Origin of the sequence: Actinomadura geliboluensis (genome assembly GCF_043197915.1) — a bacterium.
Taxonomy (GTDB): Bacteria; Actinomycetota; Actinomycetes; order Streptosporangiales; family Streptosporangiaceae; genus Spirillospora; species Spirillospora geliboluensis.
Window position 1 is genome coordinate 374,571 of sequence record NZ_JBICUA010000002.1, and the last position, 57,671, is coordinate 432,241.

47 protein-coding genes and 1 tRNA gene (2 of these 48 cut by a window edge) are annotated in these 57,671 nt (G+C 73.1%); 31 read left to right on the forward strand and 17 right to left on the reverse strand.

Going from position 1 to position 57,671, the window contains the following annotated elements:
- Positions 1 to 572, reverse strand: partial view of a hypothetical protein gene (locus ACGFI1_RS07300; protein ID WP_387069759.1) — the beginning only. Its footprint begins 868 nt before the window's first position; only the first 572 of its 1,440 coding nucleotides appear in the window; its start codon is at positions 570 to 572; its stop codon lies off the left edge, out of view.
- Positions 573 to 1,311: 739 nt separating this feature from the next.
- On the opposite strand from ACGFI1_RS07300, the gene ACGFI1_RS07305 reads away from it, so the two are divergent.
- Together ACGFI1_RS07305 and ACGFI1_RS07310 are read left to right on the forward strand one after the other, a co-directional pair.
- Complete coding sequence (locus ACGFI1_RS07305) at positions 1,312 to 2,703, forward strand: glycosyltransferase family 2 protein (RefSeq protein ID WP_392783927.1); 1,392 nt, start codon at positions 1,312 to 1,314, stop codon at positions 2,701 to 2,703.
- A gap of 139 nt (positions 2,704 to 2,842) precedes the next feature.
- Positions 2,843 to 4,666: a hypothetical protein gene (locus ACGFI1_RS07310; protein ID WP_392783929.1), complete on the forward strand. Its 1,824-nt coding sequence runs from the start codon at positions 2,843 to 2,845 to the stop codon at positions 4,664 to 4,666.
- Between the two features lie 4 nt (positions 4,667 to 4,670).
- Here ACGFI1_RS07310 and ACGFI1_RS07315 read toward each other — a convergent pair whose 3' ends face one another.
- Positions 4,671 to 6,299, reverse strand: a complete 1,629-nt coding sequence (locus ACGFI1_RS07315) for an ArnT family glycosyltransferase (RefSeq protein ID WP_392783931.1) — start codon at positions 6,297 to 6,299, stop codon at positions 4,671 to 4,673.
- Between the two features lie 97 nt (positions 6,300 to 6,396).
- On the opposite strand from ACGFI1_RS07315, the gene metG reads away from it, so the two are divergent.
- Positions 6,397 to 8,190 carry a methionine--tRNA ligase gene (gene metG / locus ACGFI1_RS07320; protein WP_392783933.1) on the forward strand — a complete coding sequence of 598 codons (1,794 nt, stop codon included), beginning with the start codon at positions 6,397 to 6,399 and terminating at the stop codon, positions 8,188 to 8,190.
- Positions 8,187 to 9,011, forward strand: coding sequence for a TatD family hydrolase (locus tag ACGFI1_RS07325; protein ID WP_392783935.1), 825 nt, complete (start codon positions 8,187 to 8,189; stop codon positions 9,009 to 9,011). The genes metG and ACGFI1_RS07325 overlap by 4 nt, the downstream gene beginning before the upstream one ends.
- Positions 9,012 to 9,029: 18 nt before the next feature.
- Here ACGFI1_RS07325 and ACGFI1_RS07330 read toward each other — a convergent pair whose 3' ends face one another.
- Complete coding sequence (locus ACGFI1_RS07330) at positions 9,030 to 9,230, reverse strand: hypothetical protein (protein ID WP_392783937.1); 201 nt, start codon at positions 9,228 to 9,230, stop codon at positions 9,030 to 9,032.
- A gap of 176 nt (positions 9,231 to 9,406) precedes the next feature.
- On the opposite strand from ACGFI1_RS07330, the gene ACGFI1_RS07335 reads away from it, so the two are divergent.
- The 8 genes from ACGFI1_RS07335 to ACGFI1_RS07370 all read left to right on the forward strand — a co-directional run bounded on the left by ACGFI1_RS07335 (position 9,407) and on the right by ACGFI1_RS07370 (position 16,918).
- Positions 9,407 to 10,252 carry a transglycosylase family protein gene (locus ACGFI1_RS07335; protein WP_386872801.1) on the forward strand — a complete coding sequence of 282 codons (846 nt, stop codon included), beginning with the start codon at positions 9,407 to 9,409 and terminating at the stop codon, positions 10,250 to 10,252.
- A gap of 17 nt (positions 10,253 to 10,269) precedes the next feature.
- Positions 10,270 to 11,151: a 16S rRNA (adenine(1518)-N(6)/adenine(1519)-N(6))-dimethyltransferase RsmA gene (gene rsmA / locus ACGFI1_RS07340; protein WP_392783939.1), complete on the forward strand. Its 882-nt coding sequence runs from the start codon at positions 10,270 to 10,272 to the stop codon at positions 11,149 to 11,151.
- 103 nt (positions 11,152 to 11,254) lie between these two features.
- Positions 11,255 to 12,352 carry a hypothetical protein gene (locus tag ACGFI1_RS07345; protein WP_240808162.1) on the forward strand — a complete coding sequence of 366 codons (1,098 nt, stop codon included), beginning with the start codon at positions 11,255 to 11,257 and terminating at the stop codon, positions 12,350 to 12,352.
- 21 nt (positions 12,353 to 12,373) lie between these two features.
- Positions 12,374 to 13,303: a 4-(cytidine 5'-diphospho)-2-C-methyl-D-erythritol kinase gene (locus ACGFI1_RS07350; RefSeq protein WP_392783941.1), complete on the forward strand. Its 930-nt coding sequence runs from the start codon at positions 12,374 to 12,376 to the stop codon at positions 13,301 to 13,303.
- A 131-nt stretch (positions 13,304 to 13,434) separates the two neighbouring features.
- Positions 13,435 to 13,611 carry a hypothetical protein gene (locus tag ACGFI1_RS07355; RefSeq protein ID WP_171069224.1) on the forward strand — a complete coding sequence of 59 codons (177 nt, stop codon included), beginning with the start codon at positions 13,435 to 13,437 and terminating at the stop codon, positions 13,609 to 13,611.
- A 60-nt stretch (positions 13,612 to 13,671) separates the two neighbouring features.
- On the forward strand, positions 13,672 to 13,935 hold the full coding sequence (locus tag ACGFI1_RS07360) for a hypothetical protein (RefSeq protein WP_392783943.1): 264 nt from the start codon (positions 13,672 to 13,674) through the stop codon (positions 13,933 to 13,935).
- A gap of 42 nt (positions 13,936 to 13,977) precedes the next feature.
- Positions 13,978 to 15,753, forward strand: coding sequence for an ABC-F family ATP-binding cassette domain-containing protein (locus ACGFI1_RS07365; protein WP_392783945.1), 1,776 nt, complete (start codon positions 13,978 to 13,980; stop codon positions 15,751 to 15,753).
- 49 nt (positions 15,754 to 15,802) lie between these two features.
- Complete coding sequence (locus tag ACGFI1_RS07370) at positions 15,803 to 16,918, forward strand: amidase (protein ID WP_387069747.1); 1,116 nt, start codon at positions 15,803 to 15,805, stop codon at positions 16,916 to 16,918.
- Positions 16,919 to 16,944: 26 nt separating this feature from the next.
- Here the strand turns inward: ACGFI1_RS07370 and ACGFI1_RS07375 are convergent, their stop codons facing one another.
- Positions 16,945 to 17,436: a MarR family winged helix-turn-helix transcriptional regulator gene (locus tag ACGFI1_RS07375; RefSeq protein WP_138638934.1), complete on the reverse strand. Its 492-nt coding sequence runs from the start codon at positions 17,434 to 17,436 to the stop codon at positions 16,945 to 16,947.
- A 72-nt stretch (positions 17,437 to 17,508) separates the two neighbouring features.
- A complete protein-coding gene (locus tag ACGFI1_RS07380) occupies positions 17,509 to 18,327 on the reverse strand; it encodes a patatin-like phospholipase family protein (protein ID WP_392783949.1) in 819 nt (272 codons plus the stop codon).
- Between the two features lie 131 nt (positions 18,328 to 18,458).
- On the opposite strand from ACGFI1_RS07380, the gene ACGFI1_RS07385 reads away from it, so the two are divergent.
- Positions 18,459 to 19,253 carry a trans-aconitate 2-methyltransferase gene (locus tag ACGFI1_RS07385; protein WP_364552420.1) on the forward strand — a complete coding sequence of 265 codons (795 nt, stop codon included), beginning with the start codon at positions 18,459 to 18,461 and terminating at the stop codon, positions 19,251 to 19,253.
- A 157-nt stretch (positions 19,254 to 19,410) separates the two neighbouring features.
- On the opposite strand, the gene ACGFI1_RS07390 is transcribed toward ACGFI1_RS07385, so the two are convergent.
- On the reverse strand, positions 19,411 to 20,157 hold the full coding sequence (locus ACGFI1_RS07390) for a TetR/AcrR family transcriptional regulator (protein WP_171069536.1): 747 nt from the start codon (positions 20,155 to 20,157) through the stop codon (positions 19,411 to 19,413).
- 53 nt (positions 20,158 to 20,210) lie between these two features.
- On the reverse strand, positions 20,211 to 21,164 hold the full coding sequence (locus ACGFI1_RS07395) for an acyl-CoA desaturase (protein ID WP_392783951.1): 954 nt from the start codon (positions 21,162 to 21,164) through the stop codon (positions 20,211 to 20,213).
- A gap of 414 nt (positions 21,165 to 21,578) precedes the next feature.
- Between ACGFI1_RS07395 and ACGFI1_RS07400 the strand changes: the two genes are divergently transcribed.
- The 12 genes from ACGFI1_RS07400 (at position 21,579) to ACGFI1_RS07455 (ending at position 33,960) form a co-directional block, all read left to right on the forward strand.
- A tRNA-Gln gene (locus ACGFI1_RS07400) sits at positions 21,579 to 21,650 on the forward strand.
- Between the two features lie 166 nt (positions 21,651 to 21,816).
- Positions 21,817 to 23,262, forward strand: a complete 1,446-nt coding sequence (glmU, locus tag ACGFI1_RS07405) for a bifunctional UDP-N-acetylglucosamine diphosphorylase/glucosamine-1-phosphate N-acetyltransferase GlmU (RefSeq protein WP_386872783.1) — start codon at positions 21,817 to 21,819, stop codon at positions 23,260 to 23,262.
- Between the two features lie 171 nt (positions 23,263 to 23,433).
- Positions 23,434 to 24,414 carry a ribose-phosphate diphosphokinase gene (locus ACGFI1_RS07410; RefSeq protein WP_364552426.1) on the forward strand — a complete coding sequence of 327 codons (981 nt, stop codon included), beginning with the start codon at positions 23,434 to 23,436 and terminating at the stop codon, positions 24,412 to 24,414.
- A 284-nt stretch (positions 24,415 to 24,698) separates the two neighbouring features.
- On the forward strand, positions 24,699 to 25,325 hold the full coding sequence (locus tag ACGFI1_RS07415; protein ID WP_386872781.1) for a 50S ribosomal protein L25/general stress protein Ctc: 627 nt from the start codon (positions 24,699 to 24,701) through the stop codon (positions 25,323 to 25,325).
- A 91-nt stretch (positions 25,326 to 25,416) separates the two neighbouring features.
- Positions 25,417 to 25,992 (forward strand): aminoacyl-tRNA hydrolase, encoded by a 576-nt coding sequence (gene pth, locus ACGFI1_RS07420; protein ID WP_138634137.1) that lies wholly within the window; start codon positions 25,417 to 25,419, stop codon positions 25,990 to 25,992.
- Between the two features lie 252 nt (positions 25,993 to 26,244).
- A complete protein-coding gene (locus ACGFI1_RS07425) occupies positions 26,245 to 27,723 on the forward strand; it encodes a sugar transferase (protein WP_364552430.1) in 1,479 nt (492 codons plus the stop codon).
- A 114-nt stretch (positions 27,724 to 27,837) separates the two neighbouring features.
- Complete coding sequence (locus ACGFI1_RS07430; protein WP_301177666.1) at positions 27,838 to 28,767, forward strand: inositol monophosphatase family protein; 930 nt, start codon at positions 27,838 to 27,840, stop codon at positions 28,765 to 28,767.
- A 129-nt stretch (positions 28,768 to 28,896) separates the two neighbouring features.
- Positions 28,897 to 29,814: a sulfate adenylyltransferase subunit CysD gene (gene cysD / locus ACGFI1_RS07435; protein WP_138634128.1), complete on the forward strand. Its 918-nt coding sequence runs from the start codon at positions 28,897 to 28,899 to the stop codon at positions 29,812 to 29,814.
- A 32-nt stretch (positions 29,815 to 29,846) separates the two neighbouring features.
- The gene (locus tag ACGFI1_RS07440; protein ID WP_138634158.1) at positions 29,847 to 31,109 is read left to right on the forward strand and encodes a sulfate adenylyltransferase subunit 1; all 1,263 of its coding nucleotides are present in this window, start codon (positions 29,847 to 29,849) and stop codon (positions 31,107 to 31,109) included.
- 117 nt (positions 31,110 to 31,226) lie between these two features.
- On the forward strand, positions 31,227 to 32,216 hold the full coding sequence (locus ACGFI1_RS07445; protein WP_386872778.1) for a sulfotransferase: 990 nt from the start codon (positions 31,227 to 31,229) through the stop codon (positions 32,214 to 32,216).
- Entirely contained in the window at positions 32,213 to 33,151 is a 939-nt protein-coding gene (locus ACGFI1_RS07450; protein ID WP_386872776.1) for a glycosyltransferase family 2 protein, read from the forward strand. The genes ACGFI1_RS07445 and ACGFI1_RS07450 overlap by 4 nt, the downstream gene beginning before the upstream one ends.
- A complete protein-coding gene (locus ACGFI1_RS07455) occupies positions 33,148 to 33,960 on the forward strand; it encodes a WecB/TagA/CpsF family glycosyltransferase (protein ID WP_392783954.1) in 813 nt (270 codons plus the stop codon). Before ACGFI1_RS07450 ends, ACGFI1_RS07455 begins: the two co-directional genes overlap by 4 nt.
- A 41-nt stretch (positions 33,961 to 34,001) precedes the next feature.
- Here the strand turns inward: ACGFI1_RS07455 and ACGFI1_RS07460 are convergent, their stop codons facing one another.
- The 5 genes from ACGFI1_RS07460 to ACGFI1_RS07480 are packed head-to-tail and all read right to left on the reverse strand — an operon-like array spanning position 34,002 to position 41,085.
- Positions 34,002 to 35,600: an oligosaccharide flippase family protein gene (locus ACGFI1_RS07460; protein WP_392783956.1), complete on the reverse strand. Its 1,599-nt coding sequence runs from the start codon at positions 35,598 to 35,600 to the stop codon at positions 34,002 to 34,004.
- Entirely contained in the window at positions 35,597 to 36,472 is an 876-nt protein-coding gene (locus tag ACGFI1_RS07465; RefSeq protein WP_301177670.1) for a sulfotransferase family protein, read from the reverse strand. Before ACGFI1_RS07465 ends, ACGFI1_RS07460 begins: the two co-directional genes overlap by 4 nt.
- Positions 36,465 to 37,685, reverse strand: coding sequence for a hypothetical protein (locus tag ACGFI1_RS07470; protein WP_392783958.1), 1,221 nt, complete (start codon positions 37,683 to 37,685; stop codon positions 36,465 to 36,467). Before ACGFI1_RS07470 ends, ACGFI1_RS07465 begins: the two co-directional genes overlap by 8 nt.
- A complete protein-coding gene (locus tag ACGFI1_RS07475; protein ID WP_386872768.1) occupies positions 37,648 to 39,228 on the reverse strand; it encodes an O-antigen ligase family protein in 1,581 nt (526 codons plus the stop codon). The genes ACGFI1_RS07470 and ACGFI1_RS07475 overlap by 38 nt, the downstream gene beginning before the upstream one ends.
- A 15-nt stretch (positions 39,229 to 39,243) precedes the next feature.
- Entirely contained in the window at positions 39,244 to 41,085 is a 1,842-nt protein-coding gene (locus ACGFI1_RS07480; protein ID WP_392783961.1) for an AAA family ATPase, read from the reverse strand.
- 414 nt (positions 41,086 to 41,499) lie between these two features.
- On the opposite strand from ACGFI1_RS07480, the gene ACGFI1_RS07485 reads away from it, so the two are divergent.
- Both ACGFI1_RS07485 and ACGFI1_RS07490 read left to right on the forward strand, forming a co-directional pair.
- Positions 41,500 to 43,473, forward strand: coding sequence for a hypothetical protein (locus ACGFI1_RS07485; RefSeq protein ID WP_392783963.1), 1,974 nt, complete (start codon positions 41,500 to 41,502; stop codon positions 43,471 to 43,473).
- 142 nt (positions 43,474 to 43,615) lie between these two features.
- Positions 43,616 to 44,656, forward strand: a complete 1,041-nt coding sequence (locus ACGFI1_RS07490; protein ID WP_138634105.1) for a hypothetical protein — start codon at positions 43,616 to 43,618, stop codon at positions 44,654 to 44,656.
- On the opposite strand, the gene ACGFI1_RS07495 is transcribed toward ACGFI1_RS07490, so the two are convergent.
- The 5 genes from ACGFI1_RS07495 to ACGFI1_RS07515 all read right to left on the reverse strand — a co-directional run bounded on the left by ACGFI1_RS07495 (position 44,634) and on the right by ACGFI1_RS07515 (position 50,163).
- The gene (locus tag ACGFI1_RS07495; RefSeq protein WP_392783964.1) at positions 44,634 to 45,473 is read right to left on the reverse strand and encodes a phosphatase PAP2 family protein; all 840 of its coding nucleotides are present in this window, start codon (positions 45,471 to 45,473) and stop codon (positions 44,634 to 44,636) included. The genes ACGFI1_RS07490 and ACGFI1_RS07495 overlap by 23 nt on opposite strands.
- A complete protein-coding gene (locus ACGFI1_RS07500) occupies positions 45,473 to 46,408 on the reverse strand; it encodes a hypothetical protein (protein ID WP_392783966.1) in 936 nt (311 codons plus the stop codon). The genes ACGFI1_RS07495 and ACGFI1_RS07500 overlap by 1 nt, the downstream gene beginning before the upstream one ends.
- Positions 46,409 to 46,525: 117 nt before the next feature.
- A complete protein-coding gene (locus ACGFI1_RS07505; RefSeq protein WP_392783968.1) occupies positions 46,526 to 47,452 on the reverse strand; it encodes a sulfite exporter TauE/SafE family protein in 927 nt (308 codons plus the stop codon).
- 121 nt (positions 47,453 to 47,573) lie between these two features.
- Positions 47,574 to 49,055: an adenylyl-sulfate kinase gene (gene cysC, locus ACGFI1_RS07510; RefSeq protein WP_301178269.1), complete on the reverse strand. Its 1,482-nt coding sequence runs from the start codon at positions 49,053 to 49,055 to the stop codon at positions 47,574 to 47,576.
- Positions 49,056 to 49,176: 121 nt separating this feature from the next.
- Positions 49,177 to 50,163, reverse strand: a complete 987-nt coding sequence (locus tag ACGFI1_RS07515; protein ID WP_392783970.1) for a class I SAM-dependent methyltransferase — start codon at positions 50,161 to 50,163, stop codon at positions 49,177 to 49,179.
- A gap of 161 nt (positions 50,164 to 50,324) precedes the next feature.
- On the opposite strand from ACGFI1_RS07515, the gene mfd reads away from it, so the two are divergent.
- The 4 genes from mfd to ACGFI1_RS07535 all read left to right on the forward strand — a co-directional run.
- A complete protein-coding gene (gene mfd / locus ACGFI1_RS07520; protein WP_392783972.1) occupies positions 50,325 to 53,948 on the forward strand; it encodes a transcription-repair coupling factor in 3,624 nt (1,207 codons plus the stop codon).
- Between the two features lie 46 nt (positions 53,949 to 53,994).
- Positions 53,995 to 54,651 (forward strand): hypothetical protein, encoded by a 657-nt coding sequence (locus ACGFI1_RS07525; RefSeq protein WP_138634093.1) that lies wholly within the window; start codon positions 53,995 to 53,997, stop codon positions 54,649 to 54,651.
- A gap of 5 nt (positions 54,652 to 54,656) precedes the next feature.
- Positions 54,657 to 55,640, forward strand: a complete 984-nt coding sequence (locus ACGFI1_RS07530) for a MazG family protein (protein WP_392783974.1) — start codon at positions 54,657 to 54,659, stop codon at positions 55,638 to 55,640.
- 112 nt (positions 55,641 to 55,752) lie between these two features.
- A protein-coding gene (locus tag ACGFI1_RS07535; protein ID WP_392783976.1) for a penicillin-binding protein crosses the window boundary here: on the forward strand, positions 55,753 to 57,671 show its 5' portion. Its footprint extends 556 nt past the window's final position; the window shows 1,919 of its 2,475 coding nt (coding positions 1-1,919); the start codon lies at positions 55,753 to 55,755; the stop codon falls past the right edge of the window.

The window sequence follows — 57,671 nt, forward strand, 5'->3', positions numbered from 1 at the left end:
GCGACCACGGGCAGCATGCACGCGGCGAGCGTGACGGCGATCGGCTTCCAGCCGGCCCGCCGGATCAGCAGGAAGACCAGTACGCCGAGCAGCACCGGCATGCCGACCGAGCGGGTCAGCCACGCCATCCCGACGATCAGCCCGACCGCCGCGGCGATCTTCCAGGACGGGCGGTCCCGCCACAGCAGCAGCGTGACCGCGCTCACGACCAGGAAGGTGAACAGCGTGTCCGACAGGACGAGGTGCTCCAGCTGGAGCTGGTAGGCGTCCAGCAGGACCGGTGCGGCGGCGAGCGCCGCGCCCCAGCCGGGCAGCCCGAACCGGCGCCGCAGCAGCGCGTAGATCATCACGCCCATGCCCAGGCCCATCAGGTGCTGGAGCCCGGCGATGAGCGCGAAGCTGTGCAGCGGCTTGAGGATCCAGAGCAGGAAGGCGTAGCCGTCGGGACGCAGCGGATGCGGATAGGGGTCGGTCGCGACGTGCAGGTAGTCGAAGCTGTCGTTGAAGTACATGACCGGCTGGTAGCCGAGCATCGCGATGAGCCGGAGCAGTGCCGCTGTGGCAATGATCACACTGAATGCCGGATGCCGGCGCGCCAGCGCCCACAGCCCGCGCGCGCGTCGCTTACCACCCGAAAGCGGTGCGTCTCCGGAGGTTCCGTCAATCGGCGGTGCATCTCCGGTCTTTTTTCCGGCGGCGGCGCGGCCCTTCTTCCGGCCTGTCCGGGTGGGGGATTCGGGGGCGTCCGCAATGGCTTTGCCAGAATTTCCCGCCGTGCTCGCGCCGCCGGGCGTGTCGGCCCCGGCACCGCTCTTCCCTGCGGTCTTCCCGGTCGTTCCGGTGGTGGTGCCCGCAGCGGTGTCACCGGCCTCGGTGACCGCTCCGACCTCGGCGGACGCCTCCGCATCGCCGTCCACGGCGGCATCGGACGCGGTGTCAAGCCCTGTCTCCAGCGCGGTGCCCCGCGGCGCTTCCCCCGCCACTGCCGCACCTCCCCTTCGCTGTCCGGCCCCCGGTCCGGTGGCACTGCTCTCTCCGCCGACACTGCGTTCCACGGCCCGCGTCACAGCAGACCCACCCTTTCCGGGCCGCCGTGCCCGTATGCTTGACGTCCTAGCCTGCCGCCCGCGACCGTGGCGGAGAGGGTCTTTCGGTTGCAAGTGCGCAACACGATACGGGTGCTCTTGACGAGAGCGGCCATCATTACCCGTCCTCGGCAGGCATCATGAACGACGACGGGCCGCCCCGCGGAACAACTGAGATTAGTGGAAAACACCGCAGACGGTCACCAGGGGTAACGAAGGAGATCGCGTGGAACTCTCCGTAGTGATGCCATGTCTGAACGAGGCCGAAACGGTCGAGACCTGCGTCCGCAAGACCATCGGCTTCTTCGAGGACAAGGGCATCGACGGCGAGGTGGTCATCGCCGACAACGGCAGCACGGACGGCAGCCAGCAGCTCGCCAGGGACGCCGGCGCCCGCGTCGTGCCGGTGATCGACAAGGGCTACGGCAACGCCCTCATGGGCGGGATCCGGGCCGCGCGCGGCAAGTACGTCGCGATGGGCGACGCCGACGACTCCTACGACTTCACCACCCTCGGCCCGTTCCTGGACGAGCTGCGCGACGGCGCCGACCTCGTCATGGGCAACCGGTTCAAGGGCGGCATCGCCGACGGCGCCATGCCGCCGCTGCACCGCTACCTCGGCAACCCGGTGCTGAGCTTCATCGGCCGGCTGTTCTTCGGCAGCAAGATCGGCGACTTCCACTGCGGGCTGCGCGCCTTCGAGAAGGACGCCATCATGCGGCTCGGCCTGCAGACCGGCGGCATGGAGTTCGCCAGCGAGATGGTCGTCAAGGCGACCCTGCAGGGCTACGACATCCGCGAGGTGCCGACCACGCTGTCGCCCGACGGCCGCACCCGGGCCCCGCACCTCAACACCTGGCGTGACGGATGGCGCCATCTGCGCTTCCTCCTCCTCTACAGCCCCCGCTGGTTGTTCCTCATCCCCGGTTTGGTCTTCATGACTCTCGGCCTCGTCGCCGGGATCGCGCTGTCGACCGGTCCGGTGACCGTCGGGGAGATCGCCTTCGACGTCGACACGCTGGTCGGCGCGTCCGCCGCGCTGGTGATCGGCTTCCAGGCGGTGCTGTTCGCGCTGCTCACGAAGGTCTACGCGATGCAGGAGGGATTCCTCCCGCACGACCGCCGGGTGCAGAAGATCATCGACTGGTGGAGCCTGGAGCGCGGCCTGCTGATCGGCGGGCTGCTCGCGGTCGCCGGTCTCGCCGGCCTCGTCGCGTCGCTGCTGCACTGGCGGGTCAACAGCTTCGGCGAGCTCGACCCGCGGCACTCGCTGCGCATCGTCGTGCCCGCCGCGACCGCGCTGGTGATGAGCTTCCAGGCCATCTTCGCCTCGCTGTTCGTCAGCATCCTCGGCATCCGCCGCCGCCAGCACCCGCCGCTCACCGACCCGGCCGAGGAGGCCGCGGGCGTCGTGGACGCCGCCGCGCACAAGGCCAAGCGCGCCGCCGAGAAGGCGGAGCAGGCCGAAAAGGCTGAGAAGGCCGAGCAGGCGGAGAAGGCGGAGAAGGCGGAGAAGGCGGAGGAGAAGGCCGCGGACAAGGCCGAGGAGAAGGTCGCCGCGGGCTCGGCGGAGGCCGCGAAGGAGACCGACGGCGAGGGCGGCACGGCCGAGCGCTGACGGGTGCGGCGGGCGCCGGCGGGCGCTCAGCAGAGAACTCGCTGAGCGTTTCCGGGCCGGAGACCGGTGCGCCGCCCGCACTGTGACAGGCTTGACCTGCGATGGATCTTCGTTCACCGACTGCCCCCGCCGCGGCCCGATGAGCACCCGCCCCCCGGCGGGCGCCGGCACCGCCTCCCGCACCGCCGCGCGGCCCCCGGCCGCCCCGGAGGAGTCCCGCGCCGCGCCGTCCCCGGCGGGCCGCCGCCGCTGGGCCTGGCTGTTCCTGCTGGGCTGGGGCGCGCAGGTCGCGCTGCGGCTGTGGCTCGGCTCCGGTCAGACGGTCCCGGTCGCGACGCCGGACGAGTCCGGCTACCTGTTCGCCGCCCGCGTCCTCACCGGCGGCCCCGGCGCCGACATGTCGTTCGGGACGGTCTACCGCGGCGGCTACCCGCTGCTGCTGACCCCCGCGATCTGGCTCGGCACCGGCCCGGTCGGCGTCTACCGGACCGCCCTCGTCATCAACGCGCTGCTCAGCGCGCTGATGCTGCCGCTGGCCTACCTGCTGCTGCGCCGCCTCCAGGTGCGGCCCCGCTGGTCGTACGTGTTCGCGCACGTCACCGCGCTGCTGCCGTGCGTGCTGTTCTACTCCGAGTTCGTCCTCACGGACGCGATCCTGCCGGTGCTGTTCGCCGGCTGGCTGCTGCTCGCCCACGCCTGGCTGGCCGCGGCCCCGCGGCGGCTCGGCGACCCCGCCTCGCGCCGCCCCCTGCTGTACGGGACGGGCGCGTCCCTCATCGTCGCCTACGCCGTCACCTGCCACACGCGCGGCGCGATCCTGCTGGGCGTGCACGCGGCGCTGATCCTGGCCGTGCCGGTGTTCCGGTGGCGGTCGTGGCGGAACGCGTCCGCCGCCGGCCTCGTCCTCGCCGCCGCGACGGGCGCCGGGATGCTGCTGAACCGCTCGCTGCTGCCGCACATGTACCCCTACGGCGACAACGACCTCGGCGGCAACGTGGTGCGGCGCCTCACCACCGCCGACGGCTGGGGCTGGATGCTGTCGCTCGGCACCGGCCAGGTCTGGTACCAGGCCGTCGCGACCGGCGGCATCGCCGCGGTGGGCCTGATCGCGGCGGTGTACGCCGTGGCCCGGCCGCCGCGCGCGCTGCCGGGTTCGCCCGGCCGGACGCGCGCGCTGGCCCTCGCCGTCCTCGGGATCGTGGCGGGCATCGCGGTCGCGACGTCGGCGGCGCTGCCCGTCGAGTACCGCATCGGCAACTACGTCTACGGCCGCTATCTGGCGTCCATCACCCCGGTGCTGTTCGTGGCCGGGGTCGCGGTGCTGCTGCGAGCCCCGGCCAAGGCGCTGCTGGGGGCCGCGTCGGCGGCGGCAGCGCTGGCCGTAGCCGCGGCGTGCGTCGTCCAGTGGTACGCGGGCGACCTGCTCAGCCAGTACACCTTCACGTCCTACGACTTCCCGGAGACGTCCCTGCTCACCTGGGACTGGACGTCGTTCCGGCTCTGGCACGCCACCGTGGCGGGCCTCGTCCTGCTGGCGCTGTCGGTGGCGGCCGTGCGGCTGCGCCGGCACGGCCCGCCGCTGCTCGCGGGGCTGCTTGCCCTCGTCGCGGTCGCCATGTGCGCCACCGCCACCGACCGCATCGCGCAGCCGCTGGTGCGCGCCGAGACCGCGCACACCGACCTGCGCGACCGCGTCGACCTGCGCGCGCAGCGGTCCGTCGCCGTCGACTGGAACGTCCCGTGGACGATCCGGCTGTCGCAGTTCTACTGGGCGTGGTGGAGCGACGGCATCGTCTTCAACGCCCGCGACGTCGCCCCGCCGCAGAACGTCGACATGGTCGTGCTGGCGTGGCCGAAGGACGTCCCCGCCACCGCGTCCTGGCCGAAGGGCGCCCCGCCCGGCTGGCACGTCGCCGACAGCCGCCGCACCGTCCAGGGCGACTGGGTCGCCTGGACCCGCTGACCCCTTACGGGGAAGGAGCCCGCGCCGGGGGATCCCACAGCTGCAGGACGCCGTCGGAGGAGCGCCACATCAGCGTCCAGCCCTGGGCGGGGTCGGGGCGCCAGCCGCCGCCGATCTGCGACTCCATGCCGCGCCAGCGCGTGTAGAGCATCGGGCCCTCCATCGCGTTGCGCGGCACCGGCATGTAGTGCGGGAAGTCGCGGATCTCGCCGCGCCAGACCGGGTCGCCCCACATGTCGCGGGTGTAGAACGTCAGGGTCTGCGCGAGCCGCCGGTCGGCGCAGATCAGCGTGATGTCGCGGTGGCCGGCGAGGTAGCCGCGCAGCTCGCTCCACGCCCTGTCGCGCGCCAGGTCGGGGACGGCGCGGACGGCGGCGACCGCGTATGTCCCGCCCAGCGCGACCGCGAGGACCGGTACGACCACCGTCGTCAGCCGCAGCCGGGCGACCCACTGCCGGGGCAGCATCCGGAACATCAGGATCAGCGACCCGAACCCGCCGGCGAGCAGCGCGGGCAGCACCGCGAACCAGTACCGCTGGAGCCACGCCCGCAGCTTGATGTCGTCGGGGTCGAGGACGCCGGCGCACAGCGTCAGCGGGATCGCCAGCGTCAGGAACCACACCAGGACGAGCGCGAGGCGCCGGTCGCGGGTGACGGCCCAGCCGACGATCGTCAGGGCGAGCGCGACGGTGAAGACGAGGCCGAGCGGGTTCCAGTCGTGCATCGCGCGCAGGAACGAGCGGGCGGCGAGCTCGCGGGTCACGTAGTCGCGGGACTGGCCGCCGTGCTCGGCCGCCGACATCAGCCCCGCGAGCGGGCTGCCCCACACGAGCTGGTTGTGCGCGAAGTTGAGCAGCAGGATCGCGAGCATCGGCGCGCCGACCGTGATGTTGCGCCGCCACGGGATGCGCAGCAGCGCCAGGTAGGCGGGGATCGCGAGGAACAGGAACGCGAGGAACTCGCGGACGAGGAACGAGGTGCCGAGCAGCACCCCGGCGGCCAGCAGCATCCGGGTCTGCGCCCGCCCGGTGCGGCGGCTCGCGACGACGAGGCCCGCCATCCCGATCGCGAACAGCCCGGCGCCCGGCATGTCCGGCAGCATCACCCCGGTCGACCAGGTGATCTCGTGGCCGAACGGGTTCGTCATCGTGAAGAACGGGTGGACCAGCAGGACCAGCGCGGACGCGACGCCCGCCACGTCCCCGAACAGGGACCGGACGACCAGGTACGTCCCGGTGAAGAACGCGATCCCGCCGAGCGCCGCGATCGTGAAGTAGGCGGCCTGCCCCGGGCCGAGGACCTCCTGGACGAGCCGCGCCGGCAGCACCAGGCCGATCCGGGTGACCTGGTGGGGGACCTCGTCGAACGGCCACTGGGTGAGCGGGATGTCGGGCCAGTCGCGGGCGGCGAGCCACACGTAGTACGGGTCGAAGTACAGCGGCGGCGTCATGGTGACCCACTGGGCGAGCACCGCGGACGCCGAGACCAGCAGGGACAGCCACACCACCCGCCGGGTGCGGCGCAGCCGGGCGAGCAGCCGCGCGGCGGGGCCGCGGGACGGCGCGTCCGGCGCGTCCGGTGCGGGGTCGCTCCGGGACCGGCCGACGGCCTCCTCGGACGTGGTCTGGGCCATGCCTGGGGTCCCCCGCCTCCGCTGATCAACCTGCCCCGGAACCCGGACCAGGTTACTCGCGTGCCGGGGCCCCCGTGACGCGACTACCCTTGATTGCATGTCCTCGTCAAGCCGTCACATCTTGACCGCGCCCGCCTGGCCGTACGCCAACGGGCCCCGTCACATCGGGCACGTCTCCGGATTCGCGCTGCCCGCCGACATGTTCAGCCGCTACCAGCGGATGGCGGGCAACAAGGTCCTGATGGTCAGCGGCACCGACGAGCACGGCACGCCGATCCAGGTCCAGGCCGACAAGGAGGGCGTGACCGCCCGCGAGCTGGCCGACCGGTACAGTTCCGTGATCGCCGAGGACCTGCACGGCCTCGGCATGACCTACGACCTGTTCACCCGGACGACGACGCTGAACCACTACGCGGTCGTCCAGGAGGTCTTCAAGGGCCTGTACGACAACGGCTACATCTTCCCGACCAAGACGATGGGCGCGATCTCGCCGTCCACCGGCCGCACCCTCCCGGACCGCTACATCGAGGGCACCTGCCCGATCTGCGGGTACGACGGCGCGCGCGGCGACCAGTGCGACAACTGCGGCAACCAGCTCGACCCGATCGACCTGATCAACCCGGTGTCGCGGATCAACGGCGAGACGCCGAAGTTCGTGGAGACCGAGCACTTCATGCTCGACCTGCCCGCGTTCACCGAGGTCCTCGGCCGGTACCTGCGCGGCAAGCAGGGGCAGTGGCGGCCGAACGTGCTGAAGTTCGCGCTGAACCTGCTGGACGACATGCAGCCGCGCGCGATCAGCCGCGACCTCGACTGGGGCGTGCCGATCCCGCTGGACGGCTGGCGCGACAACCCGGCGAAGAAGCTGTACGTGTGGTTCGACGCGGTCGTCGGCTACTTCTCCGCGTCGGTGGAGTGGGCGCGGCGGTCCGGCGACCCGGAGGCGTGGCGCGCCTGGTGGCAGGACCCGGAGGCCCTGTCCTATTACTTCATGGGCAAGGACAACATCGTCTTCCACGCCGAGATCTGGCCGGCGATGCTGCTCGGCTACAGCGGCCGGGGCGACAAGGGCGGCACGCCGGGCTCGCTCGGCGCGCTGAACGTCCCGACCGAGGTCGTGTCGTCGGAGTTCCTGACGATGGAGGGCAAGAAGTTCTCCTCGTCCCGCAACGTCGTCATCTACGTGAAGGACTTCCTGGAGCGCTACGACGTCGACGCGCTGCGCTACTACGTCGCGGTCGCGGGGCCCGAGAACCAGGACACCGACTTCACCTGGGCCGAGTTCGTCCGCCGCAACAACGACGAGCTGGTCGCCGCGTGGGGCAACCTCGTCAACCGGTCGGTGAACATGGCGGCGAAGAACTTCGGCGCGATCCCGGACGCGGGCGACCTCACCGACGCCGACCGGGCGCTGCTGGAGCGCAGCCGCAACGCGTTCGGGGCGGTCGGCGCCGAACTCGGCCGGTCCCGGTTCAAGAGCTCGATCACCGAGGCGCTGGACGTCGTCCGCGACGCCAACAAGTACCTGTCGGACCAGGCGCCCTGGAAGCTGAAGGACGACCCCGAGCGGGTCAAGTCGATCCTGCACACCGCGCTCCAGGTGGTCGACGACGCCAAGACGCTGCTGACGCCGTTCCTGCCGACCTCCTCGCAGAAGGTCTACGAGATGCTCGGCGGCGAGGGCGTGTGGAGCGGCATGCCGCGGCTGGAGACCGTGTCGGAGGACGGCGGCCCCGACTACCGCGTCCTCACCGGCGACTACGCGACCGAGGCGCGCTGGGAGTCCGTCCCGATCAAGCCGGGCGTGCCGCTGGCCAAGCCGACGCCGCTGTTCAAGAAGCTGGACGCGTCCGTCGTGGACGAGGAACTCGCCAGGCTGGAGAACACGTGACCCGAGACGGGGACGGGCAGGCCGCCCGGTCCTACCCGCCGCTGCCCGAGCGCCTGCCCGTGGACGTCTTCGACAGCCACTGCCATCTCGACGTCGTCCAGACGCCGGTGGACGAGCAGCTGAAGTCGGCGAGGGCCGCGGGCGTCACGCGCATCGTCACGATCGGCTGCGACCTGCCGTCGTCCCGGTTCGCGGTGGACACCGCGGCCGAGTTCGACGACGTGTACGCGGCGGTCGCGATGCACCCGAACGAGACGACGGGGATCTCCGACGCCGTCCTGGAGGACATCGCGCGGCTGGCCGCGCACCCGAAGGTCCGCGCGATCGGCGAGACCGGCCTGGACTACTACCGCGACTGGGCGCCGAAGGACGACCAGCACCGGTCGTTCCGCGGCCATGTCGAGATCGCGAAGCGGACCGGGAAGGCACTGGTCATCCACGACCGGGACGCGCACGACGACGTCCTCGCGATCCTGGAGGAGGAGGGCGCGCCGGAGAGGGTGGTGTTCCACTGCTTCTCCGGCGACGCGGCGATGGCGGAGGTCTGCGCCGAGCGCGGCTACGTGATGAGCTTCGCCGGGAACGTCACGTTCAAGAACGCCGAGCCGCTGCGCGAGGCGCTGCGGGCGGCGCCGCTCGACCTGCTGCTGGTGGAGACCGACGCGCCGTTCCTCACTCCGATCCCGCACCGGGGCAAGCCGAACGCCTCGTACCTGATCCCGCACACCGTCCGGGCGATGGCCGAGGCCAAGGGCGTGGACGTGGCGGAGCTGTGCGCGGCGATCGCCGCGAACGGGGAGCGGGTCTTCGGCCCCTGGTGACCCTGGACGGGGCGGGTCTCAGTCGCCGAGGCGGTGCTGCAGGAAGGCGATGACGAGGCTCGCGTCCCGCAGCAGGGGAGTGGCGGACGGTTCCACGCGCACCACCCAGGACCGTCCGCGGCACGCCGCGGTGGCGTCCAGCAGCCGGTAGGCGTGCGGGTGCCTGGCCCTACGGGTCCAGGAGCACGCCGAGGAACCACACTGGCGCCGCCAGACCATGATCGGCAATTTTAGTGGGATTGGAACGGATTCTTGCGGCACCGCCTCCAAGAGGGGATGTAGCCCGCGGATGTGGCGTGTGAGGGCGATGAGGTGGCGGAGAACGTCCGCGTGCCTCTAATCTCTGGCCATCGAGCGGGCGCCCCCGAGCCCGGCCCCCCTGGAGGAAACCCCCCGTGCTTCGGAACACAGCGCTTCGGAACACAGTGCTGCGCGCCACCCCGCGCCGTACGCCCCTGCTCCCCGCAGCCTCCGTCGTCGTGGCGGCGGCGCTGCTGGCCTCGGCGTGCGGCGGCGGCGAGACGGCCGCGCCGAAGAGCACCGCCCCGGTCGCGGACGCGCCCAAGGCCGACGCGCCCGCGCCGCGCAAGATCGTCGTGCTGGTCGACGGCAAGCCGACCGAGACGATGACGACCGGCACCACCGTCCAGCAGGTGCTGGAGCAGGCGAAGATCGCGCTCGGCCCGCACGACCTGGTCGAGCCAGCCGCCGACCAGCCGCCCGGCGAGAAGATCACGATCATGCGGCTGCTGTCGGCGCCGAAGCTCAAGGTCGTCCGGACGCCGGCCAAGACGATCCGCAAGAACAGCTCGTCGGTGCCGCCGTGGAGCGAGAAGGTGCTGCGCGAGGGCAAGGACGGCATCAAGATCGTGAAGTGGGCGTACGTCCGGCGCAAGGGCAAGAAGGTGCCGAAGGTCCTCGCGCAGAAGGTGAAGCGGGAGCCGGTCACGCGGATCCTCGCGGTCGGCCCGAAGTCGGCCGGCACCGGGTCGGCGGCGCGGCTGAACTGGGCGGGGCTCGCCAAGTGCGAGTCGGGCGGCAACCCCAAGGCGGTGAACCCGGCCGGGTACTACGGCCTCTACCAGTTCTCCATGCAGACCTGGACGTCCGTCGGCGGCTCGGGCAAGCCGTCGGACGCCAGCGCGGGCGAGCAGACCTACCGGGCGCAGATGCTCTACAACAAGGTGAACGGCCGCTGGCAGGGCCAATGGCCCAACTGCGGCAAGTTCCTGTTCTCCTGAGCTGAAACAATCGGCGGATGGGGGAGACACGGGGGCTGCTCGGGCCGGCGGACGTGCGGGAGCTGGCGGCGCGGCTCGGCATCAGGCCGACGAAGACGCTCGGGCAGAACTTCGTCATCGACGCCAACACGGTCCGGCGCATCGTCCGGACCGCGGGGCTGTCCGCCGACGACGTCGTCGTCGAGGTCGGGCCGGGGCTGGGGTCGCTCACGCTCGCGCTGCTGCCGGCGGCGCGGCGCGTCGTCGCGGTGGAGATCGACCCGGTGCTCGCCGCGGAGCTGCCCGCCACGGTCGCGGCGCGCGAACCGGGCCTCGCGGAGCGGCTGGAGGTCGTGCGGGCCGACGCGATGAAGATCACAGAGGTGCCGGGGCCGGCGCCGACGGCGCTCGTCGCGAACCTGCCCTACAACGTCGCCGTCCCGGTCGTGCTGAACCTGCTGGCCTCGCTGCCGTCGCTGCGGTCCGCGCTGGTCATGGTGCAGGCCGAGGTCGCCGACCGGATGGTCGCGGCGCCCGGCGGCAAGATCTACGGCGTCCCGTCGGTGAAGCTCGCCTGGTACGGGCAGGCGCGCCGCGCCGGGGCGGTGGGGCGGGCGGTGTTCTGGCCCGCGCCGAACGTCGACTCCGGGCTCGTCGCGTTCACCCGCCGCGACCCGCCGCCGACCGCGGCGTCCCGCGAGGAGGTGTTCGCCGTGGTCGACGCGGCGTTCGCGCAGCGCCGCAAGACGCTGCGCGCGGCCCTCGCCGGGTGGGCGGGCTCGGCCGCCGCCGCCGAGGAGGCGCTGCGCGCCGCGGGCGTGGACCCCAGGTCCCGGGGCGAAGCTCTGGACGTGGCCGCCTTCGCCCGCATTGCCGAGTATGGTCCTTTCCGCCGGGGAGATCGGTCCCCAGCCCCCTAGAGGCGGGCATCTCCCTCGGGGGCGGTCCCCGCACGGGGCGGCACAACACCAGCACGAGCCGGAGGTCGATGTGAAGGCGCGTTCGCGGACGGCGCGGACCAGAGTGCCCTTCGGGGGGTCGAGACTGCCCCTCGTCGGGACGGCGCTGCTCGCGACCGCGGTCGTGGTCGCGACGGTGGCGGCCGGCTGCGGGGACGGCGCGGACGCGGTACCGAAGATCACGACGACGGCGCGGGCCGGCGTCGCGCCCGTCCCGCCGCAGGAGGGCGCCTACTTCGGCGCGTGGGTGCCGCCGGAGGGCACCGGGCTGGCGACGTCCGGGCCGAAGCCGTCCGCGTCCGGGACGCCCTCCGAGACGCCGTCGGGGTCGCCGTCGGCCAAGGACGCCGGGAAGCCGGGCATGGCGCCCGTCGCGGGCTTCGAGCAGCGGCTCGGCCGGCAGCTCGACATCGTGCAGAGCTACCGGGGCTGGAAGAGCGACTTCCCCGGCGACCTGGAGAAGTCCGTCGCGGACGGCAACCGGTACCTCCTGCTGACCTGGGGCGGCGCCGACACCCGGGAGATCGTCAAAGGCGAGCACGACGACCTGATCGCGCGCCGCGCCCGCGCCGTCAAGGCGCTCGGCAAGCCGGTGTTCCTGCGCTGGTCCCGCGACATGGACAAGGGGTCGCTGAACAAGCGCGTCCACTCCCCGGCGGACTTCATCGCCGCCTGGAAGCACCTGCGGGAGATCTTCAAGCGGGAGAAGGTCGACAACGTCGCCTGGGTCTGGTGCCCCACCGCGCGCGGGTTCGGCGGGGGCGCCGGCGGCTACTACCCGGGCGACGACCAGGTCGACTGGATCTGCGCCGACGCCGACGCGACCGGCGGCTACGACTACCGCGACCTGTCCGAGGTCATGAAGATGTTCCTGGAGTGGGCCCGCAAGCGGCAGAAGCCCATCATGGTCGCCGAGTTCGGGGTGCCGAAGTCCTACGGCACGCGCCGCGCCGAATGGCTCCGGGAGGCCGCCAAGACCCTGCAGGACCCGCAGGTCAAGGCCGTCGTGTACTTCAACTCCAACGAGGAGGCGCAGGACGCCCGCGACACGCGCCGCGCCTACGCGGTCACCGGGGACGCGCACGCGATGTCCGCGCTCAGGGAGCTGGCGACGGCGCCCTACTTCAATCCCCGCAACCTCCCCGTCATCAGCGGGGGCTAGCGGTCCCGTAGGGTTTCGCAAGTGAGCGCAGTGACGGTACGCGTGCCCGCCAAGGTCAACCTCCAGCTCGGCGTGGGGCCGCTTCGCGAGGACGGGTACCACGACCTCGTCAACGTGTTCCACGCCGTGTCCCTGTTCGACGAGGTGACGGCGCGGCCCGCGGAGCGGCTGGAGATCCGGGTCGAGGCCGCGCCGTACTCGCGGGTGGAGATCGGCGGCGTCCCGACCGACGACGACAACCTCGCCGCCAAGGCCGCCCGCGCCGTCGCGGCCAGACTCGGCGCCGAACCCCGGGTCGCGCTGCGGATCCGCAAGGCGATCCCCGTCGCGGGCGGGATGGCGGGCGGCAGCGCCGACGCCGCCGCCGCGCTGGTCGCCTGCGCCCGGCTCTGGGACGACCGGGAGCGGCCCTCCCTGTCCCGCGACGACCTGATGGAGATCGGCGCGGAGCTCGGCAGCGACGTGCCGTTCGCCGTCCTCGGCGGCACCGCCGTCGGCACCGGGCGCGGCGAGCACCTCACCCCCGCCCTCACCCGCGGCGTGTTCCACTGGGTGTTCGCCACCGCCGACGGCGGCCTGTCCACGCCCGCCGTCTACGGCGAGTGCGACCGGCTCCGCCTGGAGGAGGGCCGGCCGCCGGCGCGGCCGGAGGTGTCGGAGGCGCTGATGACCGCGCTCGCCACCGGCGACGCCAAGGCCCTCGGCGCCGCGCTGACCAACGACCTGCAGCCCGCCGCGCTGTCGCTGCGTCCGTCGCTGCGCCGCACCGTCGACGCCGGCCGCGACCTCGGCGCGATCGGCGCGCTGGTCTCCGGGTCCGGCCCGACCTGCGCGTTCCTCGCCGAGACCGACGAGGACGCCGCCGACCTCGCGGGCGCGCTGGACGGCGCGGGCGTCGCCGCGCAGGTCGTCCGGGCGTCAGGCCCGGTACCGGGCGCGACCGTGCTCTGACGTGCCGCCGCGTTGTCAGGGCGCCAATTAGGTGCGCTCGGCACACAAGCGAACCACCCGCGGGCGACGGACGTCCTACTCTCCGTGACAGCGATTCACTCCCGCACCGATCCCTCCGGCGAGGTGGAGCGATGACGATTCTGTCCGGGCTGCTCGGTCTGGTCGCGCTCGCCATGATGGTGGCGCTCGTCGTGCTGGCCGTGCGCCGCGACCGTGACATACGCCACAACGCCCCGGGCGCGGTGATGCCGAACGCTACTGTGCAGGGGCATGCCGGGGACCGGTCCGTGCCCCCGGCCGTCCGCTGAGAGCGCGGCAGCCGGGAAAGGGCGACGACGGTGGCGCGTATTGGAGGAGGTTTGGGCTTCTTGTCCCTCATCGTGCTGCTGTTCGTCTTCGTGCTGCTGATCGTCGGGGTCGTGCTCGTCATCGTGGCCGCGAGCCGCAGGTCCCGCGGCGCCGGAGCCCCTCGCGGATACGTCCCGCCGGGGTACGGCCCGCCGGGACAGGGCCAGCAGCCGTACGGCCAGCAGGGATACGGGCAGCAGGGATACGGCCAGCAGGGATACCCGCCACCGCCCCCCGACCCGCAGGGGCAGCAGTCGCCGCCCGGGCAGCCGCCGGGCGCCTGACCGTCCGAGCGGTACGGCGGGGGCAATAGGGTTGACGGTGCCGTGAATCTGATCAACCTTGAGAACGTCGCCAAGGCCTACGGGCCCCAGCCGCTGCTCGACGCCGTGTCCCTCGGCCTGGACGAGGGCGACCGCGTCGGCGTCGTCGGCCGCAACGGCGGCGGCAAGAGCACCCTTGTGGCCGTCCTCGCCCGCGAGACCGAACCCGACGCCGGGCGCGTCACCCACGCGCGCGGCCTGCGGCTCGGCTACCTGACCCAGCGGGACGCGTTCGCCGAGGGCGCCACCGTCCGGTCCGTGGTGCTGGGCGACCGCGCCGAGCACGAGTGGGCGGGCGACGTCCGCGCCCGCGACGTCCTCGCCGGGCTGCTCGCCGACCTCGACCTGGACGCCCCGCTCGACGGCATGTCCGGCGGCGAGCGCCGCCGCGTCGCGCTGGCCCGGCTCCTCGTCCCCGAGTCCGACCTGCTGATCCTGGACGAGCCGACCAACCACCTCGACATCGAGGCGATCGACTGGCTCGCCCGGCACCTCAAGGCGCGCAAGGTCGCGCTGCTCGTCGTCACCCACGACCGCTGGTTCCTCGACGAGGTCACCGACCGGACGTGGGAGGTCGTCGACGGCCGCGTCGAGCGCTACGAGGGCGGCTACTCCGCCTACGTCCTCGCCAAGGCCGAGCGCTCCCGGATCGCCGCCGCCACCGAGGCCAAGCGGCAGAACCTGCTCCGCAAGGAGCTGGCGTGGCTGCGCCGCGGCCCGCAGGCCCGCACGTCCAAGCCCAAGTTCCGGGTCGACGCCGCGCAGGCCCTCATCGCCGACGAGCCGCCGCTGCGCGACTCCGTCGAGCTGACCCGGTTCGCGACCGCGCGGCTCGGCAAGACCGTCTACGACATCGAGGACGCCACCGTCGAGGTCGGCGGCCGGGAGCTGTTCACCCGGATGACCTGGCGGCTCGGCCCCGGCGACCGGGTCGGCCTCGTCGGCGTCAACGGCAGCGGCAAGAGCACCCTGCTGCGCCTCCTCGACGGGGCCGTCCGGCCGGTGTCGGGCGAGGTGGTGCAGGGCAAGACCGTCCAGCTCGCGCACCTGTCGCAGAACCTGGAGGAGCTCGACCCGGCCCGGCGCGTCCTGGAGTCGGTCGAGGAGATCCGGCGCCGCATCACCGTCGGCAAGCGCGACTGGACGGCGAGCCAGCTCCTGGAACGGCTCGGCTTCTCCGGCGACCGGCAGTGGACCCCGGTCGGCGACCTGTCGGGCGGCGAGCGCCGCCGCCTCCAGCTGCTCCGGCTGCTGATGGGCGAACCCAACGTCCTGCTGCTGGACGAGCCCACCAACGACCTCGACATCGAGACCCTCACCGAGGTCGAGGACCTCCTCGACGGCTGGCCGGGCACCCTCGTCGTCGTCAGCCACGACCGGTACTTCCTGGAGCGCATCACCGACCACGTCGTCGCGCTGCTCGGCGACGGCCGCGTGTCGATGCTGCCCGGCGGCGTCGACGAGTACCTCGAACGCCGCGCCGCCGGGACCGCGCCCAAGCCGGGCGCCCCGAAGACGGGCGCCGCCCCCGCCGCCGACGGGCCGGCGCCGCCCAAGCCCAAGGGCGGGCAGGACTGGAAGGCCCGCAAGGAGCTCGACCGGCTCGAACGCCGCCTGGAGAAGCTCGCCGCGCAGGAGGGCGAGCTCCACGAGCAGCTCGCCGCGCACGCCACCGACTACGCCAAGCTCCAGGAGCTGGACGGCCGGCTCCGCGAGATCCAGGCCGAGGCCGCCCGGGTCGAGGAGGAGTGGCTCATGCTCGCCGAGGATCTCGACTAGCAGGACGGCCGCGGTGCGCGCACCGCCCCGGACCGGGCATCATCCCTCAATGACGACTTGGATCATCAAGACGGACGCGCCGGGCGACGGCCCCCGGCTCGCCGTCAAGGACGCCATCGACGTGGCCGGCCTGCCCACCACGGCGGGCTGCCGGGCCATCGCCGAGCGCGCCGAGCCCGCCGCCGCGGACGCGCCCGTCGTCGCCTCCGCCCGCGCCCAGGGCGCCCGCATCGCCGGCAAGGCCAACCTGAACGAGCTGTGCATGGCCGCCGACGGCGTCAACCCGTGGTCCGGCATGCCGGTGAACCCGCTCGACCCGTCCCGGGTGCCGGGCGGCTCGTCCAGCGGCTCCGCCGTTGCCGTCGCCACCGGCGAGGCCGACGTCGCGTTCGGCACCGACACGTCCGGGTCGATCCGCATCCCCGCCGCCTGCTGCGGCATCGCCGGGCTGAAGACCACGCACGGGCGGGTGTCCCTCGAAGGAGTGCACCCGCTGTCGGAGACCCTCGACGTCGTCGGCCCGATGGGACGCGACGTCGCCGCCGTCGTCCTCGGCATGGGCCTCATCGAACCCGGGTTCACGCCCGTCCCGTACGACGCGTCCCTGCCGGTCGCGCGGCTGCGGGTCCCCGGCGTGGACCCCGCGATCGACGCCGCCGTGGACGACGCGCTCCGCCGCCTCGGCCCCGTCACCGACGTCACGTCCGCCCACTACGAGGAGGCCGCCACCGTCAACGGCGTGATCGTCAGCGCGGAGGGCTGGCGGCACAACGGCCGCCTGCTCGACGACCCGTCGAAGCTGAGCGGCCGCATCTACCGCCGCATCCAGCAGATGGGGGACGTGGCGGAGGCCGGGCTGCTCGACTGGGCCCTCGGCGCCCGCAAGGAGCTGCGGGCCGAGCTGGACGCGATCCTCGCCCGGCACGCCGCGATCGCGCTGCCCGTGCTGACCTGCGTCGCCCCCGAACCCGGCGAGGCCGACGAGTCCGACCTGGAGCTGACCACGCTGACCGGCCAGGTCAACGTCGCCGGGCTGCCCGCGTTCGCGCTGCCCGTCCCGCTCCCGGGGTCGCACCTGCCCGCGTCCGTCCAGCTCATCGGACCCGCGGGCGGCGAGGAGCGGCTCTGCGGCCTGGCCGCCGCGCTGGAGGCCGCGCTGGCCTGACCTCCCGGGCTGGCCTGGCCCTCGGCCTAGTCGCGGTCGAAGGGGACCAGCAGGGTGCGGAGCAGGCCGGCCAGCACGTCCCGCTGCTCGGGGCTGAGGCCCTCCAGGATCGCCTGCTCCCGGTCCAGCAGATCGGCGAACGCCGCGTCGACGCGCGTCAGGCCCGCCTCGGTGAGGCGGACCTGCACGCCGCGCTTGTCCTGCGGGTCGGGGTGCCGCTCGACCAGCCCCGCCGCCGCCAGCCGGTCGATGCGGTTCGTCATGGTGCCGGACGTCACCAGCGTCGCGCGCAGCAGCCGCCCCGGGCTCAGCTGGTAGGGCGCGCCCGCCCGGCGCAGCGCGGTGAGGACGTCGAACTCCCACGACTCCAGGTCGTGCGCGACGAACACCGCCCGCCGGGCCCGGTCGAGGTGCCGGGCCAGCCGGGACACGCGGCTGAGGACCTGCAGCGGCCGCACGTCCAGGTCCGGGCGCTCGGCCCGCCACGCCTCGACCAGCTCGTCGACCTCATCGCGCATCCCGCCACACTACCTGTCTCGATATCGAGACACACTCCCTGATTCCCCGGAATCCGATCGCCCGGAACCCGATCACCCAGGCAGCGGGTCGGCGGCCGCCGCCACCGCGCCGCCGATCGCGCGCGCCGCCTCCGGTGCCTGCCGGCGGCCCTCCCGGTAGGCCGGCGTCCAGCGGGAGAAGTCGCCGACGTTCCCGCCGAACACCTCCAGCGACCGCTCGTCCGGGACGATCCGGACGTCCGCCCCGGCGCCGTCCGACAGGTGGGGGAGCGGCTCGACCAGGACGACCGTCCCGGCGCCCGCGGCCAGCCCCGCGTTCGACCCGCCGCCGAACGCGCCGTCGAAGTAGAGCCGCCGGCCGATCGGCACCGGCGCGGCGAAGCCCGGCGCGGCGCTGCTCGCCGCGACCGCCGCCGACAGCGGGACACCGCTCGCCGCGTCCCACACCACCGGCTCGCCGGACGCGGCGTCCACCCCGGTGATCAGCAGCCGTCCGGGCGGCCACTCGTCCGTCCCGACCAGGAACCGCATGCTCTTCCGGTGCTCGCGCGCGGGCAGCGCCGCCGCGCCCAGCGCGAGCCGTCCGATCCGGCGCCGCGCCTCGTCCGGCGCCAGGTCCGGGTCGGCGGTCAGCTCGAACACCCGCGTCATCGCCGTCAGGTCCGCCGGCGGGCGCGGCCCGTCCCGGGGCGGCAGCTCCGCCAGCTCCGCCGGATCCCGTCCGGCGGCGATCGCGGCGCCCGCGATCGCGCCCGCGGACGTCCCGACGATCAGGTCCGCGTCCGCCGGATCGGTGCCCGCCTCGCGCAGCCCGGCCGCGAGGCCGAGCAGCCACGCGGTTCCGACCGGGCCGCCGGGGCCGAGGACCAGGGCCCATTCGCTCGAAGTCATGGCCGAGAGCCTAGGAACGCCGGGGCGCCGCGTGCCATCGGCCGCTCGTCCTAGGTCCGGCGGCCCGGCCGTCCGCGACACGCCGGAAGGACTCTTGACATCAAGATATGGGCCGGGCATGCTCTGTCTTGATGTCGAGAGAAACCGCTGCCGTGTGGGATCCCGTCCAGTACGGGATCTTCGGCGACGAGCGCGCCCGGCCGTTCGCCGAGCTCGTCGCCCGCCTCGGCGGCGCCGCGCCCGCCCGCGTCACCGACCTCGGCTGCGGCAGCGGCGAGCTCACCGCCACCCTCGCCGCCCGCTGGCCCGGCGCCCGCATCGACGCCCTCGACAGCTCGCCCGACATGATCGCCGCCGCCCGCGCGCACGAGATCCCCGGCAGGCTCGCCTTCCGCGTCGCCGACCTCGCCGCCTGGCGCCCCGAGCGGCCCGTCGACCTGATCGTCTCCAACGCCGCCCTGCACTGGGTCCCCGAGCACCCCGACCTGCTGCCCCGGTGGGCCGACGCCCTCGCCCCCGGCGGGCGCCTCGCCTTCCAGGTCCCCGGCAACTTCGACGCGCCCAGCCACGTGCTGCTGCGCGAACTCGGCCGCTCCGACCGGTGGCGCGCCAAGCTCGGGCACCTCCAGCACGACGCGCCCGTCCTCGACCCGGCCGGGTACCTCGACCTCCTCACCCGCCACGGCTGCTCGGTCGACGCCTGGGAGACCACCTACGCGCAGGTGCTGCACGGCGACGACCCCGTCCTCGAATGGGTCAAGGGCAGCGCGCTGCGGCCCGTCCTCGCCGCGCTCGACCCCGGCGAGGCCGCCGAGTTCCTCGCCGACTACGCGGCACGGCTCCGCCGCGCCTACCCCGCGGCCCCCTACGGCACCGTGTTCCCGTTCCGGAGGATCTTCGTGATCGCCACCCGGAACACCACCTAGACGGGATGCCGCCCCGCCGCCGAGGGAAGCGACTCGTTCCCCTGCGGTGCTCGACTCGGACGGAAGGGCGGCGTCCGTAGCTCCCGGACTCGCGACCCGAGCCCGGCGACCCCTGGCCGGTGGCCGCCCGGACGAACTCCGGCGGCCACCGGCCGTCTCACGTCGAGGGGTCGGCGATGCCGTCCAGCTCCCGGCGCGCCCGGCGCCGCTCCTTCTCCGCCCTCGCCGCCGCCTTCTCCTCGGCCTTCTCGGCCTTCGCCGCGGCCTTCTCGGCGGCCCGCTCCCGGCGCTCCAGCTCCTTGCGCCGCCGGCGCGGGTCCAGCGACGGCTTCGGCTCCAGCGCCGCCAGGCCGTTCCAGGCGAGGTTCACCACGTGCGCGGCGACCTCCTCCCGGCGCGGCTTGCGGACGTCCAGCCACCACTGGCCCGTCATCGCGACCATGCCGACCAGCATCTGCGCGTACATGGGCGCGAACTTGTCGTCGTAGTCGTGCCGGTCGAACTCCTGCGCGAGGACGTACTCCACCTCGCCCGCTATCTCGCTCAGCAGGCTGGCGTAGCTGCCGGTGCCCGTGCCGCCGTGCGAGTCGCGGACGAGGATCCGGAACCCGTCCGGATGGCTCTCGATGTACTCCAGCAGCGCCAGCGCCGCCTTCTCCAGCTTCCCGCGGTAGTGGATGGCCGAGTTCAGCGCGTCCGTGACCAGCCGCAGGAGCCGCTCGAACTCGCGGTCGACGACGACCGCGTAGAGCCCCTCCTTGCCGCCGAAGTGCTCGTACACCACGGGCTTCGACACGCCGGCCGCGGAGGCGATCTCCTCCACCGAGGTGCCGTCCAGGCCGCGGTCGGCGAACAGCGACCGGCCGATGTCGAGCAGCTGCTCGCGGCGTTCCTTGCCCGTCATCCGCTTTCTGCGGGACCTGGGAGCGGGATCTGTCACGGGATCAATTGTGGCGGTCAAACCGCCTGCTTCGTGCGTTTCGCCGCCAGCCTGTCGCTGTTCGGCCACCGGACGTCGTGCGCCCAGCCCGCCTTCTCGAACGCCTGGATGATCCGCGCGCTGATGTCGACCTGCCCCTTCAGCACGCCGTGCCGCGCGCACGTCGGGTCCGAATGGTGCAGGTTGTGCCACGATTCGCCCAGCGACGGGATCGCCAGCCACCACACGTTGCGGGACTTGTCGCGGACCTCGAAGTCCTCGGTGCCGAACGTGTGGCAGATCGAGTTGATCGACCACGTCACATGGTGCACCAGCGTGATCCGGACCAGCCCGGCCCAGAACAGCGCGGTCAGGAAGCCCGTCCAGGACATCGTGATCAGCCCGCCGAGCACCGCCGGCAGCAGGAACGACACCGCGACCAGCCCCGGGAACGCGAGGTGGATGCGCCGCATGTCCCGGTCGTTCAGCAGGTCCTTCGCGAACCGCTTCTTGGACGTCCGGTTGGCGTCGAACAGCCAGCCGTAGTGCGCCCAGGCCAGGCCCTTCGCCAGCGCCTTCCAGTCGTCCCCGAACCGCCACGGCGAGTGCGGGTCGAACTCCTTGTCGGAGTGCTTGTGGTGCCGCCGGTGGTCGGCGACCCACGTGATGACCGGCCCCTCGACGGCCAGGCTCCCGGCCAGCGCCATGAAGATCTTCAGGCCGCGCTTGGCCTTGAACGACCCGTGCGTGAAGTACCGGTGGTACCCGACCGTGATGCCCCCCGCGGACAGGACGTAGAACACCGCGGTGAGCACGACGTCCGTCCAGCCGAGGAACCGGCCCCACGCCAGCGGGACCGCCGCGAACAGTGCCAGGAACGGCACGCCCGTGAACGCGGCGATGAGCACCCGTTCCGCGGTGCCGCGCGCCTCGGGCGCGAACTCTGGCCGCGGTTGCGGTCGAGGGGGGTCCATGGTCGGAGCCGTTGTCATGCGTCACCACTTCCTGCGACTAGGTGAGCCTTACTTACGCCAACGTAACCTACGCCAGCGTAGGTTGCCCAGAGTCGAACCGTAAATTCAGCAAGAAACTGCCCCTCAGGCCACAAACCCCTCACAGTCCCCGCCGCCCGCCCGCGCCGCGAGGCAACCCCGAGACGCCCCCGGTGGACGGGCCTTCGCGGAGGCGGGCATCCCCGCCGGCGCCGTGGCCCTGGTTGGGCAACTGGGGAGTGTCATGCTCCAAGACGGACGTTCTACACAGATCACGACGAATCGATCAGCATGGCCGCAGGTCCGCGGACGGCCCGGAAGCCGCCGCAGGGGAATGAGGTGGGTTTCGCTGGGCGGGTGTCGGTATCGTTGGGGCCGGTCGGTGCGAGACCTTGTCCGGGCCGTCCGCTTTATTCCGGCGTGGTGTAATTGGCAGCACAAGGGTTTTTGGTGCCCTTAGACAAGGTTCGAGTCCTTGCGCCGGAGCTGTCTGAGATGTCCCAGGTAGCCGCCCCGAGGCGGGCGGCGGGGTGACAGGTCGCGAGTGGGCGGTATCCTGCCCGTGTCGGGTGCGTTCCGGCCTGCCGTGTCGTGAACTCGCAGGTGGGCGCGTCCGAGACCGTTCCCGTCCGCGATGCCGAGGAGCCTCCTTGTGAGCGCTGCGAGCCGACCGGCCGCCGTCATCGTTCTCGCCGCGGGCGAGGGCACCCGCATGAAGTCCCGTCAGTCGAAGGTCCTGCACGAGCTGTGCGGGCGCAGCATGCTCGGGCACGTGCTCGCCGCCGCGCGGCAGCTGGAGCCCGAGCGGCTCGTCGTGGTCGTCGGGCACCGGCGCGAGCAGGTCGTCGAGCACCTCGCCGTCCACGCGCCGGACGCCGAGCCCGTCGTCCAGGACCACCAGGGCGGGACGGGCCACGCGGTGCGCATGGCGCTGGAGCAGACCGGCGCGCTGAACGGCACCGTCGTCGTCACGAACGGCGACCACCCGCTGCTGCGGGGCGAGACGCTGCAGGCGCTCGTCCGGACGCACCAGAGCGAGGGCAACGCCGCCACCGTCCTGACCACCGAGATGCCGGACGCCACCGGGTACGGGCGGATGGTCCGGGCCGCGGACGGCGGCGTCGAGGCGATCGTCGAGCACAAGGACGCCACCGAGGCGCAGCGGGCCATCAGCGAGATCAACGTCGGCATGTACGCCTTCGACGGGGCCCTGCTCGCGGACGCGCTGAAGCGGGTGACCACCGACAACGCGGGCGGCGAGGAGTACCTCACCGACGTCGTGGCGATCGTGCGCGCGGACGGCCACCGGGCCGGCGCGCACCTGGCCGCCGACTGGGTGGAGACCCAGGGCGTGAACGACCGGGTCCAGCTCGCGCAGGCGCGCCGGCAGCTGAACGACCGCGTCCTCGAGGCGCACATGCGGGCCGGGGTCACGATCATCGACCCGGCGTCCACCTGGATCGACGTGGGCGTGACCGCCGAGCCGGACGCAGAGATCCACCCGGGCACGCAGCTGCACGGCACGACGCACCTGGGCGAGGGCGCCCGGGTCGGGCCGGGCTGCACGCTGACCGACACGACGGTCGGCGAGGGCGCCACCGTCGTCAACGCCGTGTGCGTGGAGGCGGAGATCGGGCCGGAGGCGTCCGTCGGGCCCTACGCCTACCTGCGCCCGGGGACGCGGCTGGCCCGCAAGGCCAAGGTCGGCACGTACGTCGAGACCAAGAACGCCGATATCGGCGAGGGCACGAAGGTGCCGCACCTGACCTACGTGGGCGACGCCGAGATCGGCGAGGGCTCCAACATCGGCGCGAGCTCGGTGTTCGTGAACTACGACGGCGTCGAGAAGCATCGCAGCGTCATCGGTTCGCACGTGAAGATCGGCAGCGACAACATGATCGTCGCCCCGGTGGCGGTGGGCGACGGCGCCTACACCGCGGCCGGGTCCGTGATCGTCCAGGACGTCCCGCCCGGGGCGATGGCGGTCGCGCGGGCGCGCCAGCGCAACGTCGAGGGCTGGGTCGAGCGCCGCCGGCCGGGCACGCCGGCCGCGGACGCGGCCCGGCGGGCGAAGGGCGAGGACGAGGGCGCGCCGTAGCGCCGCGTCCCGCGCGCGAAGTACCTTCCCGCCGCCGGGCGGGGATGTGGAGGACACCGGTGTCCTCCGTGACAACAGAGCAACCCGTGAGCCGGAGTCTTGTGGTGCGCGGGGAGTGGGGACAACAACCCACATGTAAGGCACAGTTCCATTGAGGGGGAGTTGTCAGAGGTGAGTGGGATCAAAGCGAGCGGTCAGAAGAAGCTGATGCTCTTCACCGGCCGAGCCCACCCGGACCTGGCCAAGGAAGTCGCCGACAACCTCCACATCGAGCTCACACCGACGTCCGCGTATGACTTCGCCAACGGCGAGACGTTCGTGCGGTTCCTGGAGTCGGTCCGCGGGTCGGACGCCTTCGTGATCCAGAGCCACACGGCTCCCATCAATCAGTGGATCATGGAGCAGCTGATCATGGTGGACGCGCTGAAGCGCGCCTCCGCCAAGCGGATCACCGTCGTGGCGCCGTTCTTCGGGTACGCGCGGCAGGACAAGAAGCACCGCGGCCGGGAGCCGATCTCGGCGCGGCTGATGGCCGACCTGTTCAAGACGGCGGGCGCCGACCGGCTGATCACCGTGGACCTGCACACCGCGCAGATCCAGGGCTTCTTCGACGGCCCGGTCGACCACCTGTTCGCGCTGGACCTGCTGGCCCGCCACTTCGAGAGCCGGCTGGACACCTCGCAGGTGACGGTGGTGGCGCCGGACGCGGGCCGCGTCCGGGTGACCGAGCGCTGGTCGGACCGGCTCGGCGGCGTGCCGATGGCGATCATCCACAAGAAGCGCGACCCGGACGTGGCCAACGAGGTGAAGGTCTTCGACGTCGTCGGCGAGGTCAAGGACCGGGTCTGCGTCGTCGTCGACGACATGATCGACACCGGCGGGACGATCGTGAAGGCGGCGGACGCCCTGTTCGAGCAGGGCGCCGCGAAGGTCGTCGTCGCCGCCACGCACGGCGTCCTGTCCGGCCCGGCCGTGGACCGGTTGAAGAACTCGCGCATCTCCGAGGTCGTGCTGACGAACACGCTGCCGATCCCGGAGGAGAAGCAGTTCGACAAACTGACCATCCTGCCGATCGCCCCCCTGGTCGCCCGCGCCATCAACGAGGTCTTCAGCGACGGCTCGGTGACGAGCCTCTTCGGCGGGCACAGCTGATTCGCAGGGGCGCCCCCCTGGGACCCTGGTGGTCCAGGGGGGCGCCGTCCTGGGCCGGCACAGTCGTCCCCGTGGGCCAATAGTCCTTCTGCGATCGGCTAGACTCTTTGAATCGCGCATGTCTCGGGTCGTTCAGTGCGGTGCCGGTTCAGGGGCCGCACTCCCCGGGGAACGCAAAGAATCTTCGAGGCGCCTGACGCATCGAGCATCGCCTGATTCGCTCTGTCCGTAGCGGACGTCCAGTGCCGGACGGCCGTGGATCGCAACAACGAGGAGTTTTCGCCGTGTCCGAGGTACGCATTGCCGCCGAGCCGCGCACCGAGTTCGGTAAGGGTGCCGCGCGGCGCACCCGCCGGGCCGGCAAGGTGCCCGCCGTCCTCTATGGTCACGGCACCGACCCGCAGCACATCTCGCTGCCGGGTCACGCCCTGATGCTGGCGCTCAAGACCCCGAACGTGCTGCTGACCATCGAGGGGCTCGGCAACGGCTCGGAGCTGGCGCTGCCGAAGGACGTGCAGCGCGACCCGGTCAAGGGGTTCCTGGAGCACGTCGACCTGCTGCTGGTGAAGCGCGGCGAGAAGGTCGTCGTCGACCTGCCGGTGAACGTCATCGGTGACGTGGTCGCGGGCGGCCAGGTGGCGCAGACGGTCGTGGAGATCTCCGTGGAGACGGAGGCGACCCACATTCCGGAGTCGGTCGACCTGGACATCTCCGGCCTGGGCGTCGACTCGCAGGTGCTGGCGAAGGACCTGAAGCTGCCGTCGGGCACGACGCTGGCGGCGGACGAGGACACGCTGATCCTGCAGATCTCCGACGCGACGGCGGCGACGTCGCCGGAGCCGGCGGCGGGCGCCGAGGAGGCCGCTGCCGAGGGCGGCGCCGAGGGCGAGGGCGAGCCCGCCGGCGAGTAGCGCAGGCGCGGCCGTGCGGCCGCAGGGTTCTTTCGCGGCCCCCGCGGGTGTGTGCACCGGCGGGGGTCGCGCGCGTCGGTGAGGAGTTCGGGTGAGCACGGATCTCTGGCTGGTCGTGGGGCTGGGCAATCCGGGGCCGTCGTATGCGGGGAACCGGCACAACGCGGGGTTCATGGTGCTGGACGTGCTCGCGGCGCGGGCCGGGGGGCGGTTCAAGTCGCACCGGTCGCGGGCGGACGTGCTGGAGGGCCGGCTCGCGGGGAGCCGCGCGGTGCTGGCGAAGCCGCGGTCGTTCATGAACGAGTCGGGCGGGCCGGTGAAGGGGCTGCGGGACTTCTTCAAGGTGCCGGAGGAGCGGGTGGTCGTCGTCCATGACGAGCTGGACATCCCGTTCGGGGCGGTGCGGTTGAAGCGCGGCGGCGGTGACAATGGTCACAACGGGCTGCGGTCGGTGACGCGGTCGCTCGGGACGCGGGAGTACCTGCGGGTGCGGTTCGGGGTGGGCCGGCCGCCGGGGCGGATGGACGCGGCGGCGTTCGTGTTGAAGGACTTCTCCGCGGCCGAGCGCAAGAGCCTCGACCTGGAGGTGGACCGGGCGGCCGACGCGGTGGAGGCGCTGCTGTCGGACGGGCTGGAGGCGGCCCAGAACGTGTTCCACGCGGGTTGACCGGTTCCGGCCACGGGTGTGGCGGGACGGCGGCCGAACCTGCCGTCGTGATGGTCTTTTTGTCGGTGTTCGTTACGGTTCGGCGATCCCGCTGAGTCGATGGCGGCGTTCCCCCAGTGACCATGGCAAACCGCCGTAAGATGCTGCTCGCACGAGGTTCGCGTTGCATGTGAACCTGATGCGGTGTTCGGCCGTCTTCGAGGTGAACCGCGCTGATGGGGGCGCGCGTTACAGGAGATTGGTGAGTGGTTTATGGCCGTCGTTGACAAGGTCCAGGCCGAGTCATCGATCCGCCATGAGCAGAGATCTGCGCAGTCGCAGAACTGGAGCGGGTCGTACCGCCGGGTCGCCCGGTGCCTCGACTTCCTCAGCATGCTGATGGCCGGCGTCATCGCGTTCGTGCTGCGGTTCCCGGGAGCGCCGACGGAGCCGAACGCGCCGTACGTGGCGCTGACCGTCGTGCTTCCGCTGCTGTGGATCCCGATCCTGGTCCTGTGCCGGGCCTACCAGCCGCGGTACATCGGCGTCGGCTACGAGGAGTTCCACCGGGTCCTGCGGGCCGGGTTCGTCCTGACGGCGTCGGTGGCGATCGTCGCGTACGCGACGAAGACCGAGGTGGCGCGCGGCTACGTGGTGATGGCGCTGCCCCTCGGGACGTTCCTGGCGCTCGTGGCGCGCTACCGGCTGCGCAAGTGGCTGCACAAGAAGCGCTGGAACGGCGAGTGCATGCGGCGCGTGGTCGCGGTGGGGCACCGGACGTCGGTGTCCGACCTGATCCGGCTGCTGCGCACGAAGCGCTACCACGGCATGGACATCGTGGGCGTGTGCCTCCCGCCGGCGCTGGCGTCCGGTGACGACGCGGTCGCCGAGGTCGAGGACGTCCCGGTGCTGGGCGACTTCTCGCAGGCGGCGGCGGCCGCCGAGCGGATCGGCGCCGACTCGGTGGCGGTGCTGGCCTGCCCGGAGATGGACGGGGTGGCGCTGCGCCGGCTGGCGTGGCAGATCGAGCGCGACGACATCGAGCTGGTGGTGGCGCCGGCGCTGATGGACGTCACCGGCCCGCGGATCTCGATCCGCCCGGTGTCGGGGCTGCCGCTGCTGCACGTGGAGCACCCGGAGCTGGACGGCGGCCGCAAGCTCTTCAAGGGCCTGTTCGACCGGGTCGCGGCGCTCAGCGGGATCGTGGTGCTGAGCCCGCTGCTGGCGCTGGTCGCGCTGCTGATCAAGTTCGACGGGGACCGCGGCCCGGTGCTGTTCCGGCAGACGCGGGTCGGGCGCGGCGGCCGTGAGTTCACCGTGCTGAAGTTCCGCACGATGGTGCAGGACGCGGAGGCGCGGCGGGTGGAGCTGCTGCCCGCCAACGAGAACGACGGGGTCCTGTTCAAGATGCGGGAGGATCCGCGGATCACCCGGGTGGGGCGCTGGCTGCGCCGCTACTCGCTGGACGAGCTGCCGCAGCTGTTCAACGTGCTGCGCGGCGAGATGTCGCTGGTGGGGCCGCGTCCGCCACTGCCGGAGGAGGTCGCCCAGTACGGCGGCGACGTGTACCGGCGGCTGGTGGTGAAGCCGGGGCTGACGGGCCTGTGGCAGGTGAGCGGCCGCTCCGACCTGACGTGGGAGGAGTCGGTCCGGCTCGACCTGCGCTACGTCGACAACTGGTCGCTGGCGCTCGATCTGCAGATCATGTGGAAGACCTGGAACGCGGTGTTCCGGGGCTCCGGCGCCTACTGACCCGCTGACCGGAACCGGCTGACCCCGCTGACCGGGACCGGGCATCGAGGCGGGTCGGGTAGGCATGAGAAAGTAGACCGAACAGACCGTGCGAGTCGGGAATGTGATCAGCGGATGACGGATGTGGACGACCACGCGCTGGCCGCGGAGCTCGCCGGCGCGGCGGGGCGGCTGCTGCTCGGCGTGCGTGACGAGGTCGGTTTCGCGGACGCGCGGGTCCTGAAGGACACCGGCGACCTGCGGGCGCACGAGTACCTCATGGCGGCGCTGGCCGAGCGCTGTCCCGGCGACGCCGTCCTTTCCGAGGAGGGGCGGTCCTCCGTCGCGGGGAAGCGGTCGAAGGGCGATGACCGCGCCCCGACCCGCAACACCTCGGCCGACGAGCGGCGCACCGCCGCGCGGGTGTGGATCGTCGACCCGCTGGACGGCACCCGGGAGTTCTCCGAGGAGGGCCGCCGCGACTGGGCGGTCCACGTGGCGCTGTGGGAGCGGGACGCCGCGGGCCGCGGCCGGCTGGCCGCCGGCGCGGTGGCGCTGCCGGCGCAGGGCCTGACGCTGCGCACGGACGCGACGGGCGGTGCCGCGCTCGTCCGGACGGACGCGGGCGCCCCCGACCCGGTGACGGCCGGTCCGGTGCGGGCGCAGCCGCGCGAGGTGCCGCTGCACGTCCCGGCGCCGGACGCGGGCAAGCTCCGCATCGCGGTGAGCCGCACGCGCCCGCCGGAGTTCGTGCGGCAGCTGGCCGAGCGGATCGACGTGAACGTGGAGCTGGTGCCGATCGGTTCGGCGGGGGCGAAGATCTCCGCGGTGCTGCTCGGCGAGGTCGACGCGTACGTGCACGCGGGCGGCCAGTACGAGTGGGATTCGGCGGCGCCGGCGGCGGTGGCGCTCGGCGCGGGCGCGCACGCGTCCCGGGTCGACGGCTCGCCGCTGGAGTACAACCGGGAGGATCCCCGGCTGCCGGATATCCTGGTGTGCCACCCCGCGTCGGCGTCGATGCTGCTGAGCGGCATCGCGGCGGCCGCCGGTGCCGGGCCGGGCTGACGCCCGCCGAGCTCGTCCGGCCCGGCGGGACTGATCCGCCGCGGGCCGGCGTTCGACCCGGCGGGACGTCCCGTCCCGCCGCCGCGACCGGTTGCATCTGCCAGATCAGCGTGGAGAGAGCCCTAGACCATGCAGCGTTCCGATTACCTGCTGTCCCAGTTGGACGTCCTTGAAGCCGAGTCGATCCACATCTTCCGGGAGGTGGCGGCCGAGTTCGAGCGGCCCGTGCTGCTGTTCTCGGGCGGCAAGGACAGCCTGGTGATGCTGCGCCTGGCCGAGAAGGCGTTCTGGCCGGCGCCGATCCCGTTCCCGGTGATGCACGTCGACACCGGGCACAACTTCCCCGAGGTGATCGAGTTCCGCGACCGGCGGGTGGCCGAGCTCGGCGTGCGGCTGGTGGTGGCGTCGGTGCAGGACGCGATCGACAGCGGCCGGGTGGCCGAGCAGAAGGGGCGCCGGGCGTCCCGGAACCGGTTGCAGATCGTGCCGCTGCTGGACGCGATCGAGGAGCACCGGTTCGACGCGGCGTTCGGCGGGGCGCGGCGCGACGAGGAGAAGGCCCGCGCCAAGGAGCGGGTGGTGTCGTTCCGCGACGAGTTCGGCCAGTGGGACCCGAAGAACCAGCGCCCGGAGCTGTGGAACCTGTTCAACGCCAGGATCGAGCAGGGCGAGCACGTCCGGGTGTTCCCGCTGTCGAACTGGACGGAGCTCGACATCTGGGACTACGTCCGCCGGGAGGAGATCGCCCTCCCCTCGATCTACTTCGCGCACACCCGGCGCGTGTTCGAGCGCGACGGGCTGCTGCTGGACGCCGAGACGGGCTTCGCGAACCGCGGCGACGACGAGCCGGAGTTCGAGGCGACGGTCCGGTACCGGACGGTCGGCGACGCGTCCTGCACGGGCGCGGTGAAGTCGTCGGCGGCGACGCTGGACGAGGTGATCGAGGAGATCGCGGCGACCCGGATCACCGAGCGCGGCCAGACCCGCGCCGACGACCGGACCAGTGAGGCCGCGATGGAGGACCGCAAGAAGGAGGGCTACTTCTGATGGCCGGCAACGAGGAGCCCGCGGGCAAGCCGATGGACCTGCTGCGGTTCGCCACCGCCGGCAGCGTCGACGACGGCAAGTCGACGCTGATCGGGCGGCTGCTGTTCGACTCCAAGTCGATCTTCGAGGACCAGCTGGAGTCGGTGGAGCGCACGAGCACCGAGCGGGGCGAGGAGTACACCAACCTCGCGCTGCTGACCGACGGCCTGCGCGCCGAGCGGGAGCAGGGCATCACGATCGACGTGGCGTACCGCTACTTCGCGACGCCGCGCCGCAAGTTCATCATCGCGGACACGCCGGGGCACATCCAGTACACCCGGAACATGGTGACGGGCGCGTCGACCGCCGACCTCGCGATCATCCTGGTGGACGCCCGCAAGGGCATCCTGGAGCAGTCGCGCCGGCACGCGTTCCTGACGACGCTGCTGCAGGTTCCGCACCTGGTCGTGGCGGTCAACAAGATGGACCTCGTCGACTACGACCGCGGCGTGTACGAGCGCATCGTGGACGAGTTCACCGCGTTCGCGTCCAAGCTGGACGTGACCGACCTGACGTTCGTGCCGATCTCGGCGCTGCACGGCGACAACGTCGTCGAGCGCAGCGGCAACATGCCCTGGTACGAGGGGTCGTCGCTGCTGCACCACCTGGAGCACGTGCACATCGCCTCCGACCGCAACCTGATCGACGTGCGGTTCCCGGTGCAGTACGTGATCCGGCCGCACGCCTCCACGGACCCGGACCTGCACGACTACCGCGGCTACGCGGGCCAGGTCGCGGGCGGCGTGCTGAAGCCGGGCGACGAGGTCGTGCACCTGCCGTCCGGGCTGACCACGACGATCACCCGCATCGACGGGCCGCGCGGCCCGGTGGAGCAGGCGTTCGCGCCGATGTCGGTGACGCTGCGCCTCGCCGACGAGATCGACATCTCCCGCGGCGACATGATCGCGCGGCCGAACAACCGGCCGGAGGTCGCGCAGGACATCGACGCGATGGTCTGCTGGATGACCCCGGACCGCACCCTCACGCCGCGCTCCAAGCTGGTCATCAAGCACACGACCCGCACCGCGAAGACCATGGTGAAGGACCTGCACTACCGGCTGGACGTCAACACCCTGCACCGCGACGAGGAGGCGGCCGCGCTCGGCCTGAACGAGATCGGCCGGGTGTCGCTGCGCGTCACGCAGCCGCTGTTCGTGGACGACTACAGCCGCAACCGCCTCACCGGCGGCTTCATCCTGATCGACGAGGCCACCAACAACACGGTCGCGGCCGGCATGATCATCGGGGCGAAGTAGTTCGGACCCGCCCGCACCGCCCGCCGCGGTGCGGGACAATGGGCTCCCGAACACCCACCCCCCGAACGCCCGCGAGGTCGAACCGAATGACGCGTGTCCCCCCACCGGAGTGCGGACGTGTCCGCTGAGCCCGCCCCCGGGCCGGCCGCCGGGGCGGAGCGGCCCCGCGTCCTGTTCCTCGGGGGCCTCGGCCGCAGCGGCACCACGCTGGTCGAGCGCCTGCTCGGCGAGCTGCCCGGTGCGATGGCGCTCGGCGAGGTCGTCCACCTGTGGGAGCGCGGCGCCCACGCGGGGGAGCGCTGCGGCTGCGGCGTCCCGTTCGGCGAGTGCCCGTTCTGGCGGCGCGTCGGGGAGGCCGCGTTCGGCGGCTGGGACGCGGTCGACCTCGACCGGTTCGCCGAGCTGCGCGCCGAGGTGGACCGCACCCGCCACATCCCGATGCTCGCCCGCGACCGGCTCCCGGCCGACCGGTCGCCGCTCGTGGCCGAGTACGTCGACCACTACCTGCGGCTGTACCGCGCCGTGGCCGCCGAGTCCGGCGCGGCGGTGCTGATCGACTCCAGCAAGCAGGCGTCGCTGGCGTTCTGCCTGCGCTGGGCGGCCCGCGCCGGCCGCGTCGACCTGCGCGTGCTGCACGTCGTCCGGGACAGCCGCGGCGTGGCCTACTCGTGGACGCGCCAGGTGCGGCGCCCGGAGGCCGACGCCGGCGGCGACGAGTACATGACGCAGTGGTCGCCGCCCCGCACCGCCGTCCACTGGAACGCCGAGAACGGCGCCTTCCAGCTCCTCGCCCGGCGCGGCGTGCGGGTGCGGCGGATGCGCTACGAGGACTTCGTCGCCGAGCCGCGCGCGCGGCTGCGCGACATCGCCCGGTTCGCGGGGCTCCCCGCCGGCGCCGACGCCCTCGCCTTCGTCGGCGACGGGCGCGCGGAGCTGACCGCCAACCACACGGCGTCGGGCAACCCGATGCGCTTCCGCACCGGGCAGATCGAGATCCGGTCCGACGACCGGTGGCGGACCGCGCTGCCGGCCGCCGACCAGCGCAGGGTCACCGCGATGACCCTGCCGCTACTGCGCCACTACAGCTACCTCGGAGGCGACGCATGACGTCGGAGCGCGACGGGCATCCGTCCGTCGGCGTGGTGATCCCCACGCACAACCGTCCGGAGCTGCTGCGCGCGGCGCTGGACGCCGTCCTGGCCCAGGACTACCCGGGCGAGCTGCGGATCGCGGTCGTGTTCGACCGGGCCGAGCCCGACCCGTCGCTCGCGGACGTGCCCGGCGCGGACGGCCGCGTCACCGTCCTCGCCAACGACCGCACGCCGGGCCTGGCGGGGGCGCGCAACACCGGCATCCTCGCGCTCGACACCGAGCTGGTGGCGTTCTGCGACGACGACGACCAGTGGCTGCCGGAGAAGCTGACCGCGCAGACGGCCGCGCTCGCCGCCCGTCCGGACGCGGTGCTGGCGAGCTGCGGCATCCTCGTGGAGTTCCGCGGCGGCGGCAACGCGCGCCTCGCGGGCGCCGCGGAGGTGACGCACGCCGACCTCGTGCGGTCCCGGATGGTGATGGTCCACTCGTCCACGTACCTGGCGCGCCGCGCGGCGCTGACCGAGCCGGACGGGATCGGGCTGGTGGACGAGACCATCCCGGCCGGCCAGAACGAGGACTGGGACTTCGCGCTGCGCGCCGCCCGGCGGCACCCGATCGTGAACGTCGACCGCCCGCTGGTGAAGGTGCTGTGGGGGCGGACGTCGCTGTTCGCCGGCGAGTACGCCACCAAGATCGAGGGGCTGCGCTGGATGCTGCGGCACCATCCGGAACTGGCCGCGGACCCGGTCGGCTCCGCCCGCGTCTACGGCCAGATCGCGTTCTGGAACGCGGGGCTGGGCCGCCGGCGGGAGGCGCTGAGCTGGTCGCGGCGGGCGCTGCGCGCCAACTGGCGGGAGCGGCGCGTGCCGTTCGCGCTGGCGGTCGCCACCGGGCTCGTCTCCGACGAGCGGGTGCTGCGGACCCTGCACTCGCGCGGGCACGGCATATGACGGGCCACGCGGCGGCGGGTGGCGCGGCGGGTGGCGCGGCGGGCGGCGCGGCGCGCGTGGTGCTGCGCGGCGTCCCGTTCGACGCGCTCACCGAGGCGCAGGTGGTCGAGCGCGTCGCCGCCGACGTGGCGCGCGGCGCGGGCGGCCACCTGGTGACGCCGAACATCGACATCATGCGGCTGGCGCGGCGGGACGGGGAGGCGCGGTCGCTGGTCACCGGCGCCGACCTCGTCGTCGCCGACGGCACGCCGATCCTGTGGGGCGCGCGGCTCGCCCGCCGCCCGCTGCCCGCCCGCGTCACCGGGGCGTCCCTCATCTGGACGCTGAGCGAGGCGATGGCGCGCGACGGCCGGTCGGTCTACCTGCTCGGCGGGGGCGCGCCCGGCGTCCCCGAACGCGCCGGCGCCGTTCTCGCCGAGCGGTACCCGGGGCTGCGCGTCGCGGGGGCGTCCGCGCCGCCGATGGGCTTCGACCGGGACGAGCGCGAGGTCGACCGGATCGCCGCGGACCTCGCGGCGCTCAAGCCCGACCTGGTGTTCGTCGGCCTCGGGTTCCCCCGTCAGGACCGGCTCATCACCGCGCTGCGGCCCGCGCTGCCCGGCGCGTGGTTCGTCGGATGCGGCGCGGCGATCCCGTTCGCGGCCGGCGAGCTCGAACGGGCCCCGGGCTGGATGCAGCGCGCCGGTCTGGAGTGGCTGCACCGGCTGGCGGGCGAGCCCCGCCGCCTGTTCAGCCGGTACATCCTGCACGACCTGCCGTTCGCGGCGCGGTTCCTCACCGGCTGCGCGCTGGACCGGTACCGCCGCTGAACCGCGGCCGGGGGCGCGCCGAGCCGGCGCGCCCCCGCCGGTCAGCGGCGCGATCGACCGCGGCGCAGGATGGAGCGCGCGGCCTCGTCCAGGTTCAGCGGGCGGCGCAGCAGGTAGCAGCCCGCGACGTACCCGACGGTGCCGACCGCCGCCGCGGCGGTGAGCTGCGGCAGCCCGTCGCCCGCCGCCAGCCGCACCGCGAGCGGTACCGCGCCGAAGCAGACGCCGGTCAGCGCCGCGGCCGCGAGCGAGCCCCGGCCGAACGGGTGCAGGCCCAGCTTCAGGCGCAGCTGCAGCAGCGGGATGACGTTGCGGGTCAGCAGCGCGGCGGCCCCGCCGAGCGCCGCCCCGACGATTCCGATGTGCGGGATGAGCAGGACGCTGACGCAGACGTTCACACCGAGCGCCAGCACGATGTTCACGAGGTTCCAGGTGGTCTTGCCCGCCATCATCAGGACGACCTCGACCATGCCCGTCCCCGCGCTGACCAGCATCGCGGCCGCCAGCACCACGATCACCGAGGCGCCGGTGTGGTAGCCGCTCCCGAACATCCGCAGCAGCTGCTCGGCGAACAGCGCCGAGAGCAGGAACAGCGGCCAGTTCGCCAGCATCAGCCAGCTCGTGGCGGTCTGGTAGAGGGTGTTGGCCGAGCGCCGGTCGTCGTGCGCGAGCACCTCCGACAGCTGCGGCTGGACCGCCTGCGAGATGGCCCGGTTGGCGAGCTGCCCGACGACGCGCAGCCGGGACGCCGCGGTGTAGATCGCCGCGTCCCGCGCGCCGAGCATCGCCGCGACCAGCAGGATGTCCATGCGCTGCAGCAGGATCTGGGTGATGCCCGCGAGCCCGCGCGGCAGCGAGTAGCGCCAGAACCGGCGGCCGAGGTCGGGCGGGACGTCCGGGGCGGTGCCGGCGTCCGGCGCCGTGCGCCGGACCAGCCCGAGCATCGCGAGCACGGCCAGCACGGCGGCGGGCAGGTACGGCCCGACCCACGCGACGGCGATGAGCCCGGACGCTCCGGCGACCGCCACCGCGCCGACCGCGGCGAGCTGCACCAGCGGGCGGCCGATGTTCTCCACCAGCACCGACGGCCGCATCCGCCGGAACCCCTGGGTCGCGGCCAGCGCCCCCGCCGACAGGTTCATCACCGGCAGGAACACCGCCAGCACCCGCAGGTAGGTCGCGCCGTCCCCCGGGTCGCCGTGCACCATCACCTCGGCCACCCACGGCGCCGCCGCGAACAGCACGGCGCCGAGGACCGCGGAGCACAGCACCATCGGCCGCAGCGCCAGCCGGACGAGCGGACCGATCCGCTCGGTGCGGCCGCGCGAGCGGAACCGGGCGATGAAGTACACCAGGCTCGTCTGGGTGCCGAGCTCGGCGACCGCGCCGAACAGCAGGAACGCCGACGTCGCGGCGAAGAAGACGCCCGCCTCGTCCTGGGAGAACGCGTTGGTGATGACGGCGACGACGACGAGCTGGGCCACCGCCGAGACCACGGCGCCCACGATGTTCAGGGCGCCGCCGCGGGCGAGGGAGCCGACGTCGGAGCCCTTCGAGCCCGGGCCCGCGCCGTCCGCCGCGCCGTCCGCCGCGCCGCCGGTCGCGGCGGGGTCGGCCGCGCCGGTCGCGGGCGCGCTCATCGGCGCCAGGACGGGGTGCGGCCGAGCCACTCCGCCAGCCGCTCGTCGTACGGGCGGAAGTACTCGCCGAGCCGCGCGTGGAGCTCGTCCGGCAGCGGCGAGCGGCTGCGCGCGTTGTGCCGCTCGAACACCGGGGAGCCGAGCGGCGGGACGCCGAGGAAGTCCAGGACGCCCTTGTACACGGTCTCCGGCTCGGTGAAGAACTCGTGGCTGTCCACGACCAGGAGGCGGTCGCGGCCGACCAGCCCCTCCAGCCGCTCGATCTGCTCGATGTAGCGGCTCCGCGCGAGGTAGGCGTTGTGCTGGTAGGCGTGGCTGGTCGCGGCCGGGTCGGCCGCGAGCCGCTCGGCCTCGCCCGCCAGCCGCTCCTCCTCCAGCTCGATCGCCCGCTCGAAGGGCTCGGTCTCGAACCCGCGCCCCAGCTCGTGGGAGTGCGCCGAGTAGGCCCGCTCCACCGGGTCGCGCACGAGCATCAGCAGCTTGACGTCCGGCAGGTCGGCGGCGATCCGCTCGCCCGCCAGCGGGTGGAACCCGTAGTACGGCGACGACTCGAACGCCAGCGGCTTCACCCCGTGCCGGTGCTCGACCCGCGCGGCCGTCGTGCGCAGCGGGAAGTGCCCCTGGTACCAGGCGAGGCCCTTGTCGTAGCCGGTGTCGAAGTAGTGGACGCCCTTGTGCCACAGGGCCTTGAGCAGCGCCGGGTGCTGGCTGAGCGTCCGGTACATCGACGTCGTGCCGCAGCGCTGCCCGCCGACGATGAGGAATCCGGGCAGCATGCGGGCGCGGTGGGTGGCCTTGCCCGCGGTGACGGCGGCGGCCTGGGCCAGCCGCTTGTGCCCGGGGGGACGCGCCGCCTGGTGCTTGTCAGCCATTCGCTTCCTTCGTTTCGTGCACGCCCTCGGCGAGGGCGGGGAGGAGCCACGCGCCGACGTCGCCGAGGCGGGCGCCCGCCTCGGCCTGCCGGTCGGCGAGATAGCGCGCGGCGAGTTCGGCGAGGTACAGCCGCGCGACGAGCGCGGCGTGCGCGGGTTCGGCGAGCGCGGGCGCGGCGGTGAACGGGGCCAGGGCGCCGGCCGCGTCGCGCACGCAGTCGGCCGCCGCCCGCGCCGGGTCGGCCGCCGGGTCGGAGACGGCGCGCTGGAGGCGGTGGTGCAGCGCGTCGAAGCCCACGGGGACGCCGGTGGTGAACCTCTCCCAGTCCCACACCAGGAGGCCGCCGTCCGAGCCGCCGGTGTTCCACGGCGTGAAGTCGCCGTGCCAGGAACCGAAGACGAGCTCGGCGTCCCCGTGGCGCTCGCCGATCGCCGCGAGCGCCGCGCGCAGCCGGCCGGCCGGTTCGCCCGGCAGGGCGGCGACGCGGTCGTTGAGCGCCGTCCAGTAGGGGGAGGACGCCAGGCGGATGCGCCGCGTCCCGGCCGCTTCGGCGATCTCGCGCAGCGCGGCGGCCAGCAGTTCGGCGGTGATCGGGCGGCCCTGCTCCCAGGTCGGCAGCGGCGTCAGCGCCAGGATGTCCAGCCCCCGCCACGACCCCGAGTGCAGCACCTCCGGCGCACGGACCACGCCGCCCGCAGCGCGCGGCAGTTGCGCCAGCGCCGCCGCCTCGGCCTTGACGAGCCGCCCGGTCAGCTCGTTCACGCCCACCTTGACGAACGCGACCGGGGGCCCGGCCGATCCGGGGGAGAGGGCCTGCAAGACCGGCTTGTCGTTGGCGCGTCCGGCGGGCCGCGCGTACAGGGCGGCGCACACCGGACGGCCCAGGGCCTCGCTCAGGTACGTCTCCACGGTCTCGGCCCCCGCGGGGACGTCCACCCGCACGCCGCGGCGCAGCACCGCCCGTCCGAGCCCGCCGCGCAGCGACCAGATCAGCCCGGCCGTCACCAGCCGCGCCGCCCGCGACTCCACCCGGCCGTAGGCGCGCAGCGCCCCGACGGCGGCCGCGCGGTCGGCGGGAAGCAGGATCCGGGGCCGGCGGGCGTCGGGTGCGAGGAGCCGGTCGCCGCGGCCGTCGGTGACGCGCGCGGGTTCGGGCCACAGCAGCCGGGTCGTCTCACGCAGGGCCGTCAGCCGGTCCGCCGTGTCGCTCACGTTGTCCCTCTCCGATCCTGATGGGCGTGCCGTTCGTCCGCGTGGCCAGCGCGGCCCGGCGCGTCTTCGTCTCCAGCAGCCGCCGGGTGCGGGCGGCGGAGAGCGTCTTGTCGCGGGCCCGCCGGGCGCGCACGGCGACCGGCTCGACGCGCGGCGGGCTCAGGTCGATGCCGTTGCGCCACATCACCGCGAACGACAGCAGGTAGAGCGGCATCGGGGTGTAGAGCCCGTCGTAGATGGTCATGTAGAAGAGCACGAGCAGCATCGTCAGCACGCCGCCCGTGGCGATCGGGGAGGTGTCCCGCCAGTACCGCCGGATCGCGTTGAGGAAGAACATGATGTACAGGCCCGCCCCGACGAAGCCCTGCGAGATCAGCAGCAGCCACAGCTGCCCGTCGGAGCCGAGCGGCGGGTGCTTGCACTCCGGGCACGCCTGGGTCTTGCCGGTGACGACCGTCTTGTCGGAGCCGACCGCGTACCGCGTGTTGCCGTAGCCGATGATGGGCGAGGTGAACGTCGCCTCGATCGTCTTGGCCCGCGTGTAGGCGCGGATGCCGTTGCTCTGCGGGTTGTCGAGCCTGGTCTGGACCTGGGAGTACAGCGGCGACATCGCGAAGACGGTGCCGCCGAACACCAGCGCGACGGCCGCCACGCCCAGCGCCATGACCCGCCCCCGCAGCGCCAGCCGGACGAGGACGTAGACGGCGCTGATCCCGATGCCGATCCACAGGCCGCGGTTCAGCCCGTACACCACCGGGACCATGGACAGCACGAGGATGCCCGCGCCCAGCATCCGGCGCTTGCGCGAGGCGTAGACCCACCAGGCGAGGATGAACCAGATCAGCAGGATCGAATAGTTGTTGCCCCAGGTGTTGGCCCATTCGAAGGGGCCTTCGGGACGCACCGCCTTGACCGAGCCCACCCAGGTGATCTGCGCCGCGGTCGGGTTGATGATGTTCTGCACGAACGCGTCGCCGCGCACCCGCCCGGGCAGCAGCATGCCGAACAGCGGGGTGACGTGGAAGTTCGGGAACACCACGCCGAGCAGCCCGCCGAGCGTGGTGGTGATGAACAGCGCCGCGAGCATCCGCAGCAGCGCGAGCCGCGGCAGCTCCCGCTCGCTGAGGTTCCCGACGTACAGCGCGATGACCGCGGACGCGGCGTAGACGACCAGCCGCACCAGGACCGAGACGATCCGCCCGAGGCCGAACTCGCCGTACGCGCCCGGCGGGTTCTTGCTCAGCATGGAGAGGCTGACCAGGTACCAGACCAGGAAGAGCACCCACAGCCCGAAGCCCGGCGGGAACCGCAGCGGGCGGCGGTTGAGCAGGATGAGCGCCATCGGCACCGCGCAGATGACGAAGCTGAACACGCCGAGGCCGACGATCCACCACACGGGGAAGCCGACGAGCAGCGCGATCAGCGGCCATGTCGTGCGGGGCAGGTCGCGCAGGCGGACCGGGAGCGGCTCGTCGCTCCGCGACGGGGGGACCGGATCCTCCGGCGCGGTTCGCGGTGCGGCGGAGGTGGAGGGGGACGGCATCTCAGCGGCGCCGGACTACTCGTCGGGGTCGTCGTGCCGGCCGAAGCGCGGGATCACCGCCGTGCTGCTCGAGTCCGGTTCGTTGCCGTTGGTCGGCACGCGGTGCTCGGGGGCCTCTCCCTCGCCGAGCGTGGGCTGCTCGGTCCGCCGCGGGCCGGCGACGGGGCGGTCGCCGGGGACGTCGACGACGGTGCGGTCCGGAGGGCCGTCCCCGAAGGCGTCGAGGTCCAGGCCGCCGTGCTTGGGACCCCCGGGCGCTCCGGGTGCCCCGCCGCCCGGCCTGCCGGGCGGAGCGGGCCGCGCGCGCCGGGCGCCGGGCGCCGGGCGCGCGGCGCCGGCCGCCCGCCGCGGATGGGCGCTGTCGGAGCGCGGCTGGGCCGGGACGACGAGCGTGCCGAGCACCGCGACGCTCATCCGGTCGAGCGCGCGCACCGACTCCTCGACGTCCTTGCGCTTGGCCCCCGGGACCTCGACGACCACCAGCGCGGTGTCGGCGGCCTCGGCGATGGCCTGCGCGTCGGCGCTGCTGCTGGTGGACGGCGCGTCGATGACGACGTAGTCGGTGTTGGAGCGCAGCTGGTCGATGACGTGGACCATCTGCCGCGTCTGGAGCAGCTCGTAGGCGAGTTCGGTGTCGACGCCGGGCGGGACGACCCACAGCCGCTTCTGGACGGGGGAGCGGACCATCGCGTCGCGGAGCGTGCGCACGCCGAGCAGCACCTCGGCGAGCCCGGTGCTCCCCGGGGCCTCCGTCAGGCGCGCCGACTCCTGGGAGTGCAGGTCGGCGCAGACGAGCACCACGCGCGACTGGGTGCGGGCGAGCGCCGCGGCGAGGTTCGCGGCGGACAGGCCCGCGCCGGGCCCGTCGGTGGCGCTCGTCACCAGGATCACGTGGTTGCCGTGCCCGAGCACGGCGTTGAGCTGGTGGCTCAGCTCGTGCACTTCCTGCCCGTTGCGACTTCGGGCGGGCAGCAGCCCCAGCCGTTCGCCCTTGGCGCCGGGCTGCAGTTCCAGCAGGACGGGCATGTCGAGCATCCGCTCGACGTCCGCCGCGCTGCGCAGCCGCGTGTCGAGGCGGTCGCGGACCGCGCCGATGCCGAGGCCGACCAGCAGCCCGGCCATGAGGCCGCCGGTGAGGAAGAGCGGCACGTTCGGGCCGCTCGGCTGGGAGGGCGTGGCCGCGTTGCTGATGATGCGGCCCGGGTTGATGGTGGTGGTGCTGAGGGAGCCCAGCCGTCCGGTGAGCTCGGTGATCTGGCGGCTGATGATCTGCTGCTGGCTGCGCGCGTAGGTGCGGGTGGCGCCGCTGTAGCGCGGGATCCGGTCGAGGAGGTCCTTGTTCTTCTCGCTCAGTTCCTCGATCTTCTTGTTGATGACGTCCATCTGGCGGGCGAGGTTCGCCTGCGCGGACGCCGTGCGCTGGTTGAGGTACGCCTGCGCGAAGAGGTTCGCGCCGTTCGCCGCGCCCCGCGGGTTGTCGTCGGTGTAGGCGATCGTCAGGACGCCCGAGTTCGGGGGGACCGAGACGGTGACGTGCGACAGCAGGTGGTTCTCGGAGTCCTCGTACTTGAGGAGCCGCTTGGCCTCCTTGGCGACCTCGAGCGACTTGGCCACCTGGGCCTCGGTGTCGAGGTTGACGTCGGTCTTGCTCTTGGAGGCGGCCGGGGCGGCGTCGTCGAACCCGGTGGGCGCCACGAGGACCTGCGCCTCGGCGGTGTAGGTCTTGGCCAGCGTGAACGTGTACGCGGCGACGCCGGCGAGGACGAACGCGGCGCAGCACACGACGATCCCCCAGCGCCGCCGTATCAACCCGGTGTAGTCGACGAACTCTTTGGAGGGTGCTGGACTAGACGACACTTCAGTCCCTTCGCGGTCACCGCCCCCGCCGCCGCGCGAACTGTCCGGTCCGCCGGGGCTGGCCGCCGGAGTCGCCGGGTGTGGTGGGGGGCGTGGCGTCGCGGTCACTATATAGCGAGCGCGCGCACGGTTCAGACAAACAGCGCGCACGCGGGCATCGCCGGAGTACCACCTGTGCGCGGGCGGGGCCGGCCGTTCGGGCGGCACCGCGGCGTCCGGATGTGGTCTGGCGGCGGGTACGGCCCGCCGCTAAGCTACCGCAGGCTCCCCCCATGAGTATCAGTCGGGTAACTCTCGCCTCAAGAGGCGCGGCCCGCGACACGATGGGCGCATTGGTCAATACTTCATTCCTTCCTAGGATTCCCCGCCGAGGAGGCTCAAGTGTCGCGTCTGCGCCGTGATGCAGCGGTTGCGGTGACGGCATTGGCTGGGATCGGCCTCGTGGCCGCCCCGCAGTTCGCCGAGGGCCACCAGGTCCCGGCCGCCAGTGCCGCGCTAACCACCGGGAAGATGCCCGTCGAGACGCCCTACGGCGGAACCCCGAACATCGAACCGAACCAGGGCGGCTGGGCCGGTGTCGTCTACGCGATGACCCAGGTCGGCAACAAGATCATCGTGGGTGGGAAGTTCAAGTCGGTCAAGCAGGGCGACACGACCTACCCCGTGACGAACCTGCTCGCGATCAACGCGACGACCAAGCGTCTCGACACCGCCTTCAAGGTGCAGCTCGACGACGAGGTCCTCGCGCTCGCGCCGGGCGCCGACGGCAAGTCGGTGCTCGTCGGCGGCAAGTTCAACACGGTCAACGGCAAGGCCCGGCCGAAGCTCGCCCGCCTCGACGTGGGCACCGGCAAGGAGGTCGCCGACGGCACCTGGAAGACGCCGGGCATCAAGGGCGGCGCCGTCTTCGACATCGAGCAGGCGCACGGCCGCGTCTACATCGCCGGGCAGTTCACCACGGTCGCGGGCGTGACGCGCAACCGCCTCGCGGCCCTCAGCCCGACCACGGGCGGGCTGTCGACCAAGTTCGGCATGGTCCCGTTCACCGGCGTGCACAACGGCGGCGTCACGCGCGTCCGGCGGATCGCCGCCACCCCCGACGGCACGAAGATGTACGCGCTCGGGAACTTCCGCACGGCCGGCGGCCAGGAGCGGCGGCAGTTCGCCCGGCTGAACCTCGGCGACTCCTCCGACGCGCTCGACGCGAACTGGAAGACCGACGGGTTCGCCACCTCGTGCAACACCGTCTTCGACAGCTACGTGCGCGACATGGCGATGTCGCCGGACGGCAAGTTCGTCGTGGTCGGCTCGACGGGCGGCCCGTACGGCACGTCCCAGCTGTGCGACAGCGTCACCCGCTGGGACACCGCCGACACCGGCTCGAACGTGAAGCCGGCGTGGACGAACTGGACCGGCGGCGACACCATCGACTCGGTCGCGGTCTCCGGCGCGGCCGTGTTCGCCGGCGGGCACCCCCGCTGGTCCAACAACCCCACCGGCCGCGACAGCGCCGGCGCCGGCGCGGTGACCCGCCCCGGCCTGGCCGCCCTCGACCCGCGCAACGGCGTCCCGTTCTCCTGGAACCCGGGCCGCGACCCGCGCGGTGACGGCGCCTGGTCCCTGCTGGTGACCTCCGAGGGCCTGTGGGTCGGCAGCGACACCAACTACTTCCTGCCGCCCGCGTCGCACAAGTTCCGCGGGAAGATCGGCTTCTTCCCGTTCGCGGGCGGCGCGACGCTGCCCGAGGACGCCACCAAGCAGCTGCCGGGCAAGGTGTACATCGCGGCGCCCGGGTCGGTCGTGCAGCCGAACAAGCTCGTCTCGCGCACGCTCGACGGCACGACCGTCGGCAACGAGGTCACCGAGTCCGTCTCCGGCGGCATGAACTGGTCGGACGTGCGCGGCACGATGCTGATCGACGGCGTCCTCTGGTACGCCAAGGCCGACGGCAAGCTGTACAAGCGCACGTTCAACGGCACGGCCGTCGGCGCCGAGCAGTTCGTCAACCCCTACGCCGACGCGCAGTGGGACGCCGACGAGCCGGCGTGGAAGGGCCGCCAGTCGGACTTCTACAGCTCGGTGACGGGCGGCCGCACGCTCGGGATGTTCTTCGACAACGGCCGGATGTACTACACCCGGTCCGGCAGCTCGGCGCTGTACTACCGCTACTTCACGCCGGAGAGCGGGATCCTCGGCGCCATCGAGTACACCGCGGCGTCCTCCGGCTGGTCGAACGTCCGAGGGATGTTCGTCTCCGACGGTAAGCTCTACTACGTCGCCAGTGACGGCAAGCTGAACGCGGTGAAGTTCACCGACGGCGCCCCGAGCGGGAGCCCGACGGTGGTCAGCACGGCGGACTGGCGGGGCCGCGGCCTCTTCGTCGGCTGATGCTCCGTTCGCCGCGGAACCGCACGAAGGCAGCCGATTCCTCGTGTGACCTGTAGCGCGGCAGTGATAGAGGGCCAGGCGCCCGCCCGAGTGCGGTGGGCGCCTGGCCTTTACGTGCAAGGGGGGTCTTCTTCAGATGGCCATGACGAGAAGGGGCCGCTGGGCGCTCGGTGCGGGGGTCGGCGCGGTCGTTCTGGCCACGGGCGTCGTGGTCGGCGTCCAGGCCGGCGGGGGCTCCGAGGAAGGGCCGGGCTGCGCGGTCTCCGCCAAGCTGGTCCCGGAGTGCGGCCGGTGGTGGGGCGTCGCGCCGGGCGTCTTCACGAGCAAGTCGACGGAACGGGCCCTCACCGACTTCGAGGACAAGACCCGCCGGCCCGCCGACGTCCTGCACATGTACCACCGGGACGGGGAGGTCTTCCCGACCGACCGCCAGATCGCGATGGCCCGCGAGGGCGGCCGCCGCCGGCTGCTGTTCCTCAACTGGAAGCCGGAGATGGGCCGGACCTGGGCGCAGGTCGCCGCCGGGGACCCGGCGGTCGACGAGCACATCGACGACATCGCCCGCCGCATCCGCGACGTCCATCCGCAGCGCTTCTTCCTCGCCGTGCACCATGAGCCGGAGGAGGAGGTCCGGCCGCAGCCCGGCTCGGGGTACACCGCGCGCGACTACCGCGACATGGTCCGGCACGTGATCAAGCGGCTGCGGGCCGGCGGCGCCGACAACGTGGTGACCGTGATGGCCTACATGGGGGTCCCGAACTGGGGGTCGCAGCCCTGGTTCAACGACCTCTACCCGGGCGACGACGTGATCGACTGGGTGGCCGCCGACCTGTACGCGGACAAGTGGGTGAGCGACTTCGCGACCCTGGTCAACAAGAGGCGTCCGGACTATCCGAACTGGCCCGGGTTCTACACGTGGGCGTCGGCGCGGTTCCCGAAGAAGCCGCTCATGCTCGCCGAGTGGGGCACCGTGAACCGCAAGAACGACCCCGACTTCAGCCGGCGCTTCTTCGCGTCCGTCCCGCGTCAGCTTCCGCAGTACCCCCGGCTGAAGGGCCTGCTGTACTTCGAGTCGCCGAAGACGCCCGTGGGGGACACGAGGTGGAACGCCACGGGCGCCTCCGCGCAGGCATTCCGGCAGATCGCCAAAATGCCGGAGTTCAACCGCCTGACACCGCCGTAGCCGGCTCGCGCCCGCGGCCCGCGGACGGGCCCCCGTCCGCGGGCTCGGCGAGCAGCGACCGGCCCGCGAACACGACCACGGCCAGCAGCAGGTAGCCGTAGATCCAGCCGCCGTACACGTCGGTGATCCAGTGCTTGCTGAGGTACCAGCGCGTGTAGCCCTCCCAGAACGCGAAGGCGGCGAGCAGGCCCCACGCGGTGGCGCGCACCCGCGGGCCCGCCCGCAGGTACGACAGCGTGATCAGCACGATCGCGCCGTAGATCGAGATCAGCCGGGCGCACCCGCCCGACGGGTAGGTCCCGAGGGTCGTCGGCGGGTGGCCCCGGTCGACGAGCGCGCCGAGCGCCGTCTGCTGGAAGCGCTCCACCAGGATGACCGAGCCGATCAGCAGCATCGGCACCCACGCGCGGCGGCCCTTCCGGACGGCGACGATCGTGAGGGTGACCGCCCCGGCCAGCCCGGCGTACCGGGTCGGCCACACGTTCCCCGACTGGGTGAGGACCTTCATCGCGTCCGTCCAGGCGCCGGACCGCACGGTGCGCTGCGCGAGGTTGAACATCGGGACGTCGTGGGCCCGGAGGAGCCGCTGGCACAGCTCGCCGAGGGGCAGGCACACCACGGTCACCACGAACGTGCCGGCGCCGAGGAAGACGCCGAAGGAGGCGACCGGGCCGAGCGTCCCGTCGAGCTGCTCGCGGGCCGCGCGCAGCCGCACGGCCGGCGCCGCCCGCGCGCCCGGGGGACGGCTCGCCCAGGCGTATCCGATGATGAACGACAGGACCAGCCCCACCGCGCACAGGGCGACGAGAGCGACCATCAGGCGGTCGGCGGGCGGTCGTCGCCGGTCGCGGGGCCGCCTCCCGCCGGGCCGCCGGGCCGCGGGCCGTTCGGGGGCGCGGCACCCGGCGCGGGCGGGACCTGCGGCCCCTGCGCGGGCGGGACGTGCGGCCCCTGAGCGGCGGCACTGGGACCGGCCGCGGGCGGGGCGCCGGGCGGGCGGCCCGGTCCGCCGGCGGCGGGCGCCGGCCCGCCTGCGGGGGCGACCGCCGGCCGCCGCTTGCGGCGGACCAGGAAGACCGCGCCGCCGGCCGCGACGAGCACGGCCGCCGCGCCGCCCGCGATCAGGCCGACGGGCGTGCCGCCGTCCTCGTCGATGGGCACCGACGCGTTGCCGGGGTCGGTCGCCGCCTTCTCGTCGGGCGTGGGCGGCGGCGTGGCGACGGGGCTCTCCGCGCCGATCTCCGGCCCGGGGCCGGGCGCGCCGGGCGCCGCGGTGCCGGCGTCGCGCGCGAACAGCGAGAGCTCGTTGATCAGGCTGCCGCCGCCGTTCTTCTTCGCCCCCGCCCACGCCTTCCTGGTCGTGCCGGGCGAGACGCTCCACGAGTAGGCGCGCACGGTCCGCCCGACCACGACGGCGTAGGTGCCCTTGCGCTTCACCTCCCGGTAGATGTCGACGATCAGCCGGTTGTAGGCGGTGCTCCGCTCGGGGAGCGTCCCGGCCGGGAAGATCGCGATGTACACCGGGAGGCGGGCGCGCTCCAGCGGGCCGCGCAGCTTGTCGAGCTGGTCGTCACTGAGGTCCCGGACGCCGGGGGCGATGTAGAGCCCGCCGTTCTCGGTGAGGCTCTCGGCCACGGCCTCGAGTTCGACGCCGCTCGGAGCCGCGGCGAGGGCGCCGGGGGCGCCCAGTGGCGCGAGTAGGGCCGCCAGCGCGATCGGGATCGCGGCGCGGCGGACCGGCAGGGACGGCACGGACGGCCTCCTCGGGGGGATGAACAGGACTGATGGGCCGATTCTATGGATCACCGGTCCGCCCCATCGCCGATTCGCGCCATCCCTCCGGGGACCGGCGTCCGGAACCGGTCGCGCTCAGCGGGCGGCGGGCGACTCCGCCCGCGTCAGGCCGGCCGGTTCGGCGGCCGCGGCGGGGGACGGGCGGCGGCGCAGGACGAGCCAGGCGGCGACCGTCGCGGCGGTGAGGGCGACCATCGTCCAGGCGAGGGGGACGGCGCCGACGCCGAACATCTTCAGCGAGGACGCGACCAGGACGAGCGCGAGCACGCGGCGGATGAGCCCGCCCGGCGCGCGGGAGGAGACCTTGGAGCCGAGGTAGACGCCGGGGATGGAGCCGACGAGCAGGGCGGCGGTGACCTCCATGCGGAAGTCGCCGAACAGCAGGTGGCCGATGGCGGCGGCGAACACCAGCGGGACGGCCTGCAGCAGGTCGGTGCCGACGAGCTGGTTGGCCTTCAGCGTCGGGTACAGGGCGAGCAGCGCGACGATGATGAGCGAGCCGGACCCGACCGAGGTGATGCCGACGACGAGGCCGCCGACGATCCCGATCAGCACGGTCGGGACGGGCCGGACCGTCACCTCCGGGGTCTCGTCCCCGGTGCCGCCCGCGCGCCCCCGGTGGGCCAGGTAGGCGCGCAGCACGAGCCCGATCGCCGCGATCATCAGCGCGACGCCCATGGCCTTGCTGATCAGGTCCTCGACGGAGTCGCCGTGGCCGAGGGCCTTCGCCAGCAGCACGCCGGAGAACGCGGCGGGCACCGAGCCCGCGCACAGCCAGCCGACCAGCCGCATGTTGATCGTGCCCTGCCGGTAGTGGACGGCGCTGCCCACCGGTTTCATCACGGCGGCGGCGACGAGGTCGCTGGACACGGCGGCGAGCGGGCTGACGCCGAAGAACGTGACGAGCATCGGCGTCATCAGCGCGCCGCCGCCCATCCCGGTGAGCCCGACGATGATGGCGACCAGGAACGAGCCCAGCGCCATCGTCCAATCGAAGTCCATCGGCATGACCTACCTGACATGTAGGAAAACTCGCTAACAGAGTAGAGGACGCCACTCGGGCGTGGTAACCCGGCTAGCAAGGGGCAAACGGGACTAATGGGATAGGTGAGGCAAAGGCCCGCTATGCGGGACGAACCCAGCCCCCGGCCACCAGCAGGTCCACCACCTGCGCGACCGCCTCGTCCGGCGCCATCCGCGAGGTGTCGAGGGTCAGGTCGGCGTCGTCCGGCTCCTCGTAGGGGTCGGAGATGCCGGTGAACTCCGGGATCTGCCCCGCGCGGGCCTTGGCGTACAGGCCCTTGCGGTCGCGGCGCTCGCACTCCTCCAGCGGCGTCGCGACGTGCACCAGGATGAAGTCGCCCACCGCGGACACCATCCGGCGGACCTCGGCGCGCGTCGCCGCGTACGGGGCGATCGGCGCGCAGATCGCGGTGCCGCCGTGCCGGGTGATCTCGGCCGCGACGAACCCGATCCGGCGGATGTTGAGGTCGCGGTCGGCGCGGGAGAACGTCAGGCCGGCCGACAGCATCCGCCGCACGACGTCGCCGTCCAGCAGGGTGACGGTCCGGCCGCCGCGCTCGATCAGCGCGTCCGACAGGCCGCGCGCGATCGTGGACTTGCCGGAGCCCGACAGCCCGGTGAAGAACACCGTGATCCCGCGCGAGCGCTTCGGCGGGCGGGCCAGCGCCAGCTCGGCGGCGACGGCCGGCGGGGTGAACCAGTCGGGCACGGGCTCGCCCGCGTCCAGCAGCTCGTGCAGCCGCTCCCGCGTCAGTTCGGCCTGGACGTGGTCGGGCTCGATGCGCGCGACCGGCCGCCACACCTCCACGTCGGCGTCGTAGGCCCACGGCTCGGGGACGACCAGCGGGATCGCGGTGCCGTCCAGCTCGGCCTCGGCGAGCAGGTGGGTGGCGCCGTACGCGGCGGCGACGTGCGCGCGCAGCCGGACGTCGCGCTCCTCCTGCTCGGCGCCGGTGCCGCGCGCGGGCAGCGGCACCGGGACGATCCGGGCCCCGTCCGGCAGCTCCTTGCGGACGCCCAGCAGCGCGCGGACGAGGGACTCGTCGTGCTCGCCGCCGAGCAGCGGCAGCACGAGCACCTGCGCGCCGAGCCTCTCGGCGACCTGGCGGAGCTGGCCGAGCTGCTTGCGGTGCAGCGGCTCGCGCGTCGCCACGGCGAGCAGCGGGCCCTCGACGGGGTCGAGCTCGTCGGGGCGGCGGCGCAGCCCGTGGAACGGGCCGTGGGCGGGGGCGCGCAGGCCCTCCAGCGGACCGGCGAGCCGCCACGCCTGGGTGGTCGGGTCCTGCCACGCCTCGGCGACCGTCAGCACGGCGAGCGGCACGCCTTCGGGGTCCTGCAGGACGACCCGCTCCTGCCCGGTCAGCTCCTTCGGGACGGTCAGCGTGACCGGGACCGGCCACGGGGTGCCGTCCGACAGCCGGCCGCCGGCGATCACCATCGCGGTGTCGAAGGAGCCGAGGAAGCCGGTCAGCGGGCGGTACGCCCCGGCGAGGAGCAGTTCCAGGTCGGCCAGCTCCACCGGGTCGGGGGTGCAGGCGGGCAGGTCGCGCAGCGTGTCGGGAAGGCCGGCTTCGGCGGTCACCGCGATCTCCGATCCCGCCCGGCGGCGGGGAGCCGGGCTCGTCCGTGTCAGTGGGAGTTTCCGCAGGAAAAATACTGCGCCGGCCCCGGCCCGCGCACACCCGCCCCGCCCGGCGGCCCGGTCAGATGACCCGCGCGAACCGGTTCTCGGGCTTGCGGATGACCAGGGTGATCTCGCTGTGGTCGGCGGTGAGGCGGCCCCGGGTGAGCGCGGACACCAGCCGGCACAGCACCTCGGCGACGCCGGTCCCCGCGCCGAGCGCGTCGATGGCCTGCCGGGACGTGTACTCCTCGGAGATCACCAGCCCGCGCATCACGCAGTACCAGCGCATGCCCGCGCGGGACGCGACCTTGCCGTAAACCGCGGGCGGCGGGCTCGTCCGGACGACCGGGACCGGCCGCACGGCGGACCGCGCCTCCGGCACACGGGCCTCCGGGGCACGGGTCTCGGGAGCACGGGTCTCCGGGGCACGGGCCTCCGGCACGCGCGCCTCCGGCGCCGGCTCGGCGCGGACCTCCGCCCGCGCGCCGGCGCCCGTCTCGGGCCCGGCGACCCGCTCGTCGCCGGGGCTGGGGACGCGGGCGTGCGCGCCGCGCGGGCCCCGCCCGCCGCGGACGCCGCGTCCCGCGCGCGGTGCCCGGACCGGGCGCGGTCGGCCCCGGCGGCCGGTGCGCAGCCACCGGGGGAGCGTGCGGTCCAGGAACGCGAACGCGGTGTTGCGGTCGCGCAGGTGGACCAGCAGCAGCCCGCCGGGCTTCAGCGCGGCGACGAACCGGTCGAGCACCAGCTCGGCGTGCGGCACGCGCTCGATCAGGTACGAGGCGTGCACGATGTCGAAGGCGCGCGGCGGCATCGGCGCGGTGCGCAGGTCGCCGAGGTACCAGGTGTCGAGGTCGGGCCGCTCGCAGGTGTAGGCGCGCAGCTCCGGGGACTCCATGTCGACGCCGGTGACGTGGTGGTCGTGGTCGCCGAGGTCCAGGCCCGTGCCCCAGCCGCAGCCCGCCTCCAGGACGTGGATCCGCTGCAGGGGCTTCTCTAGGGCGTACTGACGGGCGCGTTCTGAGAAGAGATCGCCGTCGCTGACCGGCGGCGTACGCAGATCGGTCACAGCTCCGCAGCGTAATCGTCTGACTGCGCTACGTCCGCGATTTGTGCATTCTTGGGCGCGGCGGTGTCGCGTACTCTGGTAGGCGTTACCGGGGTCCGCGTGGATTTCCGGCTTTTCGGGCTGCCCTGCCTCGGGGTTATTCGGCGAATGTGCGGGCGAAGATGACGCTTTCTGGACTTGTTGACCTTGCGTGTACCGACTCCGGGCTGCAGCGGGCCCTGCGGCGGGCGCGCGCCGACCAGGAGGTCGTGGCGCCGGGCGCGCTCTGGCCGGTCCTCGCCGCCGCGCTGAGCCGCGCGCTCCGCGAGGGCGGCGACGGTGGCGGCAACGGCGGCGGCACGGTGCTCGCGGTGACCGCGACCGGGCGCGAGGCCGAGGACCTGACCGCCGCGCTGTCCAGCCTGATCGACCCGGCGCGGGTCGCGCACTTCCCGGCGTGGGAGACACTGCCGCACGAGAAGCTGTCGCCGCGCTCGGACACCGTCGGGCAGCGGCTCGCGGTGCTGCGCCGCCTCGTGCACCCGGACGCCGGCGGCCCGCCCACCGAGGAGGAGGCCCAGGACGGGACGGCGAAGGGCGGCGCGCTGGACGTCGTCGTGACGCCGGTCCGCGCCGTCCTGCAGCCGATCGTGGCCGGGCTCGCCGACCTGGAGCCGGTGCGGCTCGTCTCCGGCGCCGACGCCGACATGGACGAGGCCGTCCGCAACCTGGTGGAGGCCGGGTACCACCGCGTCGACCTGGTGGAGAAGCGCGGCGAGATCGCGGTGCGCGGCGGGATCCTGGACGTGTTCCCGCCGACCGAGGAGCACCCGCTGCGGGTGGAGTTCTGGGGCGACACCGTCGAGGAGATCCGCTACTTCAAGGCCGCCGACCAGCGGTCGCTGGAGGTCGCGCAGGGCGGGCTGTGGGCGCCGCCGTGCCGCGAGCTGCCGCTGACCGAGCAGGTGCGCGAGCGGGCGAAGCTGCTCGCCGAGGAGCACCCGGCGCTGGCGGAGATCCTCGGCCGGATCGCCGACGGCGACACCGTCGAGGGCATGGAGGCGTTCTCGCCCGTCCTCGCCGAGCGGATGGAGCTGCTCACCGATCTGCTGCCGGACGGGTCGGCGCTGCTGGTGTGCGAGCCGGAGCGGATCCGGACCCGGTCGGTGGAGCTGGTCCGCACGAGCCAGGAGTTCCTGGAGGCGAGCTGGGTCAACGCCGCCGCCGGGGGAGAGGCGCCGATCGACCTCGGCGCCGCCGCGTTCCGCTCGCTGGAGGAGGTCCGCGAGCACAGCACCGAGCTGGGGCTGCCGCGCTGGAGCGTGACGGCGCTCAATCCACTCACGGCGAGCGAAGCGAGCGCGGGGGGTTCAGGGGGGTCGTCCCCCCTGAATGACGCGGGTGACGCGCTGAGCCTGGGCGCGGTGCCGGCCGAGGCGTACCGGGGCGACACGTCCCGCGTCGTCGGCGACCTGAAGGGCTGGATCGACGGCGGCTGGCGCGTCGTGATGGTCACCGCCGGGCACGGGCCCGCCGAGCGGCTCGTCCAGCTCGTCGGCGAGGAGGGCATCGGCGCGCGGCGCGCCGACGTCGCGGCGCCGCCCGAGCCGTCGGTGGTGACCGTGGCGACGGGCCTGCTGGAGAACGGCTTCGTCTGGGAGTCGGTCAAGCTCGCGGTGCTGACCGAGACCGACCTGTCCGGGCAGAAGTCGTCCACCAAGGACGCGCGGCGCATGCCGTCGCGGCGGCGCGGCGGCATCGACCCGCTGCAGCTCAAGCCGGGCGACTACGTCGTGCACGAGCAGCACGGCGTCGGCCGGTACGTGGAGATGGTCAGCCGGACGGTGCAGGGCGCCACCCGCGAGTACCTGATCCTGGAGTACGCCAAGGGCGACCGGCTGTTCGTCCCGACCGACCAGCTGGAGGAGCTGACCCGCTACGTCGGCGGCGAGGCGCCGAGCCTGCACCGGCTCGGCGGCGCCGACTGGCAGAAGGCCAAGTCCCGCGCCCGCAAGGCGGTCAAGCAGATCGCCGGGGAGCTGATCCGGCTGTACTCGGCGCGGATGGCGAGCCCCGGCCACCCGTTCGCGCCGGACACGCCCTGGCAGCGCGAGCTGGAGGACGCGTTCCCCTACAACGAGACGCCCGACCAGCTCGCCGCCATCGACGAGGTCAAGGGCGACATGGAGAAGCCCGTCCCGATGGACCGGCTGATCTGCGGCGACGTCGGCTACGGCAAGACCGAGATCGCGGTGCGGGCGGCGTTCAAGGCGGTGCAGGACGGCCGGCAGGTCGCGGTGCTCGTCCCGACGACGCTGCTGGTGCAGCAGCACATGTCGACGTTCAGCGAGCGGTTCGCGGCGTTCCCCGTCGTGGTGAAGCCGATCAGCCGGTTCCAGACCGACAAGGAGATCGAGGAGACGCTGCGCGGCCTGTCCGACGGCACCGTGGACGTCGTCGTCGGCACGCACCGCATCCTGTCGTCGCAGACCCGGTTCAAGAACCTCGGCCTCGTCATCATCGACGAGGAGCAGCGGTTCGGCGTCGAGCACAAGGAGGAGCTGAAGCGGCTCCGCACGCAGGTGGACGTGCTCGCCATGTCCGCGACGCCGATCCCGCGCACGCTGGAGATGGGGCTGACCGGCATCCGGGAGATGTCGACGATCCTCACCCCGCCGGAGGAGCGGCACCCGGTGCTGACGTTCGTCGGCCCGTACGAGGAGAAGCAGATCGCCGCCGCGATCCGCCGCGAGCTGCTGCGCGAGGGCCAGGTGTTCTTCGTGCACAACCGGGTCCGGTCGATCAACAAGGTCGCGGCGAACCTGGCGCGGCTCGTCCCGGAGGCGCGGGTCGCGGTCGCGCACGGGCAGATGAACGAGAACGAGCTCGAGAAGGTCATGGTCGACTTCTGGGAGAAGAACTACGACGTCCTCGTCGCGACCACGATCGTCGAGTCCGGGCTGGACGTGCCGAACGCCAACACCCTCATCGTCGACCGCGCCGACATGTACGGGCTGTCGCAGCTGCACCAGCTGCGCGGGCGCGTCGGGCGCGGCCGGGAGCGCGCGTACGCCTACTTCCTGTACCAGCCGGAGCAGCCGCTGACGGAGACCGCGCACGAGCGGCTCGCGACGCTGGCGCAGCACACCGAGGTCGGCGCGGGCATGTACGTCGCGATGAAGGACCTGGAGATCCGCGGCGCGGGCAACATCCTCGGCGCGGAGCAGTCCGGGCACGTGGCCGGGGTCGGGTTCGACCTGTACGTCCGGATGGTCGGGGAGGCCGTCCGGGACCTGAAGGAGGGCGGCACCCGCGCGGCCGAGGCCGTGGAGACGAAGGTCGAGCTGCCCGTCGACGCGCACCTGCCGCACGAGTACGTGCCGGGGGAGCGGCTCCGCCTGGACGCCTACCGCCGCATCGCCGCGATCACCTCCGACGACGAGATCGGCGCCGTGCACGACGAGCTGAAGGACCGGTTCGGCCCGCTGCCCGTCCCGGTGCTGAACCTGCTGGAGGTGGCGCGGTTCCGGGCGAAGGCGCGCCGGGCGGGGCTGAGCGACGTCACGCTCCAGGGCAACTTCGTGAAGTTCACGCCGGTGGACCTGCCCGACTCCCGGCAGGTCAGGCTCCAGCGGCTGTACCCGAAGAGCATCCTGAAGCCCGCGACCGACACGCTGCTGGTGCCGATGCCGAAGACGGCGCCGCTCGGCGGCCGGCCGCTGCGCGACCAGGAGCTGCTGAAGTGGGCGACCGACCTGGTCGAGGCGCTGTTCCTGGAACCGGCGTCCACCGCCGCCAAGCGGTAGCCTGGGCCCGCCCCGACCAGATGATCCATGACGAGACGAGGATTCCGTGCCTGGTAAGTCCGTGAAGGCGGCGGTGGCGGTCGCGCTGGCGGCCGGCGCGCTGGCCGGCTGCGGCGGCTCCCCGAAGGTCGGCACCGCCGCCCTCGTCGGCGACGACCGCATCACCGTCACCGAGCTCAGCCAGACCGTCCGCGACTGGCGCACCCAGTTCCGCGCGGACCCGGCGGCCAACGAGCTGCGCGCCAACCCCGCGAACCCGGGGCAGCAGCTCGCCGGCGAGTCCGAGTCCGACCTGCAGGGCGCGCTCACCCTGCTGATCAACTTCCGGGTCGCCGGCGAGGTCGCCGAGCGGGCCGGGGTGAAGGTCACCGACGGCCAGGTGGACACGGCGGTCCAGGCGCTGGACGGGCGCGGCGGCGCCGCCTCGATCACGCTGGCGAGCGGGCTGCCCCGCGCGCACACCCGCGACCTCGCGCGCCTCGTGGCGACGCAGGCGGCGGTCATGCAGCGGTTCGGCGCGGACATGGGCAACCAGCTGAGCCCGGCGACGCAGCAGGCCGGCCGGCGGTGGAACGAGCTGTTCCAGCAGACCGCGAACGGCATGCACGTCGAGGTCAACCCCCGCTACGGCACCTACGACCCGGGCAAGTTCGAGATCGCCCCGATCACCTACCGGCTGTCCAGCCCCGACTCGGGTATCTGAGGCGCATGGCGCTGACACTGCTGGCCACCACGCACCGGGTCGCGCCGGGGCTGCTGACCTGGCGGGCGTGGGACGCGCTCCGCTCGGCGGGCGCCGTCCGGCTGCGCGACGGGCATCCGCTGCTGCCGTCGCTGCGCGACGCCGGGGTCGCGGTGGAGACCGCCGCGGAGCCCGACGCGGCGCGGCTGGTCGCGGACGCGCGGGCCGCCGACGTCGTGTGGGTCGCCGCCCCGGAGGGCGACGAGGACCTGATGCGCGAGGTCGGGACGCTCGTCGTCAACGACCCGCTGGACGTCGAGGTGCTGCACGGCTCCTACGACCTGCCCGGCGCGCGGCTGCTCGACCTGGTCTCGGTCATGGACACGCTGCGCCGCGAATGCCCGTGGGACCGCAAGCAGACGCACACCACGCTCGTCCCGTACCTGCTGGAGGAGGCGTACGAGGTCCTCGACACGATCGAGTCGGGCGACTACGGCGCGCTCCGCGAGGAGCTCGGCGACGTGCTGATGCAGGTGGCGTTCCACTCGGTGGTGGCCGCCGAGCGCGACGACGAGACGGCGTTCACCATCGACGACGTCGCCGCCGCGATCGTGGAGAAGCTGGTCCGCCGCCATCCGCACGTGTTCGGGGACGTGACCGTCTCCGGCGCCGACGAGGTCAACGCGAACTGGGAGCAGATCAAGGCGGCCGAGCGGGCGGCGAAGAGCGGCGCGGAGGCGTCCGCGCTGGACGGGGTGCCGATGGGGCAGCCCGCGCTGTCGCTGGCGGCGCAGTTGCGGCGCCGTGCGGCGCGCATGGAGGCTCCGGCCGACCTCGCCGCCGGCCTTTCCGAGGCGGGGGACGACGCGGCCGGGGAGAATGACCTGGGTTCGCGGCTTTTCGCCCTCGTCGGCGAGGCGGTGGAGCGGGGAGCCGATCCCGAAGCGGAGTTGCGCGCCGTTTCCCGGGTATTCCGCGAACGTGTCCAAGCGTGGGAGCGACGGCGGTAGCGCGCCTGATCCACGGGGGGAGCCCGGATCACACAGGCGAAGATCGTCGGGATTATGGCGGAACATCGGCATTGGGGTGGTCCGTCCGCGAAGGCGCGTTTACTCTAGGCGCGTGCCGACCGGGGCGGATGGTGACCCAGGGAATCGCGATGCGGGAAGCGGTCTCCCGGCTCCGCCGCGCCCCCGCGCGCACCGGATCCTCACCGCGTCCACGACACGCGCCGAGAAGCTCCGCGCGCTGCGCGGGCTGGGCGCGCTCGGCGGCCTCGCCGGGGTGCTCGTCGCGCTGATGCTGCTGCCCACCGCGTGCACGGCGGGCGTCGGGGCCCGCGACACGGCACGCTGGTTCGACAGCGACCCGGTGAACCTGACGACGTCCGGCGTCCCGCAGCGGTCCACGATCCTCGCCGCCGACGGCTCCAAGATCGCGACGTTCTTCTACCAGAACCGGGTGGACGTCCCGCTCAACAAGATCGCGCCGGTCGCGCGCACGGCGGTGCTCGCCATCGAGGACAGCCGCTTCTACGAGCACGGCGCCATCGACCTGCAGGGCACGCTGCGGGCGCTCGCCAGCAACCTCAGCAGCGGGCAGGTGACGCAGGGCGGCTCCGGCATCACCCAGCAGTACGTGAAGAACCTCCTGCTCACCCAGGCCGACAACGACGAGGAGCGGGAGGCGGCCAAGGAGGTCACCACCGCCCGCAAGGTCCGCGAACTGCGGTACGCGGTGGCGGTGGAGGAGAAGTTCAGCAAGGACGAGATCCTGCGCCGCTACCTCAACATCGCCTACTACGGCGACGGCGCGTACGGCATCGAGGCCGCGTCCCGGCACTACTTCTCCAAGCACGCGTCCCAGCTGGACCTCCCCGAGGCGGCCCTGCTCGCCGGGATCATCCGCTACCCCTACGCCTACGACCCGACCCGGCATCCCGGCGAGGCCCGGCGGCGCCGCGACACCGTCCTGGACCGGATGGCCGCGCTCGGCTGGATCGACGCCGCCAAGGCCGCCGAGGCCAAGCGCCGCCCCATCGGGCTGAAGATCGACAACATCCGCAGCGGCTGCGTGTCCAGCAAGGCGCCGTTCTTCTGCGACTACGTGCAGCGCGAGATCCTCACGAACCCGGTGTTCGGGAAGACCCCCAAGGACCGGGAGAAGCTGCTCAAGCGCGGCGGCCTCACGATCCGCACCACCATGGACCCGCGGGCGCAGAAGGCCGCGCAGCGCGCGGTGGACCGGCACGTCCCGCCGAAGAACTCCGCGCACAAGGCCGCCGCCGAGGCGATGGTCGAGCCGGGCACCGGCGAGATCAAGGCGATGGTCGTCGACCGCGCCCTCGGCCCCGACAAGGAGCGCGGCAAGACCTGGATCAACTTCGCCGCCGACGCCAGCCACGGCTCCAGCATCGGCATGCAGGCCGGGTCGACGTTCAAGGCGTTCACGCTCGCCGCCGCGCTGGACGAGGGCATGCCGTTCGGCACCCGGCTGATGGCGCCGCGCGCCTACACCCCGGTCGGCTTCCGCAACTGCGACGGCGACCGGGTCGGCGACCCGAACGCCTCGCTGCGCAACGCCGCCGACGGCGAGGGCGGCAGGCAGTTCAGCCTCGTCACCGGCACGCACCACTCGGTCAACACCTTCTTCCTCGCGCTGGAGAAGGAGGTCGGGCTCTGCGACACCGTCCGGATGGCCGAGCGGCTCGGGATGAAGCAGGCGAACGGCAAGCCGCTGGAGCAGTACCCGGCCTTCACGCTCGGCTTCAACCCCGTCTCCCCGCTGCGGCTCGCCGCCGCCTACGCCGCGTTCGGCGCGCGCGGCGAGTACTGCAAGCCGATCGCGATCAAGTCCGTCAAGGACGCCGCGGGCCACCGGCTGAAGGTGCCGCCGCGCGACTGCGAGCAGGTGCTGGACGAGGACGTCGCCGACGCCGTCAACTACGTGCTGCAGGGCGTCCTCACCAAGGGCACGGCGCGGGGCATGGGCCTCGGCCGGCCCGCCGCCGGCAAGACCGGCACCGTCGACGACTTCTCCGC

Coding starts and splice junctions, on each gene's coding strand:
- rsmA (WP_392783939.1), top strand. CDS start 10,270: ATGGGGGAGACACGGGGGCTGCTCGGGCCGGCGGACGTGCGGGAGCTG.
- ACGFI1_RS07390 (WP_171069536.1), bottom strand. CDS start 20,157: ATGACGGGCAAGGAACGCCGCGAGCAGCTGCTCGACATCGGCCGGTCG.
- ACGFI1_RS07310 (WP_392783929.1), top strand. CDS start 2,843: ATGAGCACCCGCCCCCCGGCGGGCGCCGGCACCGCCTCCCGCACCGCC.
- ACGFI1_RS07455 (WP_392783954.1), top strand. CDS start 33,148: ATGACGGGCCACGCGGCGGCGGGTGGCGCGGCGGGTGGCGCGGCGGGC.
- ACGFI1_RS07495 (WP_392783964.1), bottom strand. CDS start 45,473: ATGGTCGCTCTCGTCGCCCTGTGCGCGGTGGGGCTGGTCCTGTCGTTC.
- ACGFI1_RS07450 (WP_386872776.1), top strand. CDS start 32,213: ATGACGTCGGAGCGCGACGGGCATCCGTCCGTCGGCGTGGTGATCCCC.
- ACGFI1_RS07475 (WP_386872768.1), bottom strand. CDS start 39,228: ATGCCGTCCCCCTCCACCTCCGCCGCACCGCGAACCGCGCCGGAGGAT.
- cysD (WP_138634128.1), top strand. CDS start 28,897: ATGCAGCGTTCCGATTACCTGCTGTCCCAGTTGGACGTCCTTGAAGCC.
- ACGFI1_RS07385 (WP_364552420.1), top strand. CDS start 18,459: ATGTCGAGAGAAACCGCTGCCGTGTGGGATCCCGTCCAGTACGGGATC.
- ACGFI1_RS07505 (WP_392783968.1), bottom strand. CDS start 47,452: ATGGACTTCGATTGGACGATGGCGCTGGGCTCGTTCCTGGTCGCCATC.
- ACGFI1_RS07530 (WP_392783974.1), top strand. CDS start 54,657: ATGGCGCTGACACTGCTGGCCACCACGCACCGGGTCGCGCCGGGGCTG.
- metG (WP_392783933.1), top strand. CDS start 6,397: ATGTCCTCGTCAAGCCGTCACATCTTGACCGCGCCCGCCTGGCCGTAC.
- ACGFI1_RS07465 (WP_301177670.1), bottom strand. CDS start 36,472: ATGGCTGACAAGCACCAGGCGGCGCGTCCCCCCGGGCACAAGCGGCTG.
- ACGFI1_RS07440 (WP_138634158.1), top strand. CDS start 29,847: ATGGACCTGCTGCGGTTCGCCACCGCCGGCAGCGTCGACGACGGCAAG.
- ACGFI1_RS07370 (WP_387069747.1), top strand. CDS start 15,803: ATGACGACTTGGATCATCAAGACGGACGCGCCGGGCGACGGCCCCCGG.
- ACGFI1_RS07490 (WP_138634105.1), top strand. CDS start 43,616: ATGACGAGAAGGGGCCGCTGGGCGCTCGGTGCGGGGGTCGGCGCGGTC.
- ACGFI1_RS07355 (WP_171069224.1), top strand. CDS start 13,435: ATGACGATTCTGTCCGGGCTGCTCGGTCTGGTCGCGCTCGCCATGATG.
- ACGFI1_RS07395 (WP_392783951.1), bottom strand. CDS start 21,164: ATGACAACGGCTCCGACCATGGACCCCCCTCGACCGCAACCGCGGCCA.
- ACGFI1_RS07330 (WP_392783937.1), bottom strand. CDS start 9,230: ATGGTCTGGCGGCGCCAGTGTGGTTCCTCGGCGTGCTCCTGGACCCGT.
- ACGFI1_RS07380 (WP_392783949.1), bottom strand. CDS start 18,327: ATGACTTCGAGCGAATGGGCCCTGGTCCTCGGCCCCGGCGGCCCGGTC.
- ACGFI1_RS07315 (WP_392783931.1), bottom strand. CDS start 6,299: ATGGCCCAGACCACGTCCGAGGAGGCCGTCGGCCGGTCCCGGAGCGAC.
- mfd (WP_392783972.1), top strand. CDS start 50,325: ATGACGCTTTCTGGACTTGTTGACCTTGCGTGTACCGACTCCGGGCTG.
- ACGFI1_RS07375 (WP_138638934.1), bottom strand. CDS start 17,436: ATGCGCGATGAGGTCGACGAGCTGGTCGAGGCGTGGCGGGCCGAGCGC.
- ACGFI1_RS07425 (WP_364552430.1), top strand. CDS start 26,245: ATGGCCGTCGTTGACAAGGTCCAGGCCGAGTCATCGATCCGCCATGAG.
- ACGFI1_RS07460 (WP_392783956.1), bottom strand. CDS start 35,600: ATGAGCGCGCCCGCGACCGGCGCGGCCGACCCCGCCGCGACCGGCGGC.
- ACGFI1_RS07430 (WP_301177666.1), top strand. CDS start 27,838: ATGACGGATGTGGACGACCACGCGCTGGCCGCGGAGCTCGCCGGCGCG.